Origin of the sequence: Pseudomonas frederiksbergensis (genome assembly GCF_017114915.1) — a bacterium.
Lineage (GTDB): Bacteria > Pseudomonadota > Gammaproteobacteria > Pseudomonadales > Pseudomonadaceae > Aquipseudomonas > Aquipseudomonas frederiksbergensis_I.
Map to the genome: position 1 here is coordinate 1 of NZ_JAAUOE010000024.1, position 57671 is coordinate 57671.

The 57671-nt window shown below is 59.2% G+C and carries 52 protein-coding genes; 24 read left to right on the forward strand and 28 right to left on the reverse strand.

The genetic code is table 11. The features are described from left to right. Positions 1-308 (reverse strand): carbohydrate porin (locus HCU66_RS17415; protein ID WP_205889643.1); only part of this gene is annotated, 308 nt, incomplete at its 3' end. A gap of 676 nt (positions 309-984) precedes the next feature. Between HCU66_RS17415 and HCU66_RS17420 the strand changes: the two genes are divergently transcribed. Then, the gene (locus HCU66_RS17420; protein ID WP_205889644.1) at positions 985-1998 is read left to right on the forward strand and encodes a substrate-binding domain-containing protein; all 1014 of its coding nucleotides are present in this window, start codon (positions 985-987) and stop codon (positions 1996-1998) included. Positions 1999-2477: 479 nt separating this feature from the next. Here HCU66_RS17420 and HCU66_RS17425 read toward each other — a convergent pair whose 3' ends face one another. Continuing rightward, positions 2478-4895 (reverse strand): glucan 1,4-alpha-glucosidase, encoded by a 2418-nt coding sequence (locus HCU66_RS17425; RefSeq protein WP_241015550.1) that lies wholly within the window; start codon positions 4893-4895, stop codon positions 2478-2480. 228 nt (positions 4896-5123) lie between these two features. Between HCU66_RS17425 and HCU66_RS17430 the strand changes: the two genes are divergently transcribed. Then, complete coding sequence (locus HCU66_RS17430; RefSeq protein ID WP_205889646.1) at positions 5124-5531, forward strand: NHL repeat-containing protein; 408 nt, start codon at positions 5124-5126, stop codon at positions 5529-5531. A gap of 370 nt (positions 5532-5901) precedes the next feature. Here HCU66_RS17430 and HCU66_RS17435 read toward each other — a convergent pair whose 3' ends face one another. The 5 genes from HCU66_RS17435 to HCU66_RS17455 all read right to left on the reverse strand — a co-directional run bounded on the left by HCU66_RS17435 (position 5902) and on the right by HCU66_RS17455 (position 13775). Continuing rightward, positions 5902-7419 carry a nucleobase:cation symporter-2 family protein gene (locus tag HCU66_RS17435; protein ID WP_205889647.1) on the reverse strand — a complete coding sequence of 506 codons (1518 nt, stop codon included), beginning with the start codon at positions 7417-7419 and terminating at the stop codon, positions 5902-5904. A 221-nt stretch (positions 7420-7640) separates the two neighbouring features. After that, positions 7641-8468, reverse strand: coding sequence for an arylamine N-acetyltransferase family protein (locus tag HCU66_RS17440; protein ID WP_205889648.1), 828 nt, complete (start codon positions 8466-8468; stop codon positions 7641-7643). 113 nt (positions 8469-8581) lie between these two features. Then, entirely contained in the window at positions 8582-9376 is a 795-nt protein-coding gene (gene xth / locus HCU66_RS17445; protein WP_205889649.1) for an exodeoxyribonuclease III, read from the reverse strand. A 96-nt stretch (positions 9377-9472) separates the two neighbouring features. Continuing rightward, positions 9473-12043, reverse strand: a complete 2571-nt coding sequence (locus HCU66_RS17450) for a bifunctional diguanylate cyclase/phosphodiesterase (RefSeq protein ID WP_205889650.1) — start codon at positions 12041-12043, stop codon at positions 9473-9475. 160 nt (positions 12044-12203) lie between these two features. Next, entirely contained in the window at positions 12204-13775 is a 1572-nt protein-coding gene (locus HCU66_RS17455) for a sensor domain-containing diguanylate cyclase (protein ID WP_205889651.1), read from the reverse strand. Between the two features lie 191 nt (positions 13776-13966). Here HCU66_RS17455 and HCU66_RS17460 point away from each other — a divergent pair, with 191 nt between their 5' ends. Continuing rightward, on the forward strand, positions 13967-14449 hold the full coding sequence (locus HCU66_RS17460) for a hypothetical protein (protein ID WP_205889652.1): 483 nt from the start codon (positions 13967-13969) through the stop codon (positions 14447-14449). A 3-nt stretch (positions 14450-14452) separates the two neighbouring features. On the opposite strand, the gene HCU66_RS17465 is transcribed toward HCU66_RS17460, so the two are convergent. After that, positions 14453-16204: a L,D-transpeptidase family protein gene (locus tag HCU66_RS17465; protein ID WP_205889653.1), complete on the reverse strand. Its 1752-nt coding sequence runs from the start codon at positions 16202-16204 to the stop codon at positions 14453-14455. Positions 16205-16285: 81 nt separating this feature from the next. Here HCU66_RS17465 and HCU66_RS17470 point away from each other — a divergent pair, with 81 nt between their 5' ends. The 12 genes from HCU66_RS17470 to tal all read left to right on the forward strand — a co-directional run bounded on the left by HCU66_RS17470 (position 16286) and on the right by tal (position 27119). Beyond that, the gene (locus HCU66_RS17470; protein ID WP_205889654.1) at positions 16286-16993 is read left to right on the forward strand and encodes a murein L,D-transpeptidase catalytic domain family protein; all 708 of its coding nucleotides are present in this window, start codon (positions 16286-16288) and stop codon (positions 16991-16993) included. Between the two features lie 145 nt (positions 16994-17138). Then, complete coding sequence (locus tag HCU66_RS17475) at positions 17139-18923, forward strand: copper resistance system multicopper oxidase (protein WP_205889655.1); 1785 nt, start codon at positions 17139-17141, stop codon at positions 18921-18923. Between the two features lie 10 nt (positions 18924-18933). After that, positions 18934-19821 carry a copper resistance protein B gene (locus tag HCU66_RS17480; RefSeq protein ID WP_205889656.1) on the forward strand — a complete coding sequence of 296 codons (888 nt, stop codon included), beginning with the start codon at positions 18934-18936 and terminating at the stop codon, positions 19819-19821. Positions 19822-19876: 55 nt separating this feature from the next. Then, positions 19877-20260: a copper homeostasis periplasmic binding protein CopC gene (copC, locus tag HCU66_RS17485; protein ID WP_205889657.1), complete on the forward strand. Its 384-nt coding sequence runs from the start codon at positions 19877-19879 to the stop codon at positions 20258-20260. A 3-nt stretch (positions 20261-20263) separates the two neighbouring features. Next, positions 20264-21187 (forward strand): copper homeostasis membrane protein CopD, encoded by a 924-nt coding sequence (copD, locus tag HCU66_RS17490; protein ID WP_205889658.1) that lies wholly within the window; start codon positions 20264-20266, stop codon positions 21185-21187. Between the two features lie 153 nt (positions 21188-21340). Beyond that, positions 21341-21682: a hypothetical protein gene (locus HCU66_RS17495; RefSeq protein WP_205889659.1), complete on the forward strand. Its 342-nt coding sequence runs from the start codon at positions 21341-21343 to the stop codon at positions 21680-21682. Between the two features lie 227 nt (positions 21683-21909). After that, entirely contained in the window at positions 21910-22314 is a 405-nt protein-coding gene (locus HCU66_RS17500) for a hypothetical protein (protein WP_205889724.1), read from the forward strand. Between the two features lie 94 nt (positions 22315-22408). Continuing rightward, positions 22409-22612 (forward strand): DUF2933 domain-containing protein, encoded by a 204-nt coding sequence (locus tag HCU66_RS17505; protein WP_205889660.1) that lies wholly within the window; start codon positions 22409-22411, stop codon positions 22610-22612. Positions 22613-22754: 142 nt separating this feature from the next. Beyond that, entirely contained in the window at positions 22755-23546 is a 792-nt protein-coding gene (locus HCU66_RS17510; protein ID WP_205889661.1) for a transporter substrate-binding domain-containing protein, read from the forward strand. Positions 23547-24010: 464 nt separating this feature from the next. Then, positions 24011-24469 (forward strand): hemerythrin domain-containing protein, encoded by a 459-nt coding sequence (locus HCU66_RS17515; protein ID WP_205889662.1) that lies wholly within the window; start codon positions 24011-24013, stop codon positions 24467-24469. Positions 24470-24858: 389 nt separating this feature from the next. Next, entirely contained in the window at positions 24859-25854 is a 996-nt protein-coding gene (dusA, locus tag HCU66_RS17520; RefSeq protein ID WP_205889663.1) for a tRNA dihydrouridine(20/20a) synthase DusA, read from the forward strand. 338 nt (positions 25855-26192) lie between these two features. Continuing rightward, complete coding sequence (tal, locus tag HCU66_RS17525) at positions 26193-27119, forward strand: transaldolase (protein WP_205889664.1); 927 nt, start codon at positions 26193-26195, stop codon at positions 27117-27119. A 115-nt stretch (positions 27120-27234) separates the two neighbouring features. On the opposite strand, the gene rssC is transcribed toward tal, so the two are convergent. From rssC to HCU66_RS17540, 3 genes are all read right to left on the reverse strand, one after another. Beyond that, entirely contained in the window at positions 27235-27717 is a 483-nt protein-coding gene (gene rssC, locus HCU66_RS17530; RefSeq protein WP_007935262.1) for an anti-sigma factor antagonist RssC, read from the reverse strand. Further along, positions 27717-28898, reverse strand: a complete 1182-nt coding sequence (rssB, locus tag HCU66_RS17535; protein WP_008076016.1) for a two-component system response regulator RssB — start codon at positions 28896-28898, stop codon at positions 27717-27719. The genes rssC and rssB overlap by 1 nt, the downstream gene beginning before the upstream one ends. Before the next feature lie 336 nt (positions 28899-29234). Further along, complete coding sequence (locus HCU66_RS17540) at positions 29235-29924, reverse strand: MlaA family lipoprotein (RefSeq protein ID WP_205889665.1); 690 nt, start codon at positions 29922-29924, stop codon at positions 29235-29237. 186 nt (positions 29925-30110) lie between these two features. Here HCU66_RS17540 and HCU66_RS17545 point away from each other — a divergent pair, with 186 nt between their 5' ends. Together HCU66_RS17545 and HCU66_RS17550 are read left to right on the forward strand one after the other, a co-directional pair. Then, positions 30111-30731, forward strand: coding sequence for an HAD superfamily inactivated hydrolase PcrP (locus HCU66_RS17545; protein WP_205889666.1), 621 nt, complete (start codon positions 30111-30113; stop codon positions 30729-30731). Positions 30732-30856: 125 nt separating this feature from the next. After that, positions 30857-31120, forward strand: a complete 264-nt coding sequence (locus HCU66_RS17550) for a DUF4404 family protein (RefSeq protein WP_205889667.1) — start codon at positions 30857-30859, stop codon at positions 31118-31120. Positions 31121-31206: 86 nt separating this feature from the next. On the opposite strand, the gene queF is transcribed toward HCU66_RS17550, so the two are convergent. After that, positions 31207-32037: an NADPH-dependent 7-cyano-7-deazaguanine reductase QueF gene (queF, locus tag HCU66_RS17555; RefSeq protein ID WP_205889668.1), complete on the reverse strand. Its 831-nt coding sequence runs from the start codon at positions 32035-32037 to the stop codon at positions 31207-31209. 61 nt (positions 32038-32098) lie between these two features. Continuing rightward, positions 32099-32635 carry a copper-resistant cuproprotein CopI gene (copI, locus tag HCU66_RS17560; RefSeq protein WP_205889669.1) on the reverse strand — a complete coding sequence of 179 codons (537 nt, stop codon included), beginning with the start codon at positions 32633-32635 and terminating at the stop codon, positions 32099-32101. A gap of 153 nt (positions 32636-32788) precedes the next feature. Here copI and HCU66_RS17565 point away from each other — a divergent pair, with 153 nt between their 5' ends. Together HCU66_RS17565 and HCU66_RS17570 are read left to right on the forward strand one after the other, a co-directional pair. Further along, positions 32789-33469 (forward strand): heavy metal response regulator transcription factor, encoded by a 681-nt coding sequence (locus HCU66_RS17565; protein ID WP_205889670.1) that lies wholly within the window; start codon positions 32789-32791, stop codon positions 33467-33469. Next, positions 33469-34815, forward strand: a complete 1347-nt coding sequence (locus tag HCU66_RS17570) for a heavy metal sensor histidine kinase (protein WP_205889671.1) — start codon at positions 33469-33471, stop codon at positions 34813-34815. Before HCU66_RS17565 ends, HCU66_RS17570 begins: the two co-directional genes overlap by 1 nt. Positions 34816-34933: 118 nt before the next feature. Here the strand turns inward: HCU66_RS17570 and HCU66_RS17575 are convergent, their stop codons facing one another. From HCU66_RS17575 to HCU66_RS17585, 3 genes are all read right to left on the reverse strand, one after another. Beyond that, a complete protein-coding gene (locus HCU66_RS17575) occupies positions 34934-36178 on the reverse strand; it encodes a lipoprotein-releasing ABC transporter permease subunit (RefSeq protein WP_205889672.1) in 1245 nt (414 codons plus the stop codon). Positions 36179-36243: 65 nt separating this feature from the next. Continuing rightward, positions 36244-36927: a lipoprotein-releasing ABC transporter ATP-binding protein LolD gene (gene lolD / locus HCU66_RS17580; RefSeq protein WP_205889673.1), complete on the reverse strand. Its 684-nt coding sequence runs from the start codon at positions 36925-36927 to the stop codon at positions 36244-36246. Between the two features lie 7 nt (positions 36928-36934). Further along, complete coding sequence (locus tag HCU66_RS17585; RefSeq protein WP_205889674.1) at positions 36935-38185, reverse strand: lipoprotein-releasing ABC transporter permease subunit; 1251 nt, start codon at positions 38183-38185, stop codon at positions 36935-36937. A 94-nt stretch (positions 38186-38279) separates the two neighbouring features. On the opposite strand from HCU66_RS17585, the gene HCU66_RS17590 reads away from it, so the two are divergent. Both HCU66_RS17590 and HCU66_RS17595 read left to right on the forward strand, forming a co-directional pair. Next, the gene (locus HCU66_RS17590; protein WP_205889675.1) at positions 38280-38861 is read left to right on the forward strand and encodes a PilZ domain-containing protein; all 582 of its coding nucleotides are present in this window, start codon (positions 38280-38282) and stop codon (positions 38859-38861) included. 13 nt (positions 38862-38874) lie between these two features. Beyond that, the gene (locus HCU66_RS17595) at positions 38875-39597 is read left to right on the forward strand and encodes a glycerophosphodiester phosphodiesterase family protein (RefSeq protein ID WP_205889676.1); all 723 of its coding nucleotides are present in this window, start codon (positions 38875-38877) and stop codon (positions 39595-39597) included. 42 nt (positions 39598-39639) lie between these two features. On the opposite strand, the gene sthA is transcribed toward HCU66_RS17595, so the two are convergent. The 5 genes from sthA to HCU66_RS17620 form a co-directional block, all read right to left on the reverse strand. Continuing rightward, positions 39640-41034, reverse strand: coding sequence for a Si-specific NAD(P)(+) transhydrogenase (sthA, locus tag HCU66_RS17600; RefSeq protein WP_205889677.1), 1395 nt, complete (start codon positions 41032-41034; stop codon positions 39640-39642). Between the two features lie 208 nt (positions 41035-41242). Further along, complete coding sequence (locus HCU66_RS17605; protein WP_241015551.1) at positions 41243-42292, reverse strand: FAD:protein FMN transferase; 1050 nt, start codon at positions 42290-42292, stop codon at positions 41243-41245. A 107-nt stretch (positions 42293-42399) separates the two neighbouring features. Continuing rightward, complete coding sequence (locus HCU66_RS17610) at positions 42400-43326, reverse strand: LysR substrate-binding domain-containing protein (RefSeq protein ID WP_205889679.1); 927 nt, start codon at positions 43324-43326, stop codon at positions 42400-42402. 28 nt (positions 43327-43354) lie between these two features. Then, positions 43355-44329: a quinone oxidoreductase family protein gene (locus HCU66_RS17615; RefSeq protein ID WP_205889680.1), complete on the reverse strand. Its 975-nt coding sequence runs from the start codon at positions 44327-44329 to the stop codon at positions 43355-43357. Positions 44330-44413: 84 nt separating this feature from the next. After that, the gene (locus tag HCU66_RS17620) at positions 44414-45829 is read right to left on the reverse strand and encodes an MFS transporter (RefSeq protein WP_205889681.1); all 1416 of its coding nucleotides are present in this window, start codon (positions 45827-45829) and stop codon (positions 44414-44416) included. Positions 45830-45957: 128 nt separating this feature from the next. On the opposite strand from HCU66_RS17620, the gene HCU66_RS17625 reads away from it, so the two are divergent. After that, positions 45958-46851 (forward strand): LysR family transcriptional regulator, encoded by an 894-nt coding sequence (locus HCU66_RS17625; protein WP_205889682.1) that lies wholly within the window; start codon positions 45958-45960, stop codon positions 46849-46851. Positions 46852-47213: 362 nt separating this feature from the next. After that, complete coding sequence (gene katG, locus HCU66_RS17630; RefSeq protein ID WP_205889683.1) at positions 47214-49454, forward strand: catalase/peroxidase HPI; 2241 nt, start codon at positions 47214-47216, stop codon at positions 49452-49454. A gap of 238 nt (positions 49455-49692) precedes the next feature. Here the strand turns inward: katG and HCU66_RS17635 are convergent, their stop codons facing one another. The 5 genes from HCU66_RS17635 to HCU66_RS17655 form a co-directional block, all read right to left on the reverse strand. Next, positions 49693-49854: a hypothetical protein gene (locus tag HCU66_RS17635; RefSeq protein ID WP_205889684.1), complete on the reverse strand. Its 162-nt coding sequence runs from the start codon at positions 49852-49854 to the stop codon at positions 49693-49695. Continuing rightward, the gene (locus HCU66_RS17640) at positions 49841-50509 is read right to left on the reverse strand and encodes a DUF2931 family protein (protein ID WP_205889685.1); all 669 of its coding nucleotides are present in this window, start codon (positions 50507-50509) and stop codon (positions 49841-49843) included. Before HCU66_RS17640 ends, HCU66_RS17635 begins: the two co-directional genes overlap by 14 nt. Next, positions 50502-53939 carry a type VI secretion system tip protein TssI/VgrG gene (tssI, locus tag HCU66_RS17645; protein ID WP_205889686.1) on the reverse strand — a complete coding sequence of 1146 codons (3438 nt, stop codon included), beginning with the start codon at positions 53937-53939 and terminating at the stop codon, positions 50502-50504. Before tssI ends, HCU66_RS17640 begins: the two co-directional genes overlap by 8 nt. Before the next feature lie 285 nt (positions 53940-54224). Beyond that, positions 54225-54554 carry a DHCW motif cupin fold protein gene (locus HCU66_RS17650; protein WP_205889687.1) on the reverse strand — a complete coding sequence of 110 codons (330 nt, stop codon included), beginning with the start codon at positions 54552-54554 and terminating at the stop codon, positions 54225-54227. A 106-nt stretch (positions 54555-54660) separates the two neighbouring features. Beyond that, positions 54661-55035 carry a tautomerase family protein gene (locus HCU66_RS17655; RefSeq protein WP_205889688.1) on the reverse strand — a complete coding sequence of 125 codons (375 nt, stop codon included), beginning with the start codon at positions 55033-55035 and terminating at the stop codon, positions 54661-54663. A 108-nt stretch (positions 55036-55143) separates the two neighbouring features. On the opposite strand from HCU66_RS17655, the gene HCU66_RS17660 reads away from it, so the two are divergent. Next, the gene (locus HCU66_RS17660) at positions 55144-56037 is read left to right on the forward strand and encodes a LysR substrate-binding domain-containing protein (RefSeq protein ID WP_205889689.1); all 894 of its coding nucleotides are present in this window, start codon (positions 55144-55146) and stop codon (positions 56035-56037) included. Positions 56038-56043: 6 nt separating this feature from the next. On the opposite strand, the gene HCU66_RS17665 is transcribed toward HCU66_RS17660, so the two are convergent. Further along, positions 56044-56937 (reverse strand): tyrosinase family protein, encoded by an 894-nt coding sequence (locus tag HCU66_RS17665; RefSeq protein ID WP_205889690.1) that lies wholly within the window; start codon positions 56935-56937, stop codon positions 56044-56046. Next, positions 56924-57388 (reverse strand): hypothetical protein, encoded by a 465-nt coding sequence (locus HCU66_RS17670; protein ID WP_205889691.1) that lies wholly within the window; start codon positions 57386-57388, stop codon positions 56924-56926. Before HCU66_RS17670 ends, HCU66_RS17665 begins: the two co-directional genes overlap by 14 nt. Positions 57389-57671: the final 283 nt, after the last annotated feature.

Here is a 57671-nt window from a genome sequence, read left to right on the forward strand (position 1 = left end):
CCGTTGAACGTCAGGCTGCGGTCGTACTGGTTATACAGCGAGGCCATGCCGTCGACACTGAGCACCGAGCCGTCGTCCAGCGTGAACAGATCCTGGCGCAACTCCAGCTCCGCATACTGTTCGCATTCGTTGCCCAGCCGGTATTTCGACTGCGCGCCCGGTAATTGAAAGCACGACTGCGAACTGCTGTTGACCGAGGTGCCGACACCGCTGCGCAAATAGCCGGCGAACTCCAGCGCCTGGGCCGACAATGGCAACGCCAGGCAAACACTCGCGGCTGCAAGGCTGCGATTTATTGTTGTTTTCAAGAACCACCTCATTATTTTTATTGTGCTCATCCGGCAAAACCTGCGCGTAAAAAAACCCCATGCAGTTTGGATACCCAAGTCTGCGACCCGTTTGGGGCGATATAACGCTGATAAATGCCCGCCAACTGACCGCCAAAATTCTCGATTGCCTGCCAACCGAATGCTTCAACAACCCGGAAGCTCTCATCTGATTGTCCGGCTGTGCCAGCACAGCACCCGCATGTATGAGGGCAACCAACCGGACCCTTCTCGCTGTCTTAGGCATGGCATGCCTCCAACTTATTTTTATTTTTTCCGTTGCAACCAACACGTCAAACCAAAGCGCTTTTGATTGTTTAGATCGACGCTTTTCTAATCATCCAAAGCGCTTTGGAAAAAGACTATAACAAGCCAACAAAAGACACAAGAGCGATTTTCCGTGCGTGATCGATGCTTACGTGAAAAGGTTTGGAACACGCCAGCGACTGACAGCCGCCAATGCCACCACCTGTGCAATCGTTCAAGTGAGAGGGGATACCCAGTGATAATTATGCAGATTGCTCAAGGGGCCACCGTTCGGGCCAGGCAAAGCGCTTTGAGGATGTAGGCGGGAAATGTAGTATTCGAGAAAATCCAAAAATTATGGCGCTTTGTGCAATCACACAGCGCTCTCGCCTTTCAGGTCAATCATCGTCGTATGAATCTCAAAGAACTTGCCAATAAGCTGGGGTTGTCACAGACAACGGTCAGTCGCGCCCTAAATGGCTACACGGATGTCAGCGAAAAAACCCGAGAGCGAATCGTGACCGCGGCCGCCGCCGCGGGCTATCGCCCCAGTCCCGTGGCACGTCGATTGGCTACCGGCCGCGCCGATGCCATCGGCATCATCTATCCGCTTTTGATCCATGACCTTGACGATCCATACTTTCTGCAAGTGGTCTCCGGCATGACCGAAGCCTTGGGCAAATCGGATATGGATCTGATGCTTGCTTCAGCCTCTAAAACCGATGAAATCCGCACCTACCAACGCATGATCGAGGGACGACGCATAGACGGGATGATTGTGGCCCGAACTCGATTGAACGATGCCCGGTTGTCGTATCTTGCCCAGAAAGGCATCCCGTTTGTTGCCTACGGTCGGAGTATCCTTCCTGCGCCGTATGCCTGGCTCGACTTCGACACAGCAGCGGGACTGCGCATGGCTGTGGAGCGACTGGTTAGCCTTAATCACCAGCGTATAGCCCTACTGAGCGGACCACAGGATCTGTATTTTGTGACGCAATCCCGCGAGGGATATCTCAAAGCGATGGGGGATGCGCAACTGCCTATAGAACAGCAGTACATGGTGGAAGGCACCCTGAATCGTGCCGGGGGATACGAGGCCATGACTCGCCTCCTCTCATGCAATCCTCGACCGACCGCAGTCATTGTGGATAACCCTCCCGCCGGCGCTGGCGCCCTGCGCGCACTCATTGAAGCGGGCGTCGAACTGCGCAACGAAATGTCGATCATTGTCCATGACGGTCTGCCGCCGGACGCGTTCATGGGCTACGACATCACTACCCTACAATCCTCCGAACCTCTCGCCGTCGGTAGGAAACTCATAGAGTTGATGCTCGCACTGCTTGACGGCGAATCACCTGAAAACCTTCAGGTACTGTGGCAGCCCACCTTGAAAATCGGCACCTCCGATGGCCCCTGCCCCAGTTAACATCTGTACCACAGTAATTCCACCTGCTTTATAGGTACTGTTGCCTTCAGTTATCCACAGATAGAAGTCCGGACGGTCGCGACAGGGATGACAGCTACCTGCCACCCCCCGCACAGATCCGTACGTACAGAACTACCGCATACGGCTCCTGCCTCGGGTGCGTGACGCGAAGCGCCTCAGGATAAGGATATGCATTTCTGGACCTAGGTATGTAGAGGTCAGCTCAGCAACCTGCCAACACTGTGACAGTGCTGTCGCCAGTTCGAGTCTGCGCCTTGGAGGCCTCCGCCCAGGCGGAGCTAACCGGGCTTAGCGGCAGGACGCCGGCACAGACGGCGACGAGAAAGGCTGTGTGCACAGGCACGGCCGATGGGCGGGAGGTTACGGAGGCATGTTTGAATATGAAAACCTTTCTTGTTGTAGATGGATGGCGCCAAGAGATGGTGCACACACGGCCTGGCGCCCGTTGCTCGCCCAAATCACTGCGAGAGCTTTTCCGAGACGACGGGATAGTGGTCCCAGACTGCCTGGTCGGTCAGAGAGCGGACTAGCTTGATGTATTCGGCGTGGCTCCAGGCCAGAGGGGTGGCGGAGTCCGTACCTTCACCTTTCACGTAACCATGCCGGCGGTTGTTGCCCACGCCGTCCCAGACCTGTTCCGGCAGCATCAGACCGTCGTTGGCGAACAGCTCCATGGCCTTGACGTAGGTGTTCTTAAGCTGCGCAAGCTGCTCGGCGCTCAACGCCTTGCCCCCCGGCGGCAGTTGGCCCTTGCTGCGGGCCAACTCGTAATGGCCACGCTCGCCGGTCAAGATCGGCCAGACGCGGCCGCGCAATCCGGAGTTCGGCACGGGTGCCCCGGTGGCTGGGAAGTTGATGGCAGAGACCTCGCTCTCGCCGTAGCCGTCGTTGCCGTAGCGGCGCCAGCCGGGAAACACGCCCTCGACACCAGGGAAGGTGAAGTCGTACTTGACCTTCAGGTTCTCGGGCAGCTCCTGGCTGTCCAGTTCGTCCAGGCTGCTGACGATGTGCGGATCGGTAGACGGACGGACGCCGTAGCGCACCAGTTCGAGAAAGCCGGCGTCGAGAATCTGGCTCTCCGGCAGACCCGGACGACTGTTGTTGTCGAGCAGAGGCTTGCCTTCGTTGGGATCGTCGTTCTCGGTGATACGGAGGTAGTAGCGTCCGTCGCCGAAGCTGCCGCTCTGGGTGAACATGCTCTTCTCGACCCTGTCCGAATAACCCTTAGCCGTGGCCAGGAAGCGTTTGGCCGCCTCGCCATCCCCCGCCAGGGTGGCGAGTTCCGAGGCTGAGACTAGGCCCGCGATGACCGCCGCGGTGCTCGAGGGCGAATAGCCCGGTTGTTCTTCCCAGCGATCCTGCTGGGTCTGCGGCGGGACGACCGTCCAGTCGTTCCAGCCCATCTTCACCTTGCCGCCTTCGCTCAAGAACTCCGCCGCTGGCTTGAGCATGCTCTGGTACCAGTGCTTGATCTGAGTGTCGTCCAGCACCCCGGCCTTCCACAGCTTGTAACCCAGCATGATGGGCATGGCGGTCTGGTCGAGCTGGACCCCGACCCATTCGACCTCGCCGTCGACGTGGGTCTTTTGCAGGAACCAACCGATCGCGCCTGGCTTACCGTCCTGCTTCCCATCATGGATTTTGGACGAGGTATCGGTCTGTATGGTCGGAGTATCGGCGGTGACCTGGACCTTCTTCAGGTATTCGAAGGCGACCTTCGGGGTCTGCTTATCGCCGAGGGCCAGCAGGGCCATGGCGCACTGGTAGAAGTCACGCGGCCAGACCGCCTTATAGCCGGTGGTGCCCTGGGTGGCCGGGATTGTCTCGCCCCAGGGGTTGGACAGGGAGGCAATCAGCGCGCCGGCGTTGCTCTTGTCTTCCTGCGCCTTGAGGACCATGGCGCTAACGTTGAGCAGCTTGCCCTTGTCAGTGCTCTGCGCATACATGGCCGGCAGGGAGGACAAAGATTGCAGGTAATCCTGCCAGCCGATCGCCGCGCCTTCGCCGTTGTAGTGGGCCAGCACCTTGGCATAGCCCCGCGTCAGGGTGGCGTCTGCGGCCTGGTCGGCCTGCTGGCGGCTGTGGCCGAAGCCGACGACCAGATCGAGCGTGGTCTCGGTGCCTGTCAGGGGCAGACGTGCCAGCATAGCGACGTTACCAGGCTGCGATGGTCCTGTGCTGTCGTAAAGGTTGTCGAGGGTGCCGTCCTTGAGGTCGGTCAGACCGTCGGAAACCCCGGCAAAGCCGACAGTGGGCCGTTCCAGGGGCCGGCTGGCCTTGACCACCAGGGTCGTCTCGCCTTGCTGGGCGTACAGCGCCCGATTGTCGACGAAGGCGGTGTCTCCACTGCCGTCGTTGCCGACGGCCGGATCGACGTGCAAATAGACCTGAATGCGCGGGTCCTTGCTGCGAAAGATTACCCGAACCATCAAGGCGTTGGCGTCGGGATCAGTGAAGATGTGCTTTTCGATCTCGTAGAGGCCCTGCTTGTCGCGGTTGACGATCTTGTAGGCGAGTGAGTTGGGACGTCCCTCGCTGTCGACCGACAGGTAGCTGATTTCGCTGTCGGTATCTTCGGTCTCCAGATCAACGAAATCCGGCCCCTGGACGACCAGTTGCAGCTCCCTGAGCTGGGCTTCGTGGATCAGCCCGAACATGGTTTCGGTGACGACGCCCTTGGCCAGAGAGAACCAGACTTTCGAGACCTCGCCGGTGGCCGCCTCAGAGGAGTACTGCCCGTCCTTGTACTGCTCGTAGGAGGTGCCGATACCGGTCTTGCCCGAATAGGACCAGAACGGCGCGGCGCCCGGGACGCCCGGGGCTACTTTCGACGGGTCGGCGCCCGCATTCTGGCAGATGACCAGAGTACCAATCATGGCGCCCAGCAGTGTTTTTCGGAACCTTACTGACTGCTGCATAACCGGGACCCTTCTCGCTGTCTTAAGCATCGCATGTCTCCAACTTATTTTTATTTTTTGTCGTTGCAACCAACACGCTAAACAGAAGCGCTTTTGATTGTTAAATCGACGCTTTTAAATCATCCAAAGCGCTTTGGAAAAAGGCTATAACAAGCCAACAAAAGACACAAGAGAGATTTTCCGTGCGTGATCGGTGCTTACGTGAAAAAGTTTGGAACACACCAGCGACTCGCCACGCCGGCCGGGATTGGCTTTGATCGCGCAGGGCGTTTGCTGATCGCCAACCGGCGCACCAACCAGATTCTCGTCGTAACCGAAAATGGCCAACTGGAGACAGTCATTGACGATCTACAAACGCCGGTCGGAGTTGTCCAGACCCCGGATGGCGGTTATGTCGTTTCAAATATTGGCGGCGGAGTAACGATAATTCGCCCGGATGGAGCAGGTGTTGAGGGAAGAAAGGATTTCGGAACGTCCGGCCCCGGAGTTGCGATCACCCTTGATGGGCGTGTGTTCGTGGTTGACTACGGTGGTACAACGGTTCGTGAAATCCTCGCGAATGGAGAATCCCGTAGTGTCGCCGACGGCTTTTAAAAGTCCGGTCGGCCTGACCGTTGCTCCTGACTGCAAATCTTTACTCACTGCGGCGTGGGGTGACGGGACTATCTATAGGATTTTGATTCCCAACTAGGAGTCGACGAATTCACATAAAATACTGGTTTGATTAGGATAATCGTAGGGATAGAAATTTTAGTAATCAGCACAGTTTCACTGTAAAAGAAGGGCTTATTTTTCTGTTCGAGTCCAGGTCGTGCCAGACAGCAAAATCGAAAAGCCCCTGAATCGAAAGATTCAGGGGCTTTTTTGTGCTTGCCATCTTTAGACGCAAAAGATCGAAGCCTGCGGCAGATCCTACACGCCCGTGAGCGCTACCGAAGGCTGCGATCTTCTGATCTACCAGTCTTTAGACATGCTCACTGCTCTTCACATGCACCGCCCGCAACTCGGCATGCCCATGGTCCGCCTCCACCACCGGAATCTCATTCCCGTCGCAGTCGCGCAGTTTACCCTCGCTGAAGTAGTCCCCCTCTCGCAATGCCGCCAGGTCTTGATAACGCAAGACCCGCTCGGTACCGGCCGCAAACACCGATTGCTGGTCCGAGTTGCCGGCGGTGAGGTGGTTGAAAGTCAGGTTCAGCACGATGGCCATGATCGCCGAGGAGCTGATGCCCGAGTGGAAGATCGTCGCGAACCAGCTGGGGAAGTGGTCGTAGAAGTTCGGGGCGGCGATGGGGATCATGCCGAAGCCGATGGAGGTGGCGACGATGATCAGGTTGACGTTGTTGCGGTAGTCGACCTTGGACAGCGTTCGAATGCCACTGGCCGCCACAGTACCGAACAGCACGATGCCAGCGCCGCCGAGTACAGAGGTCGGCACAGCGGCGATGACCCGGCCCATGAACGGCAGCAATCCAAGCACCACCAGGAATAAACCACCGGTGGCCACCACGAAACGGCTCTTGATCCCGGTGACCGCCACTAGCCCGACGTTTTGGGCGAAGGCACTTTGAGTGAAGGAGCCGAAGATCGGCGCGATCATACTCGACAGCATGTCGGCGCGCAGGCCGTTACCCAGGCGTTTGGAGTCGACTTTGGTACCGATGATTTCACCGACGGCGAGAATGTCGGCCGAGGTTTCCACCAGGGTCACCATGACCACGATGCACATCGACAGGATCGCGGCGAAGTGGAAAGTCGGCATGCCGAAATGAAACGGTGCCGGGAAGCCGAACATCGGGCCTTGGGTGACGGAGGAGAAATCCGCCATGCCGAGAAACACCGCAATGACGGTGCCGATGACCATGGCCAGGAGGATCGACAAACGGGAGATGCTCGCACTGCCGATCTTGCTCAGAAGCAGCACCAGCACCAGCGTCACCGCCGCCAGCCCAATGTTCGCCATGCTGCCGAAATCCGGGGCGTGGCTGTTACCGCCCATGGCCCAGCGCGCGGCCACCGGCATCAGCGTCAGACCGATGGTGGTGATCACAATGCCCGTCACCAGCGGCGGAAAGAACTTGGTGATTCGCGAGAATACCGGGGTGATCAGTAAGCCGATCAGCGATGCAGCAATCACCGCCCCGAGAATCGACTGAAAGCCACCCTCCCCGCCACTGCTGACAATCGCCACCATGGTCGCAACGCCAGAGAACGATACGCCCTGCACCAACGGCAACTGACAACCGAAGAACGGCAAACCCAGGGTTTGCAGCAATGTCGCCAGCCCCCCTGCAAACAATGAAGCAGCAATCAACAAACCGATGTCCGCCGGCGAGAGCCCGGCCGCCTGGCCGATGATCAGTGGCACCGCGACGATACCGCCGTACATGGTCAGAACGTGTTGCAGGCCATAAGCCATATTCGCGCCGATCCCAAGGTTTTCGTCCTCGGGCCGTTGGTGTGAAACATGGGGCGTTTTCATGGTTGGGGGGTTCCCTGGTTTTTGTTGTGCGCACACTGTATTCAAGAGTCAGGACAAATGTCCATATAGTTGTATACAACTAACCAGTCAGATTATGGACATGTGTCCACGCCAGCCCTTTTAGGTGTAGTGCCTCCAGCCCAAAAAATTCTTGAAATCTACCAAAGAAAAAGGGGCGGATTGATCAAATCCGCCCCTTTGCGTGGTCTTCCATTTGCCGGTCAAACAGACCCGATCAATCGCTCAAACACCGGCGTCAATACCTCCTTCGCCGGCACCCGAATCCCGAATTCGCTTTCCAGCAACCCGATCAATTCCTGCGCATCCGCCACCTGACGCCGCTCGCTCTCGCCGCCCATGCGATGAATCGCAAAACTGCCGTTGTTCAGCGTGCGCCGCCATCCCTCCCCCGTCCGCGCCACCATCAGTTGTTTGACGAAGGACGAGTCGGGATGGGTCGAGACATACCAGTTGCCGAGGGTGTAATCGATGTCTTCCTGACGTTGCAGGTCGAAGATGTACATTGCCCGCCATTCACCGCCAACGTTGGCGCGCAAGGTGTAGCCATCCGCATGCCGTTCGATGCGATAGGGTTCGTGGGGGGTGAGTTGTTCGGCTTCGGTGTCGAGTATCAGCGGTGCGGTGGGTACCATGCCGCCGAAGCCGACGTCGGTGATGTAGCGCACGCCGCCGAGGGTCACCAGACTCAAGCGATGCGTGCGTGCGGTCCACGCGCCTTCGGGCTGGTTCATGACCACGCGGCCGGTGATGCCACGTGCGTCGAAGCCCAGCGTCTGAAGCAACGCCAGGAACAGGTTGTTGAGTTCGTAGCAGTAGCCGCCGCGACCGCCGTGCAGGACTTTCTGCTCGATGGATGGCAGATCGATGAGTACCGGCTCACCCAACAATGTAGTGAGGTTTTCGAACGGGAAGGCACCGGTGTGGCGCAGTTGCAGTTGACGCAGGGTTTCCAGGGTTGGCGCCGGAGGGGCGTCGAAGCCCAGGCGTTGCAGGTACAGCGCAAGATTCGTCAGTCGTGGCTCGCTCATCGCTCAATCCTTATGCATGGGGCCCGCGGATCGCTCCGCCAATGGGCGCCATGTATAAGGGAAAAAGCGCTCGGACCGATAATTGATTTCGCCAATCACCGCACACGCCAAAACTATCGCCGTTTGCGCGAGCCCAATCGAATCCATGCCGGCGCATGATCGCTGGCATGCGGTTCATTGCGCACCCAGGCATCGACACCGGCCTCTTGCAGGTAAGGGCTCAGTGCCGGGTTGAGCAGCAGATGATCGATGCGCAGCCCCGAATTTTTCGGCCAGTGCTGGCGAAAGTAGTCCCAGAAGGTGTAGATCCGTTCCTCTGGATACAGATGCCGCAGGGAATCGGTCCAGCCCTGGTCCAGCAACCGCTGATAACACGCGCGACTCTCGGGTTGCAGCAGCGCATCCTTGAGCCAGGAGCGCGGGTTGTAGATGTCCAGATCGGTGGGCACCACGTTGTAGTCGCCGGCCAACACCACCGGATGATCGCTGCGCTGCAGGTCTTTGGCGTACGAGATCAGCCGCTCGAACCACGCCAGTTTGTAATCGAACTTCGGTCCCGGCTGCGGATTGCCGTTGGGCAGGTACAGACAACCCACCAAAACCCCATGCACGGCCGCTTCGATGTAGCGGCTATGAGTGTCGCTGTCATCGCCCGGCAGACCGCGCCGACTCTCCAGCGGCTGCGCATCGCGCGCCAGAATTGCCACCCCGTTCCACGACACCTGGCCATGCCAGACGGCACCATAGCCGGCCGCCTCCAGCTCAGCGACAGGGAATGCCCCGTCCACCGATTTGAGCTCCTGCAGGCAGGCGATGTCTGGCTGTTCCCGCGCAAGCCACGCCAATAGATTCGGCAGGCGCGCGCGCATGCCGTTGACGTTGAAGGTGGCGATTTTCAGGTTCTTCATGGTCCGACGCTCCAACGGATGGGCGGTATCCAGTTGTGACCGGGGCGCGCCACGGCAGTTGCCGTGGCGAACGAAGCAGGCGACTAAAGGCGCGAGTTACAGCGGATGTTCGTCCCACGACGCTTTGAGCAAGGGCAGCAGCGCATATTTGTCCACCGGACGACTGAGGTAGAACCCTTGCACTTCATGGCACTGATCCGAGATCAGGAAATCCAGTTGCTCCAGCGTCTCGACACCTTCGGCGGTCACCGTCAGGCCCATGGCCTTGCCCAGGTTGATGATCGCCTGCACCACGGCGCGATCATTGCTGCCGCTGCTCATGGACGAAATGAAGCGCTTGTCGATCTTGATTCCGTCGAACGGATACGTGCGCAGGTAACCCAGCGAAGAATAACCGGTGCCGAAGTCGTCCATGTTCAACCGCACCCCCAACTCCTTGAGCGCACTCATGGTCGCCAGGGCGCCATCAACGTCGATGAGCATCACGTTTTCAGTGATCTCCAGCTCCAGCCGACTGGCGGGCAAGCGGGTCTGAATCAATACTTCCCGGACGTCTTCGATCACATCGCTGCGGGCAAACTGCACCGGCGACAGGTTGACCGACACCATCATCGCGCCAGGCCAGGTCAGGGCCGTCTCACACGCCTCGCGCAGCACCCAGCGGCCCAATGGCACGATCAGATCGGTCTGCTCGGCCAACGGGATAAACGCATCGGGGCTCAACAAGCCTTGCACCGGATGCTGCCAGCGCAGCAGTGCTTCGACCGAGACGATCCGCTTGCCGTCGACGTGATAACGCGGCTGGTAATGCATCACGAATTCATTGTGCTTGATCGCCCGACGCAGGTCGTTTTCCAATTGCCGACGATGCTGTATCAGATCGTTCATGTGCGTCGCAAAGTAGCACCAGGTCTTCTTGCCCTCGGACTTGGCCTGATACAACGCAATATCGGCACAGCGAATCAGCTCATCCGGAAGATGCCCCTGACGCCGACTCAGGGCGATACCAATGCTCGCGCCGATGTGCAGCGTGTGATGGTCGTAGTGAATCGGTTGATGCAGGCTGTCGAGCAAGTGTTCGCAAAACCGGTCGATTTCCGCATGGCTGTCCATGCCATGAAGCACCAGCACGAACTCGTCACCGCCCAGCCGGGCGACCAGGTCAATGTCCCGTGTGGACTCGCGTAAACGGATAGCCACTTCCAGCAAGACCGCATCGCCGGCCGGATGACCGAGGGAATCGTTGATCGGCTTGAAGTTATCCAGGTCGATCATCAATAGCGTCAGCGCCACTGACTGCTCTTTCAGCGCCAGCGCCTCATCGAGAAACCGCGCCAGTTTGTTGCGGTTTGGCAAGCCAGTCAGTGCGTCGTGCATCGACAGATGCTGGATCTGCGCATGGGCGGCCACTTCATCGGTGATGTCGCTGGCCGTCCCGCGAAACCCCAGTACCGCGCCCTTGCGCTGGATCGGTCGTGCCGACACCCGGCACACCCGCTGCTGCCCAGACTGATCGCGGTAGGAGCAACGCAAATGGCTGACGGCTTGCTCTTCATCGAGTTTATTCAGCCACAGCGACAAGGGCGTGGTATCGCAATTGAGCAGTTGCTCGATGTTCTGCCCCAGCCATTGTTGATCGGAAAATCCGGTGACGGTGCTGAAGCGCCCCGACAGATAAGTGATGCAGTGCTGGTCGTCGATTTCCCAGATCCAGTCGGACGCCGCTTCGGCCACCGCACGAAAACGTTCTTCACTGGCCTCCAGCGCCTGGTTCGACAAATCGAGGCGGGTGTAACTGGCATCCACATGCCCGGACGTACGCAGAACATAGCGAAAGAAATAAGCGGTCAACACCGTCAGAATCAACAACGCCCCACCCAGTGGCGGCAGCAGCGACCAGAGCAATTGATGACCCGGCTGCTCAAGCCGGGAGACCAGGCTGTAACCGGTGCCCGCGAGGACGACGGCAGGCTGATCGGCAGCGATGGCGTTGTCGGGCATCAGGCTCAAGTCATGCAAACCGTAATCGACGCTCAAGGCGCTGAGCTTTTCAGGGTCCATCTGGTCGACGTAGATCAGCACCGAAGTGCTTTTGGGATCGACCGCCGGGCGTTCGTCATTGGGCACGATCGCCGCGGCCGTCAACAGCGCAGGTTTGCCTTCGAACAAGGTGTAGCGACTGATGGGTTTGATGAGGCTTTCCTGACTCTGAACCTCCTCGACGAGCCTCGCTATCGATGCCGACAGATAGGCTGCTGCCTCGTCCTGTACCTGAAGCCCGCGCACCACCGCGTATTTTGTTCGCTGAAGATCGACCACGAAAACCCCATCGTAGTGGTCCATGGTGAACAGGGTTTTACCCAGATTCTGGTCGACGTAGGCCCACTGCACATCGACCTCGCCGTTCAGGTGATCGTAAGCCGTCGTCCAGTTGGCATAACTGGTGATGTAGTTTTTCGTGGCGGTGATACGGTTTTCCAGCGCACGCTGGGTATAAAACGTGGTCTTGGCCAAATCCTCGGCATCGAGCCGCCCGGCAATGCTGAACAGGGCGATCAGCGCGACCAGCACCCCCACCACAAACAACAGACCGACGACCAACACCAGGTTGCGGGTAATCGGGGTATGGCGCGCAGGTGCAACGGTGGTAACAGCAGACAAATCCATGCATTTGATCCTGTCAAACGATCGCCCGATCGGAGTGAGACCGGCGGGCCCGGTCTGTCACGTGTGACCGCCAGGCTCTTTCCACAGACCATAGCAGTGATGCCCGGTCATTACCCCCGGATTGCACCGCCTTCATACGCCCCCCCAGGGAAGTAAAGATTCATCGATCCGAGCGCATCAGTGCCTCGACGCCCCCTTCCATCGACAACACCGCCGAGCGGTTTCGCCCCGAGTGCTTGGCCTGGTACAGCGCCGCATCCGCGCGCTTGATCAACACTTCGGCGCTGTCGTGCCCCGTCGGCACAAACGAATAACAGCCGAGGCTGACCGTCACGTAGCCCGTGGGTGAACCGCTGTGGGTGATGTTCTTGTCCATGACACTGCGGCGGATTTGCTCGGCGATCGTCAGCGCACCATGGATGTCGGTGTCCGGCAGCAACACCGCGAACTCTTCACCGCCGTAGCGCACCGCCAGATCGGCTTTGCGGTGACAGCAACGCTTCAGGGCCCGCGCCACTTCGGCCAGACAATGGTCCCCGGCCACATGACCGTAAGTGTCGTTGTAGCGTTTGAAGTAATCGATATCGAGCATGATCAGGCTCAGCGGGCTCGACCGCCGGGCACCGCGCCCGAACTCGATCTGCAGCGCCCGCTCGAACAATCGACGGTTGGCCAGCCCGGTCAGGCTGTCGTGGGTGGCGATCAACTCCAGCGCTTTCTGCGCCTTGCGCAAATCCGCCTCGATGCGCTCGCCCGCACGCACTTGATGAATGAACACCCAACCGAACACCCCCACACCGAGGACGACCAGAGCGACGATCAAACCGGATTGAATCGCCGTGTCGTACCAGTCCTTGAGAATCGCGTCTTTGGAGGACGCCGCCGCGACCACCACCGGATAAGCATCGAGCTGACGGTAGCCATACAACCGGACGATGCCATCCACCACCGAGTCGATCATGGCGTTGCCCGACGTGGCGTTGGGCAAGCGCTTCTTAAAAATCTCGCTCTGAGCCAATGACGTGCCGATCTGCGAATCCATAAACGGCCGTCGCGTCAGCAGCGTTCCATCGGTCAGCGCCAAAAACATCGCGCCGTTGTCGTCGAGGCTGAAGCTTTTGAAGAACTGATCGAAGTACGACATTTTGATGCCGGCCAGCAACACTCCCTGGAAATTGCCGCTCTGGTCGTTTATCCGTCTGGAAACCGGAATGATCCACTCGCCATCTGCCCGACTGCGAATCGCCGGACCGATATGTGCCAGGGACGACACGTTTTGCTGGTGAAACCTGAAATACTCGCGGTCCGCCACACCCGGGCCGCGAGGCAGATGCTGGAACGATGTCACGGCCCATTGCCCCTGCTTGTCGAACAGAAAGATCCCGTGCAACTGATGCAGCGCCTGCACCCGCCGGGCGAAGGTTTTCTGCAAGCGTGACGTCTGGGCAGCGTCGAAACCTTCAGCCTGAATCCAGTCCACCAGACTGGTCAGCACCAGATCGGCTTTCATGAACGTATCTTCAGCCTGCTGCGCCATGGCCCGGGTCAGGTTCGATGACGACACTTCGGCCAGCGCCAGGTCATGTCGGCGCGACTGCTCCAGTTGCAGGTAAAGCAGCCCACAAAGACAAAGGCACACCGCCGCAATAAACAGCACCGCCGCCTTGAGCAGGGGCAGCCGTTTCAAGGCACCACCGGGCGCGTGGTGCGGATCGTGAATGGAGATAGGCAAAAGCGAGTCCTGGAAGGGTAAGGCATGGGCAGAGGCCCAAAACCTTTTTTTTGTGAGCTTAGTCTACGGGGTTGTGCAAGGTAAGCGCAGGGTTGGGGGATAAATGGTTTGGTTCAATCCCATGACGCAGGGCAAAACCCGCATTAGCTTGAAGGAGCTACGATTAACTGACATCACGACAGGACATCGAAATGAGTAAGGCAGACGAGCTCGCCGCGAAGCTGAAACAATCCCGGCAAACCAATGCTGACGCGACCATCGCCGACCAGGCCATCGACTACTGGCCCGCCCAGGTCTACGAGCTGTATCACCAGATCGAAGCCTGGCTGCAGCCATTGATCGAAGTGGGCCTGAAGCTGCGACGCAATTCCACCCACGTGTTCGAGAGTGCCCCGGACGGGGCGACTTACGATTACGCCATCGACCAACTGTTGATCGAAGGCAACCACCACAGCATCACCTTCGATCCCGTCGCTCGCTTCACCGCCGACGGTGCCGGACGGATTGAAATCCACTCGATCGGCAAGGAACTCGCGCTGTTGCGAACGGTGAACGAACACGGCGAGACGCAGTGGTGGCTGCAGGCGATCGAGCAATCCGGACAACAACCGGATGCGATCGCGCTGACGGAACACAACTTGCTGCTGGCCGTGCAAGAAGGCCTGGGGCTTTAAGGTCTACAACGTGCTCTGCTCCGCCGCCACCGAGGGAGGCGCCTCTCGCCTCCCGTCCAGCGCCGGCCGCTGCGCAGGCCGATTCAACGCTCGCAACACCGGGGAGTCATAGCCATACACATCGGGCTTGAATGTCACGCGCCCATCAAGACTCAGGTCCACCGTCCAGTAGGCCAACAGCACCGGCACTTTCACCGGCAGCCTGATGTTCTCTGTCTTGCCGTTGGCCAGCTGCTTTTGAATCCCTTCGCTGTTCCAGTGAAGCGGGTCGTTGAACAACAGCTCCACCAGTTGCAACGGGTTTTCTACCCGAATACAGCCCGAGCTGGTCGCGCGATTGGATTGCGCGAACAACTCGCGATGTGGCGTGTCGTGCAGATAAATGGAGTAGTCATTGGGAAACCGAATCGCCACCTGACCCAACGAATTTTCCGGCCCGGCATCCTGACGCAGCGTAAGGCCGCGCGGGTTATCCCAATCGACGGTGGACGGATCGAGCACATTGCCTTCTCGATCGATCACACGAATCCGGTTGGCATCAAGGTAGCCAGGATTGTCGCGAATCTTCGGCAGCATGTCCTTGACCAGAATCGTCGGCGGCACGGTCCAGGTCGGGTTGAACGTGACGTAGGTGATCGCGGATTGAAAGATCGGCGTGCTGCGAAACGGCTTGCCGACCTGCACCCGGGAACGCCAGATCGGCTTGCCATCGCGATAAAACGCGACCTTATACCCGGCGATATCGACAACAACGAAGGTGCCCTGAAGTTTGTACAGCAGCCACCGCGCCCGCTCCATGTTCACCCGCACCTGGTCGATTCGCGCCTCGACCGGCACATTCAGCGCCGCCAGTGTCGCCGGCCCCGCTACACCGTCCGCCCCCAGGTATTGCTCGGCCTGATACTTCTTCACCGCCGCCGTGACGCTGTCGTCGTAGTCCGTACGCCCGGTCTTCTGCGGCGCCAGATAACCACCCGCCACCAAACGGGCTCGCAATTGCGCGACCGAGGCGTCGTCCATGCCGGGTCTGAGCGTCTGCGCTTGCGGGATCTTCGGCCAGCCGCCCCGGTCGCGAACCTTGCGCAGTTGCGCCAGGCCCTGTCGCAACGTGCCGTAAACCGCTTCTTGGGGTGGTGCCTGGGCGAAGGCTCGCGCGATGTCGTGGCTGTCGAGGGCGGTGAAAAAGTTGTTGACGTCCTCCCGAGGGTCGACGCCGACGGGGTCGAAGTTCCAGTGGATGTCCAGCCGCGAAGGATCAACCTTGCCGCGCCGCAATTGCAGCAGCGCCGTGATGTACGTCTGGGTCGCCGAGATATCAAAGGCTGCCCGTTCCCCGGGAGTGGGCGCTGTTGTTTGCATCAACGTTCTGGCGGTAACCAGTTCAGCAATTCGAAAATCCGCAGGGTTCAGGCCATCGATCTCGGTGTCACTCAGGCTTTTCAACAACTGAACGACATCGTCATCGTCCGTCCAGGCAGCGCGATAGCCGCGATGGCTGTAGAAATCCAACACCACTCGGTTGACATCGACCCGTTGATGCCGCGGCGACGTGAGCAGCGGCGGAAACGCCGAACTCAAGGGCGCCAGCGCCGCCTGAATCGCCTGGCCGACGTAATCGCCGGGGGCAGCTTCGGCCACGGCGGTAATGGGAGATGCCGGCTCAATCGGCGAAGTTTGCGCGATTGCCGCGCCGCTTATCAGAAAGCCCATAAAAAATAGGCGGCTTATGACGAATAACCTTGTTAACTGCCCCATGGATAATCCTTAATCTCCCGTTTTCAACCGGCTAGCCTCGTGCGCGCTGCTAGACTCGAAATATTCAGATGAGACTTGTATATGGCCCCAGACCGCTTTGGCTGCTTAATGACGGCCCTGCTGCTGACTGCTTTTTTTACATTACCGGCAGCCTACGCCGATTCACTTGAAGCTGCCTTGGTCAAAGCGGCCCCCAATGCCAACGCCAAAGTCATTGCCCTGGCCGTTCGCGCCTCCCAATGCAGCCGAGCCCAAGGTACGGCCCCGGTGCAGAGACTGGCAGTGATCGATTATTCCCTGCCCTCGACCGTGCAACGTCTTTGGGTATTCGACCTTAAACAACGCAAATTGTTGTTCCACGAACTGGTCGCCCATGGCCGCAACAGCGGCGAGAACATGGCCAGCCAGTTCTCCAATCAGAATGCCAGCCACGCCACCAGCCTCGGCTTGTACCGCACCCAATCCAGCTATGTCGGGCAGAACGGTTATTCCCTGCGCATGGAAGGTCTGGAGCCGGGGTTCAACGACAACGCCTTCGAGCGAGCGATCGTCATTCACGGCGCGCCTTATGTCAGCCCTGTCCTGGCGCGAGCCAATGGCCGGATCGGCAGAAGCCTCGGCTGTCCGGCGGTGAGACCTGCGATTGCGCATCAGCTGATCGACTCGATGAAGGACGGGCAGTTGTTGTTCTCCTACTATCCGGATCAGCATTGGTTGAAGTCCTCTTCGTATATCAACTGCGGTAATGCCACCGTGGCGGATTCGTCCAGGCCCAACAGCAGTCGTTGAATACCGTGTGAAACTGTCAAAACTGTAATCTTGGCCTCAGGCTGCTGAAAGGCACCAGCCGCTAATCTCATCTCCATTAAGCCCTCCTCCCTCCGCTCAGGATGGACCTGAGGGCTTCTTCAGGTTGACGGACGGGAAAAACGGCATGCATTCCAACACCTCAAGACGCACCTTTGTAAAGGGCCTGGCGGCAGGCGGAGTCCTCGCTGGCCTTGGACTGTGGCGCACGCCGGTCTGGGCGATCACCAGCCCCGGCGAACCCAATGTTCTGGCCGGTACCGACTTCGACCTGTTCATTGGCGAAACCCCGGTCAACATCACCGGCACCCCTCGAACGGCAATGACCATCAATGGCGGTATTCCCGGCCCCCTGCTGCGCTGGCGCGAAGGCGACACCGTCACGCTGCGGGTGAAGAACAAACTCAAGGACAGCACCTCCATTCACTGGCACGGCATTTTGCTGCCAGCCAACATGGACGGCGTGCCGGGCCTGAGTTTTCACGGGATCGAACCGGACGGCATGTACGTCTACCAGTTCAAGGTCCGGCAGAACGGCACTTACTGGTACCACAGCCATTCGGGCCTTCAGGAACAATCCGGGGTGTATGGGCCGTTGGTGATCGACGCCAAGGAGCCGGAACCTTTCCAGTACGACCGCGATTACGTGGTGATGCTCACCGACTGGACCGACGAAAACGCGGCCAGCCTGATGAAGACGCTGAAAAAGCAGTCCGATTACTACAACTACCACAAGCGCACCGTGGGCGATTTCATCCACGACGTCAGTGAGAAAGGCTGGGGCTCGACGGTCGCCGACCGCAAGATGTGGGCCGAGATGAAGATGAACCCCACCGACCTGGCCGACGTCAGTGGTGCCACTTACACCTACTTGATGAACGGCCAGGCGCCGAACATGAACTGGACTGGCGTATTCCGCCCCGGCGAAAAACTGCGACTGCGGTTTATCAACGGCTCCGCCATGACCTACTTCGATGTGCGTATTCCGGGTTTGAAAATGACCGTGGTCGCGGCGGATGGCCAACACGTCAAACCGGTGAGCGTCGACGAGTTCCGCATCGCGGTGGCGGAGACGTTCGACGTCATTGTCGAGCCGACCCAGGACGCCTATACCCTGTTCGCCCAGTCGATGGATCGGACGGGTTATGCCCGCGGTACCCTGGCGGTGAAGGCCGGGTTGTCGGCGCCGATTCCAGCGCTGGATCCACGGCCGCTGGTGACCATGGACGACATGGGCATGGGCGGCATGGATCACGGCAGCATGGGCGGCGATATGGCGGGGATGGACCACGGCGCCATGCAAGGCATGGACGGCGGTGACATGCAGGGCATGGACAGCATGGCCGGGATGGATCACAGCAGCATGGCCATGGGCGGCATGGCCGGTATGCAATCCCATCCCGACACGGAAAAAGACAACCCGCTGGTGGACATGCAAGCCATGAGCACCGCGCCAAAACTCGACGACCCGGGCATCGGCCTGCGCGACAACGGCCGCCGCGTGCTGACCTACTCCGACCTGCGCAGCACCTTCGAAGACCCGGACGGCCGCGAGCCCGGCCGCACCATCGAACTGCACCTGACCGGCCACATGGAGAAGTTCGCCTGGTCGTTCAACGGCGTGAAGTTCTCCGACGCCGAACCACTACGACTCAAGTACGGCGAGCGGGTTCGAGTGGTGCTGGTCAACGACACGATGATGACCCATCCTATTCATCTACACGGGATGTGGAGCGACCTCGAAGACGAGAACGGCCAGTTCATGGTGCGCAAACACACCATCGACATGCCGCCGGGATCGAAGCGCAGCTATCGGGTCACCGCCGATGCGCTCGGCCGCTGGGCCTACCACTGCCATCTCCTGTACCACATGGAAATGGGCATGCTCCGTGAAGTTCGCGTGGAAGAATAAGGCGCTACCCATGACCAGACTCACTCCGATCTCTTTGGCCCTCGTTACCGTGGGCCTGACGCTCTCTTCGGCCATGGCCGCCACCGACGACATGCAGGGCATGGACCATAGCCAGATGCCGGGCATGGATCACAGCCAGATGCAGAACGAGGATTACGGGCAGATGCAGCCCGCCGCGCCGACCCAAAGCCGCACGCCGATCCCGGCATTGACCGATGCCGACCGCGCCGCCGTTTTCATCAGCCCCGCCGGCCATGACATGCACGACAGTGCGCTCAACTATTACTTGCTCGCTGACAAACTCGAATGGCAGGACGCCGACGACGGCAGCGCGCTGGCCTGGGATCTGTCCGGCTGGATCGGCGGCGACATCGATCGCCTGTGGCTGCGCTCCGAAGGCGAACGCGTCAATGGCAAAACCGAAGACGCCGAAGTTCAGGCCCTCTGGGGGCACGCGATCAGCCCATGGTGGGACGTGGTGACCGGCGTGCGCCAGGATTTCAAACCCGGCGATCCGCAAACCTGGGCCGCATTCGGCGTGCAAGGCATGGCCCTGTACAACTTCGAAGCCGAGGCTACCGCTTTCATCGGCGAAGGTGGCCAGACCGCCGCACGCCTTGAGGGCGACTACGACATCCTGCTCACCAACCGGCTGATTTTGCAGCCGACCGCCGAGCTCAACGTCTATGGCAAAAACGATCCGCAACGGGGCATTGGCTCCGGGCTGTCCAACACCGAAGCCGGCCTGCGGCTGCGCTATGAAATCCGCCGGGAATTTGCGCCCTACATCGGCGTGACCTGGAACCGCACCTACGGCAAAACCGCCGACTACGCCAGGGACGAAGGCGAGGACCGCAGCGAAGCCCGCCTGGTCGTCGGCGTTCGGCTGTGGTTCTAAACGCGTCAACTCAAAAACCTAAAAACCAACCGCTTAAAGCGGTAAGAGGCCTTGCATGCGCACCATCAAAACCACCGCTGTCGCTATCGCACTTTCCACCGGGCTGCTGATGAGCGCACTGGCTCAAGCCCACCCGAAACTGCTCTCCTCCACCCCGGCCGAAGGCGCGGACGGCGCAGCGCCCAGCAGAATCGAACTGCACTTCTCCGAAAACCTCATGACCCAATTCTCCGGCGCCAAACTGATCATGACCGCAATGCCCGGCATGGCTCACTCGCCCATGCCGATGAAAGCCAAAGTCTCCGGCGCCAGCGACCCGAAAACCATGGTCATCACACCGCTCTCGCCCCTGCCCGCCGGCAGCTACAAAGTCGAATGGCGCGCCGTGTCTTCGGACACTCACCCGATCACTGGCAACGTTACATTCAAAGTGAAGTGATGAATGAGCGACTCGGTCAGCGTTGCCCTGCGGTTTGCGTTGTATGTGGATTTGATGCTGTTGTTCGGGGTAGCGCTTTTTGGGCTGTATAGCCTTAAAGGGCACGAACGGGTGTCTGGGGCGGTACTGCCATTCCGGTCGATGTTGGCGGGGACGGCGGTGCTGGGCGCGGTGTTGTCTGTCGCCAGCATGGTGATGATGGCGAGTGCCATGAGCGGTGAAACGGCCTTCGCCGAGCTGCGTCCGCACATCGAGATGATGGTGTTTGAGACGGATGTGGGATTGGCCTGGGTGGTTCGCATCGTTGCGCTGGTCGTCGCGGGTTTGGCGGTGATGCTCCGTGCACCTGGTGTCAGTTTATGGGTCGCGGCTGTTGCCGGTGGCGTCGCCCTCTCCAGCCTGGCCTGGAACGGGCACGGGGCGATGGATGAAGGCAGTCGTCGTTATTGGCATTTCACCGTGGACATTTTGCACCTGCTCGCGGCGGGAGCCTGGATCGGGGCGTTGGCGGCGTTTGCGTTGATGGCGAAAATCAACGCCCTGCAAACTGAGGAGCGCATCGGGTCGTTGGCTCGCGCGGTTCATCGATTTGAGGTGATCGGCGCGCTGATTGTGGTGGTCATCACGGTGACGGGGGTTGTGAATTATCTGTTCATCGTTGGGCCGAAGCTCGATGAGGTATTTCTCAGCACTTACGGGATTTTGCTGTTTATCAAAGTGGTGCTGTTTGCCGGCATGCTGGTGCTCGCCGCGTTGAACCGGTTTCACCTTGGGCCATTGTTGGAGCGGTCGTTGCGGAACGGACAATACGCGGTCGCTGCCAATGCGTTGCGGCGTAGTGTGGTGGTGGAATGGGTGGCGGCAGTAGTGATTGTGGGGCTGGTGGCTTGGCTCGGAACACTGAGTCCGGAAATGGACGCCCTGTAGGGAATGAAAGCATCCGATGACCGGCCATAGCAGTCAGTGGACAGGATGAGGGGCGTTTACTAGGGTCTATCCACACCAGATTTCCAAGCCAGAGGGTTCAACACCCAAGCGCCAAGGTGAAAAAGCGGCGCAATTATCGAAAGGAGATCGAAAATGGCTGACGTAATGAAAGTGGTGGATGTCGACTTAAAAATACTTAAATCAAACCCACCGCAGCTACACATATCGGCAATTGGCCTGGTGAATTCTGGTGGATGGACAAACCCGAGACTGGAACCACGGGTTTATATCCAGTTCCCGCCAGACGGCATTCAAGACTTCGATTTTGTTGCTGATCCGCCCCAAGGGGCTGCTATACAGGTCATCCTTCCCATCGACGCATCAAAACTTTGGAAAGAGCCGCCACTCGATAAACTCAAGGGCGTAAGAGTCCACTCTGCTAGCAACTCGATTGAAGCGCATCTTAAGAGTTCGAAGTCCGTGGCTTGTGGATAAATAACTAATGTGAAGGGATACGTGTCGGGCCTTGCCTGGCACGTATCACCCATTGGAGCGTCACCTTGGCAGCACAATAAACCTCTGTGAGCGTCGTTTGATATGGATCAACAACGCCTTCCAACCATGGAGTAAGTTCAAGATCATTCCCACCAACGGGAACACAACATACCCTGGTTCGCAGCCATCCGACGCTGCCGATCCGCGTTATCACTGTGGAGATCGCCATGCACATCTACGTCAAGTCCCTCTTGGCCGCTTTGATCATGAGCAGCCCGTTGCTGACGCTGGCCGCCGAAAACCCCGAAACGGCGCCCGCCGCACCCACCAATGACGCAACCCAGACCATGCCCATGCAAGACAAAGCCATGAGCGAACAGATGAAAAAAATGCAGGCAGCTCACGACAAAATGGTTGCCGCCAAAACTCCGGCCGAACGCCAGGCGGCGATGCAAGAAGCCATGACTACGATGAAAAACAGCCTCGGCATGATGCACAACAATTGCAGAGGTATGGGGATGGGCATGGGCATGTCCGGTGGCAAGGGCGGCTCGGATACAGCGATGATGGACATGATGATGAAAATGATGGATCAGCAGTCCAGGATGATGAAGATGCCGATGGGCCAATAAGCATTGCGCCATAACACCCATTGCTGACGGTTAGCATTGGCCGGCATGGCCGGACGAAACCCCGGAACATTTTCGTCGGAACGGAGCGCGTCACATGAACCACTCAAGCCCCTCGGCCCCTCCAGCCCCCTCGTTCTGGCGCAGCAAACCCGGCATCGCGCTGGGTATGCTGCTGTTGATCGGGCTGTTCTACCTGGCCCGTGAGCATTACGGCCATATTTACCCGCTTCTGCCCTACCTGATTCTATTGCTGTGCCCGCTGATGCACCTGTTCGGGCATCATCACGGCAGACACTGACCCATGCATCGCCATCTCGATCATCAAGCACATTGGACCAGAGCCGGGGAGCATCGCATTCAGCGTGGATGACAGCCAAGAAGCGGTTTCACTACACTGATCCAGCCTTGCCCCCCACTCCATCCACAAAAGCCCGATAACAATGAAAACCATAAAAAGCACAATACTGCTCAGCGGCCTGCTGGCGCTATCCTGCGGCGCTCAGGCAGAGCAAAGCCCTTCGCACCTGGACACCGTCCTGCAAAAGGGCCAACTGCGCGTTTGCACCACCGGCGACTACAAACCCTATACCGTCAAAGGTGAAGACGGCGAATACTCAGGCATCGACATCGCCATGGCCCGCTCACTGGCCGACAGCCTGGGCGTGAAGGTTGAGTGGGTCCCGACCACCTGGAAAACCCTGATGCCCGACATGCTCGCGGGCAAATGCGACATCGGCGTCGGCGGCATCTCCGTCACCCTGGAACGTCAGAAAAAAGCCTTCTTCAGCACCACCCTGGATGTCGACGGCAAAATCCCGTTGGTGCGCTGCGAAGATCAGGCGAAATACCAGACCATTGAACAGATCAACCAGCCTTCGGTTCGCCTGGTCGAACCGGCCGGCGGCACCAACGAAGCCTTCGTCCACGCCTTCCTGCCCAAGGCGCAATTGCAACTGCACGACAACGTGACCATCTTCCAGGAACTGCTGGATAAAAAGGCTGACGTGATGATTACCGATGCCTCGGAAGCGCTATATCAGCAGAAACTCAAACCGGGTTTGTGCGCGGTCAACCCGACGCAATATATGCAGTATGGGGAAAAGGCTTATCTGCTGCCGCGGGATGACATCAGCTGGAAGTTATATGTCGATCAGTGGCTGCATCTGGCCAAGGTAACGGGGAATTACCAGAAAATTTTGGGCCAATGGATAGCGACGCCAGAGGCTAAATAGCCCGCTGGTTCATTCCCTGTAATTGAATGGACTCGCCCAAACCGAGGCGTCCGGCTGCGCAGCAGTCGTATAGTCTGACCACGCGATTCATCAGGCAAATCACGCAACGGCGGCCACACCCCAGCCGTTGCGTCCGGTTCGAGATCATTTTTCTGTTTCCTGTGGGCTGGAAGCGCGGCGGTTTTCAACCTTGACTTGAGACCGGCTAATGGGTGCCCCCTTTTCTCCTTGGCGCTGCTTTTTCCTTCCGTTTTCACTGGCGGACATCCGACGGATCAAATAGTGCATATAAACAGACACTTGATATTTCAATTTTTTCCAAGTGCGGCAAATTTCCCGGGGTGAGAGCTCTTTGCTCGCCTATACTAAAGAGATTAAATAATGCTGGTAAGTGCGCTAACAAGATACTGAAATTTAAAGCGTAGGTATCTTTGGGGTTGCGGGTATCGTGACGAGGATTTGAAATGAACGCCTTATTGAAAGAACTTCAGGCCTATCATCATGAAGTGGCTATGAAAATCACTCAGATCAAAGAGTTGCTGAGGAAGATAAGGCATGAATCCGATGGAGCCGATGACTGCAAGCTGTTGTTCACGATGCTGGAAGCCTTGCATGGTGATGCAGAGCGACATCACCATGAAAATGAAGAACTTATTCGGCTAGCGTTGCTAGCGACTGAGGCACCGATCCACCAACGGGTCAGGGATATCGAGCGAGATCATCAGGCATTTGGGCGCATTGCTGGACAGCTGAAGATGTTGGAGGGCACAACTAAGGAAACGAGAGTAATTGCTGACACTATCGATGACTTCATAAAAAAATATTACGACCACATGGACGCTGAGGAAAATATTTTCTTTCCGGCGGCAGATAAGTGGCTGTCAAACGACCAGTGGCAGGAAGTCAAGCGTCAATGGCATTAATTGGAAGTCGCCGTACTCCTTCAAAATTTGGCTATTACTTAGTACTGGCCTCACCAAGTAATTACGCGAATCTCAAGTATTAACTCACTGGGGTGCCCATGCATCGACGGTTCCTCGTGCAAGTCCCTTCGCTTTGGCGCAGGACAGCCTGTCTAGTCCTGAATAAGGTTTACACCTTCTGATCTGTTTTTCATGAGGGCGTAATGGAATCAGAACGGGACACCGACTAAAAAAAGGGGGCACATTTATTTACTCATGCTATCTCACTAAACCCCTCCCATTCTTGTGTTCACTTGCCCTGAACTACCGCAGCTAGACTCGCCTGAGCCCCGCAAGCCCAATCCTGATAAACTCTCCACCTCCCAGCCTCACCCATTCCAGAAACGCCAATGCCCCCAATCACCGCCACACCCGCCCCGCTCTCCCGTCGCTTCTCCGTCGCCCCGATGATGGATTGGACCGATCGTCACTGCCGCTTCTTCCTGCGCCTGCTCTCCAAGCACGCCCTCCTCTACACCGAAATGGTCACCACCGGCGCGCTGCTCAACGGCGACCACGACCGTTTCCTGCGTCACAACGAAGCCGAACACCCGCTCGCCCTGCAGCTCGGCGGCAGTGTCCCGCTGGACTTGGCCGCCTGCGCACGCATGGCCCAGAACCACGGTTACGACGAGGTGAATCTGAATGTCGGCTGCCCGAGTGATCGGGTGCAGAACAATATGATCGGCGCGTGCCTGATGGGGCATCCGCACTTGGTGGCCGACTGTGTGAAGGCGATGCGTGATGCGGTGTCGATTCCGGTGACGGTGAAGCATCGGATCGGGATTAATGGGCGGGACAGTTACGAGCAGTTGTGTGATTTTGTCGGCACGGTTCGGGATGCTGGGTGCACGAGTTTCACGGTGCATGCGCGGATTGCGATTCTGGAGGGGTTGTCGCCGAAGGAGAATCGCGACATTCCGCCTCTGCGCTATGACGTGGCGGCGCGGTTGAAGGCGGACTTTGCGGAGCTTGAGATTATTCTCAACGGCGGGATCAAGACGCTGGAGGCCTGCCACGAGCATTTGCAGACGTTCGACGGCGTGATGCTGGGCCGTGAGGCGTATCACAACCCTTATGTGATGGCTGAGGTGGATCAGCAGCTGTTTGGTAGCACGGCGCCGGTAATCAGCCGGGCCGAGGCGCTGGCGCAGTTGCGGCCTTATATTGCCGAGCATTTGCTGGCGGGTGGGGCGATGCATCACATCACCCGGCACGTGCTGGGGCTGGGCACCGGGTTTCCGGGGGCGCGCAAGTTTCGGCAGTTGTTGTCGGTGGATATTCACAAGGCTAAAGAGCCTTTGGCGTTGCTGGATCAGGCGGCGGAGTTGTTGGAGGGGCGTTGATCCCCCATTGCTCGTGCGTAGGCGCTTTGCCTCGTTAGAAAATGGCAGCATTGAATCGTGGCCGTCACTTGTTCGGCCCGAGCGCTCAAAGGTCTAATTCGCACACCGGCCAAATCGGTAAGCATTGAGGACATGACCCAGGCCTGCCCAGCACGCTAACCGTCACCTCCATTGAACCTGCGCCCCATTTCGGCATCGTAATTACCGATACCACGCCCCCGCCTTTCAAACATCTGTTTTCAGGATGTTGCCGCTGGGGCCTTCGCGACGTACATGCACCCTTGAGCGGCTGTCAGCGCTCGGGTAATGTCATTAGACCCATAGGACAGAGCACGCTCATGACTTCCAAGCTGGAACAACTCAAACAAATGACCACCGTGGTTGCCGACACCGGCGACTTCGAAGCAATCGCTCGCGTTAAACCCGTGGACGCCACCACCAACCCTTCCCTGCTGCTCAAAGCGGCGTCCATTCCCGGTTATGCCGAGTTGCTGAACGCTTGCGTCAGTGACTGCAAGGGCGATGTGGGCTTGGCCAGTGACCGTTTTGGTGTGGCGGTGGGGCAAGAAATTCTGAAAGTGATCCCTGGCCGTATTTCCACTGAAGTGGATGCGCGCCTGTCGTTCGACACTGACGCCGTTTTGAAGCGTGCGCACCGTCTGATCGACCTGTACGAAAAGGCCGGCGTTGGTCGTGACCGTGTGCTGATCAAGATCGCTTCGACCTGGGAAGGCATCCGCGCTGCCGAGCAGCTGGAAAAGGAAGGCATTCAGACCAACCTGACCTTGCTGTTCTCTTTCGCTCAGGCTGCGGCGTGTGCTGACGCTGGGGTTTTCCTGATTTCGCCGTTCGTGGGCCGTATCTACGACTGGTACAAGAAAGCCACCGGCAACGACTACACCGGCGCGGATGACCCGGGCGTACAGTCGGTGACGCGTATCTACAACTACTACAAGGCCAATGACTACAAGACCGTGGTCATGGGTGCGAGCTTCCGTAATCTGAATCAGATCGAGCAGTTGGCCGGTTGCGATCGGTTGACCGTCAGCCCGGATCTGCTGGAGAAGCTGGCGGCGGATACGGGCAAGCTGGAGCGTAAATTGGCGCCGGGGAATGCCGGTGAAGCGCGTCTGAGCTTGAATGAAGCGCAGTTCCGCTGGTTGTCCAACGAGGATGCGATGGCAACCGAGAAGCTGGCTGAGGGGATTCGTCAGTTCGCTCGGGATCAGGAGAAGCTTGAGGCGTTGTTGCAGGCCAAGCTGTGATTTGAGTTAGCTGGATGCGAAAAGGGCGAACCTTGATGGGTTCGCCCTTTTTTTTGTGCTGAATTTTGGAGTTGGGTTTCGTTGGGGCCTGCCAGGCTCACACCGCTTCAGGGAGTCAGTGACGCTCCAGCGCATTCACCAGGTCATGGAACGCTTCACGGTTGGAATCGTTCAGGCCCATGAGGATTTTGTGCGCTTCGAGGACTTTGATCCGCACCACTTCTTCGGACTGATCCTGGTCTGGCAGGTCAGTCAGGCATTCAGGGCATGGGATCGGGCGGTCAACGATGTTGAACACTTGCTCGAAACCCATGGACTGCAGCAGACGGGTGATGTCTTCGTGGGTGGTGACGACGGTCGGCAGCAGGCCGACCTTTTGCCGGGACAGAATCGACAGTTTGGCCAACAGGCCCAAGGTGGTACTGTCGATGCTGCGGGTTTCGGTCAGGTCGATCACGATGGCGTTGAAATTCAACGCAGTGAAAATCCGCTCAATAGTCGCATCCAACGCCGAACACAGGGTCAGGCGAACTTCACCGACGAACTTCAGGACAAAGGTGCCGTCCTGCTCGGCGAACTGGATTCTACCGGTACTCATTAAAGATTCCTGCTCAACACCAACAGGGCGATATCATCCGGCATCTCCCCTAGCGTGGCCAATCCAAAAACCTGGCGCAGACCATCCAGGCTGCCGCCCGCTGCCTTCACCCGTTGAGGCAAAGCAGCTTCTTTATCTTTGAGTGTGGGTTCTGGCAAAAGGTCCAGAATGCCATCAGACATCAGCGTCAGGCTGAACACTGGCGGCAATTCCAGTACGTGGTCTTCGTAGGTGGCTTCGTTGAAGAGGCCCACCGGCAGACCGCGCCCTTCCAGGTAACGAACACTGTCCGGCGTGTACAACACAGGCAACGGCAGATGACCGCCGATGCTATAGGTCAACAAACCTGTCTCCTCATCGATGACTCCACCGACCATTGTGACGTGTTTACCCAGCTTACAACTGATCAGCCCCCGGTTGATATGACCAAGGACCTCTGAAGGCTTGAATTCCGGCAACGTGCCGTTGCGTTTGGATTCGAACAGCAAGCGCGTGGTCATGAACTTCAGCAGCACGGTGACGAAGGCTGAAGAGGCGCCATGACCGGAAACGTCTGCCAGGTAGAACGCTACCCGACGCTCGTCGACCCGGAAGTAGTCGACGAAATCGCCCGACAGGTACAGCGACGGAATGATCTGGTGCGCGAACTGGAACTCATTGATGCTCCAGGGGCTGACCGGCAGCATGTTCATTTGCACCTGGCGACCGGCGTTCTGGTCTTCCTGGAGCAGGTTCAGGCTGGCTTCGAGCTCGCGATTGGCCTTTTCCAGCTTCTCGCGGTAGCGCTGGTTTTCCAGCAGCAGGCGCGCACGATCCAGGGCCCGGCGCACGGAGTGCTCGAGCACGGCAAGATCTTCGAGAGGCTTGATCAGGTAGTCCGCCGCGCCCAGGCGCAGGGCCTCGACGGCGTCGTTCATCACGCCGGCGCCTGAAACCACGATTACCGGGGTTTGCGGCGACAGTTCGGTGACCTGGCGAATGAGTTCGAGTCCGCCCATCTGCGGCATGCGCAGATCGCAGATGACCAAGTCGGGCTTGTCTTGCTCGAATACCTGAAGACCCTGCTGGCCATTGCTGGCCTGCAGGACACTGAAACCACTGTCTTCCAAGTAGGCCGCGAGGCTCGCGCGCACTACTTCGTCATCATCGATTATCAGCAGCGTGGCACTGGTTTTTGGCATGTGGGCAAACGGCGCCAGAATTAGGTTGGCGTAGCAGGCTGGGCATTGGACCCCCGCACACACTACTGGATTCGCTTTCTAGCCTCTCTGCTGCACCGTTTTCGAGCGCTTGCCCTATTCACCGGTCCACCAGAGGTGCCCTTCTAAGGCGCAGACGGTACTCCCATCCGCGAGGCGTTTCAAGCTCACACCGATGGTCGCTTGACGTCTTTATTTGTCAAATCACCGGGAGTTATAAGAACCGGCAAAACCGTAACCCAAAGGAAGGATCGATCCCATGAGCCAAAACGAAAGAAGGCGGCCCAATGGCCGCCCTCTTCGTTTTACCGGTCGAGATTAAAAATCGTCTTCGACCTTACCGTCTTTGACTCTGAATTCGCGGTTTTGCAGGTATGCATTGCGAATGAAGGTGTATTTGTCGCCACTGATCAGTTTCTCGGCCGACAACAGGTTGGCGCGGGTGTCGACGATGTTCAGGCCGAAGATCGAGTTACGCACCGGCACGTCGTTGATGTAGCGGTACGGACCGGTGTAGCCGTCGACATACTTGGAAGGCGCATCGCGCAAGGTGCTTGGGCCCAGGAACGGCAGCATCAGGTATGGGCCGCTGCCCACGCCCCAGTAACCGAGGGTCTGGCCGAAGTCTTCGTCGTTGCGTTGCAGGCCCATTTGGGTGCCCACGTCGAAGAAGCCCAGCAGGCCGAAGGTGGTGTTGAAGATCAAACGCGCAGTGTCGACGCCAGCCGCAGCGGGCTTGGCCTGCAACACGTCGTTGGCGAGGTTGGTCACGTCGCCGACGTTGCGGAACATGTTGTGGATGCCGTCTTCCAGAAACTGCGGCGTGACGAACCGGTAGCCCTGAGCCACCGGCTTCAGCGCGTAGGTGTCGACAAAGTCGTTGAACTTGTAGATCGGGCGGTTAACGCTTTCCCAAGGGTCTTCTTCCGTGGCGGCCTGAGTCGCGAACGGAACCAGCAATACACTGGCACACATACAAAGCTGAGCGAGTCGATTGCTCCAGCGCATAGAAAAACTCCTTGGATTTGTACTGGCACGGGCGCTTGGCCCAGACGCAAAGACCGCTAGTATATGACGGAAAACCCGGTTTAGGCAGCATCGTGCGCGATGGCCTGCACTGTGAGCGATTCACATCCGTGTCACTCAACTGTCACCGTCCATCAATAGCCTTATCGCTATTTCAGGGACGTTTCCATGCCGCACGCCGAAGTCTTGCCCCTTGCCGCACCGAGTCTGACTGCCGTGCTATTCGGCCTCAGTGGTTGCCTGGTGGATTTCGGGGCCCGCACGCACCAGCACGGCGCCGTTTCTGCCGAACACGCCGAGGTCACGCCCGGCGCTTTGGAGAGCCTTTGCAGTTTACAGCGCCAACGCATCCCCTGTGCCTGGCTCGATGAACTGCCCCCCGCCCTCAGCCACTCCCTGGCCGCGGCACTCCCGGCCTGGATCAAACCTTCGCAACACTCGGAAACAATCAATCCATGGCCAGCCCCGAATGCCTGCTGGCAAGCCTTGATGGCGTTGAATGTCGAACGTCTGGACGGTTGCGTGCTGGTCAGCGGCGAACCACGATTGCTGCAATCCGGCCTGAATGCAGGGTTGTGGACCATTGGCCTGGCGTCCTGCGGCTCGCTCTGCGGGTTGGCGCCTAACGAATGGCAGGCCTTGAGCCAGAAGGAGCGGGAACACCTGCGCGGCAAGGCGACGGTACATTTGTTCGGCCTGGGCGTGCATTCGGTGATCGATCATCTGGGCGAGCTCGACACTTGCCTGGCCGATATCCGCCTGCGTCGACTCAAGGGCGAAAAGCCCTGATCGCCGCCTCACACCCATGGAGGCATGCAGGTTGCCCGGGAGTGGATTAATCTAAAGGTCAGCCGTAGACCTTTGGCGCGCTGCTGCGGTCTATGCCAGTGCCTATCGATAAAAGGAAGAACGCCATGCCTGCCCGCGAACTGCAAGAACAGCTCAACAAACTGCGCGAGCAATTGGAACAGAATCCACCGCTTTCCGAAGCCGAGCGCGCTGACCTGCACGCGCTGATGCAACAGATCGAGCTAGAGCTTGAGCTGGAAACCAAAACCCAGGACACCAACCTCGCCGACAATGTGAACCTGGCCGTCGAGCGTTTCGAACTCGAACATCCCACGCTTGCCGGTACCTTGCGCAACATCGTGCAAGCGTTGGGCAACATGGGGATCTGAACCCACCGGATGCAAAAAGCCCCGCTATCGATCGATAGCGGGGCTTTTCATATCTGCAATCTGCAACGCTATCCCACATTGATTCGTTATTGACGAACCAACCGATGGTTCGGCAGTTGCACTTCTTCGGTGCTGCGATACGGGTTAATGTCCAGCCCCCCACGACGCACATAGCGTGCATACACCGTCAACTTCTCCGGTTTCAGCAACCTCTGCAGGTCGAGGAAAATCCGCTCCACGCACTGCTCATGGAAGTCCGAGTGCTGACGGAAGCTCACGATGTACTCCAGCAGGCTGGCGTGATCCAGCGCCGCGCCGCGATACTCCACGACCACGCTGCCCCAATCCGGCTGACGGGTGACCGGGCAATTGGATTTGAGCAAATGGCTGTGCACACACTCTTCAACAATGCGCGATTCATCGCAACGCAACAGTTCCGGACGCGGATGCTCATAGTTGCTGACGCTGATGTCCAGCTCATCGATGCACACACCCGGCAACACCACGACGCCTTCCGCCTCGACTTCTTTCAGACTGCGAACCCGCACGCCCACCGGTTTGCCGGCGGCGGCCGAGAGGTCTTTCGCCAGCGTCGCTTCCAGGCTCGCAGTATCGGCAAACGCTGTCTGGTTCAGTGAGTTGAGGTACAGCTTGAACGACTTCGACTCGATGATGTTCGGCGAGTCCGCCGGGATGCTGAATTCGCCAATCGCCACCACGGGCTTGCCAGACGGCAATAGCCACGACAGTTCGAAGCAATTCCAGAAGTCCACGCCCTTGTACGGCAGGGTTTGCGCGGTCAGGCCCAGCTCCGCCCATTTCGCGGTGCGCGGGATTGGGAACAACAAGGACGGCGTGTAGGTGGCGATGTATTCGCTGGATTTACCCAGCGGCGAATGTTCGGCTGCGGGATGCATGGCGGAAACCTGACTGAAGAATCAGCGGATTCTACCAGCCTTTGCTCCCGCCTTTGAGTGCTTACTGACTGACTGTCAGTTTACCGACCATGCCGGCCTGATAATGGCCAGGAATATTGCAGGCAAACTCCAGGTTAGTGGCCTTGGTGAAGGTCCAGGTCAGCTCGGCGGTTTTGCCTGGCTCCACCAGTACGCTATTGGGGTCATCATGTTTCATCCCGTGCCCTTCGGATGAGTGCCCCATACCGGCCATGGAGCCGTGGTCCATGGCCTTCATGCCTGTAGGCATCAGTATGCCGCTTTGCTGCATCTTGAGCATTTCCTGCTGATGTCTGGCATGCATCTGTGCGTCGCCAAGGTTGAATTCATGCAGCAACTGGCCTTTATTCACCAGTACGAGACGCACGGTTTCCCCGGCCTTGATGTCGATGGTCTTGGGGCTGAAGGACATATCACCCATGACGACTTCAACACTGCGGGTAGCCTGGGCGGCCGAGACCGGTTGACCGAAGTCGTAGGACTGCGCCGGTGAGGCCTCCAGCCCCAGACTCAGGGTCAGCAAGCAAACGGCCAATGCCAGGCGCTTTTGCAAAAACATAGTCGTACTCCAATAAGATGAGGTTCAGCTTGTGGGAGACTCTACCAGCCAGTTCTGCCAGCCACCTGACAGACGGATTACAACTTTGTCATATTGACCAGCTTCCTTGCCGCCCACGGTATAACGCACCTGTTCCTACTGCCCGAGTCGCCCATGAAACTGCTGATCGTCGAAGACCAACCGAAAACCGGCCATTACCTGCGCCAGGGCCTGACCGAGGCCGGGTTCAATACCGAACTGGTGGCAGATGGCACCACTGGCCAGCAACTGGCCTTGAGTGGCGATTACGCCTTGTTGATTCTCGATGTGATGCTGCCTGGCCGCGATGGCTGGCAGATTTTGCAAGCGGTGCGCGGTGCAGGCCTGGACACGCCGGTATTGTTTCTTACAGCCCGCGACGCAGTGGAGGACAGGGTCCACGGCCTGGAACTGGGCGCCGACGACTACCTGGTCAAACCTTTCGCCTTTTCCGAACTGCTGGCCCGGGTTCGCAGCCTGCTGCGTCGCGGCAGCGCCACACCTCAGGACACCAGCCTGCAACTGGCCGACTTGCGCCTGGACCTGATCCGCCGCCGAGTCGAACGCAACGGTCAGCGTATCGACCTGACCGCCAAGGAATTCGCCCTGCTGGAAATGCTCCTGCGGCGCCAGGGCGAAGTGCTGCCCAAGTCGCTGATCGCGTCCCAAGTATGGGACATGAATTTCGACAGCGACACCAACGTCATCGAAGTGGCGATCCGCCGTTTGCGCCTGAAGATCGACGACGATTTTCCGAACAAGTTGATCCATACCGTGCGCGGCATGGGTTACGTCCTTGAAGAGCGTCCTGCCTGATGCGCCGACTCTCATTGAGCAGCCGTCTGGCGCTGCTGTTTGCGGCCTGCACGGCGGTGGTGTCGTTGTTCGCCGGAGTGTTGTTCAGCCGTGCCAGCGAGGCGCACTTTGTCGAATTGGACCAGCAGTTGCTCGACGGCAAACTGATTGGTTTGCGCCGTGCGCTGGAGGACATTCAGTCCAGCGAAAGCGAGGCCAGGCTGGCTGATGAATTGAGCCGACAAGCCGATCTTTCGCTGCGCATCACGGGCAGTGACGGCCAACGGCTGTACGACAGTTCGGCCCGCTTGCCCAAAGATTTGCCGCGTAAACCAGGCCTGTCGACAGTGAGCGATGACGGCACCGACTACCGCGTCCTGAATGCGCCGCTGTTCCTCGACAAACCCGACTCACCGCAACTGACGTTGCTGCTGGACATCACCCATCACCAACACTTTCTGCAGCGCATGCAACACCTGATCTGGCTGACCGTAGGCCTCTCGGCCCTGGCCACCGCCCTGCTCGGTGCCTGGGCGGCGCGCAGTGGCTTGCGCCCGCTGCGGCGCATGAGTGCGGTCGCCAGTGGCGTGTCGGCGCAATCGCTCAACGCTCGCCTGACAGAAGCCGACATGCCGCCAGAACTCGCGGAAATGGCCCACAGCTTCAACGCCATGCTCGGACGCCTCGACGACTCTTTTCAGCGGCTCTCGGCCTTCTCTGCCGACATCGCCCATGAACTGCGTACACCGTTGTCGAATCTGCTGACCCACACCCAAGTCACCCTCACCCGCCCTCGCCCCATTGAGGATTACCGCGAGGCGCTGCACAGCAACCTCGAAGAACTGCAATGGATGGCGCAACTGGTCAACGACATGCTGTACCTGGCCAAGGCTGACCACGGTTTGCTGATGCCCAAGCGCGAACCGCTGGACCTGGCGGAAGAAGCGGATGTGCTGCTGGAGTTTTTTGCGCCGCTGGCCGAGGACGCCCAGGTGAAGTTGAGCCGTGACGGCCGCGCGAGCATGCAGGGCGACCGCAGCATGTTGCGCCGGGCACTGTCCAACTTGCTGGACAATGCGTTGCGGTTCACCCCGGCCGATGGTGAGGTGCGGGTGAGGATTGCCGAGCAACCGACAGGTTTGAGCCTGACCGTTGAAAACAGTGGCGAAGGTATTTCCGAAGACTTGTTGCCGCGCTTGTTTGACCGTTTCTACCGGGCCGACCCCGCGCGCCGTGAGGGCAGCAGTGAGCATGCGGGGTTGGGATTGGCAATCACCCGGTCGATCGTCCGCGCCCATGGCGGGCAGATTCGTTGCGAATCGGGTCAGGGGTGGACGCGGTTTGTGATTGAGTTGCCACGAACCTGATCGTTCCCACGCTCTGCGTGGGAATGCAGCCCGTGGCGCTCTGCGTCACACCAAGAGCCGAACGCAGAGCGTCCGCTGAGGCATTCCCACGCGGAGCGTGGGAACGATCATTGGGGGCTTACGAATACCTCAACGCGGTAGCCGGCTCGACTTTCGCCGCTCGCCACGCCGGATACACCGTTGCCAGAAAGCTCATGATGAAACCGGCGGAACAGATCAACGCCACATCCGCGCCCTGCAACTCGGACGGCAAGTTGCTGACGAAGTACACATCGGAACTGAAGATATGCTGCCCGCTGACCCGCTCCATCCAACCGACCAGTTCGCTGACGTTCAACGCCGCGATCACACCGAGCACGCCACCAATCAAGGTGCCGACAATCCCGATCACCGTGCCCTGCACCATGAAGATCGCCATGATCTGCCGAGGTGTGGCGCCGATGGTGCGCAGGATCGCGATGTCCGCACCTTTGTCGTTCACCACCATAATCAGGGTGGCGATGATGTTAAACGCAGCCACCGCGACGATCATCAGCAACAGCAGGCCGATCATGGTTTTTTCCATTTTCATCGCGCTGAACAGACTGCCCTGGGTGTGGGTCCAGTCATCAGCCTTGTAGGCGGCGCCCAGACCAGTCGCAATGTCGCTCGACACTTGCGGCGCGGCGTACAGGTCTTTCACCGCCAGGCGCACGCTCTGCACCTGATTCGGCTGCCAGTGCTGCATCTGCGCGGCATCGGCAACATGGATCAGCGCCATCGAACCGTCCAGCTCGGCGCCGACCTTGAACACGCCCACCACGTTCAGCCGCTGCATGCGTGGGGTGATGCCACCTGGTGCGGTGCTGACTTCCGGGACGATCAGGGTGATCTTGTCGCCGACGTTCAAGCGAAAACGCCGGGCGGTGATCTCACCGATCACCACGCCGAACTCGCCCGGCTTCAAAGCGTCGAGACGCCCCTGGACAATGTGCTTGGCAACGATCGAGACCTTGCCTTCCAGCGCCGGGTCGACCCCGCTGACCTGGATCGGCTGCATGGTGCCCTTGTAGGACAGCATGCCTTCCATCTCGGTAAACGGCACGGCGGCGGTGACTTCAGGATTCTTCATCGCCGCGGCGGCCACTGGCTGCCAATCGTCGATCGGGTTCACGCCGACGATGGTCGCGTGGGGCACCATGCCAAGGATGCGCGAGCTCATTTCGCGCTGGAAGCCGTTCATCACCGACAGCACCACGATCATTGCCAGCACGCCCAGGGCGAGGCCGATCATCGAGGTCATCGAGATGAAGGAAACAAAGCGATTGCGGCGCTTGGCGCGGGTATAGCGCGTGCCGATAAAGATCGATAACGGTCTGAACATTCGCTGGGGCACCGTATAAAAATAAAAGACCCGACGCACTGTTCAGTGCGCCGGGTTTCAGCCAATCAGATGGGGGTCAGGTAACCTTCCTGCAAATGCAGGACGCGATCCATCTGGCGGGCCAGGTTCATGTCGTGGGTCACCACCAGGAACGCCGTGCGCATCGAGGTGCTGAGCTCCAGCATCAAATCCTGAATGCCCTGGGCGGTGTGGGAGTCGAGGTTACCGGTCGGCTCGTCGAGCATCACCAGGCCTGGCTTGTTCACCAGGGCGCGGGCGATGGCCACACGCTGGCGTTCGCCACCGGACAATTCCGCCGGTTTGTGCTCCAGGCGATGGCCCAGCCCTACCCGCTCCAGCAACGTCGTCGCACGCTGACGCGCTTCGGGGATTGCGGTTTTACCGATCAGCAGCGGCATGCAGACGTTTTCCAGCGCGGTGAACTCAGGCAACAAGTGGTGGAACTGGTAAACGAAACCCAGCGACCGGTTGCGCAACAGGCCACGGGCCTTTTCGTTCAGTGCCGAGAGCTCTTCACCGGCCAGCCAGACGCTGCCCTTGGTCGGCGTATCGAGGCCGCCCAGCAGGTTGAGCAAGGTACTTTTGCCCGAACCCGACGTACCGACGATCGCCACGCGCTCCCCCGGATGCAGTTCCAGTTGCAGACCGGCCAGAACCTCTACCGATTCCGGGCCTTCCACGTAGGATTTGCCCAGGTTGCGGCAGCTCAAGATTGCTTTATCACTCATGCCCGACTCACTCATAACGTAGCGCCTCCGCAGGCTGGGTGCGCGCGGCACGCCAGGCTGGATACAGGGTGGCGAGGAAACTCAGGACCAACGCGGCCGCGCAGACCATCAACACGTCCTGGCTCTGCACTTGCGACGGCAGGTAATCGATGAAATACACGTCGGCGTTCAAGAACTTGTGGCCGATCAGCCCTTCAAGGGCCGAGATCGCAGCGCTGACGTTCAGCGCGGCGAAGATCCCGACCACGGCGCCGATCAGCGTACCGACCACGCCAATGACCGTACCCTGAACCATGAACGTCGCCATGATCGAACCCGGCGTGGCGCCCAGGGTGCGCAGGATCGCGATGTCGCCCTTCTTATCGTTCACCACCATCACCAGCGTGGAAATGATGTTGAACGCGGCGACGGCGACGATCAGCAGCAACAGCAGGCCGATCATGGCTTTTTCCATGCGGATCGCCTGATACAGATTGCCGTGGGTGCGGGTCCAGTCGCGGGCGTAGTACTGGTCTTCGCCGAGCTGCTGGGCGATGCTCCACGCGGTGCGCGGCGCCTGGAACAGGTCGTCGAACTTCAACCGCAGGCCCTGGACCTGATCCGGTTTCCAGCGGTGCAGCTTCGCCAGATCCTGCAGATTGGTCAGGCCCAGGTAGCCGTCCAGCTCACCGGCGCCGACATGGAAGATGCCGACCACGGTAAAGCGCTTCATGCGTGGGAACATCCCGGCCGGGGTCACGGTGACTTCCGGCGCGACAAACGTCAGCTTGTCGCCGATCGCCACGCCGAGCTTGGTCGCGGCCTTGTCGCCGATGACGATGCCGAAACTGCCTGGCGCCAGGTCGTCGAGTTTGCCCTGCTGCATGAAGTTATCGATGATCGATACCTGCCGTTCCTGCACAGGGTCGATGGCATTGAGCAGCACTTTGGAAACCTTGCCGTTGTTGGTCAGCAGGCCCTGCATCTGGACGAAGGGCGCAACCGCCGTCACCTGCGGGTTCTGTTTGACCTTGGCGGCCAGGCTTTGCCAGTCGCTGATCGGCTCACCGGACTCGATGGTCGCGTGGGGCACCATGCCCAGCACGCGGGTGCGCATCTCATGATCGAAGCCGTTCATGACCGACAGCACCACGATCATCACGACCACGCCAAGGGCGAGTCCGATCATCGAGGTCAGGGAAATGAATGACACAAAATGATTGCGACGCTTTGCACGGGTATAACGCGTGCCGATAAATACGAAGAGAGGTCTGAACATGTCGGGGCTTGTTCGGAGGGAAAAGGAACGTCCTTGTGGCGGGGGTCGATAACCAGCTTTACACTCAGACCACCGCCGCTACCATGGGTTCGCCATGTCGACATTAGATGAAGAAGATCGCCGCGAATACTACCGTATCGAGGACACGATCGCACTGGAAATTCAGCCCCTGTCTGCTCCCGAAGCCGCAGGCCAGGAAGTGTTGCAGGATGCTTCCCCGCTGTTCAACCTGCTCAGTGAACTGCACCTGAGCGAATTCGAGTCGCAACACCTGCTTCGCCAGATCAGCGAACGCGACCGGACCATCGCCGCGTTCCTCAAATCCCAGAACAAACGCATCGATCTGCTCAGTCAGGTGGTCGCCCTGACCGTACTCGGACAGATCGGCGAGCCGCAGCCGGTAATCATCTCCGAAGGCGGCATCGACTTTCAGCATCCGACGCCCATCGCCATCGGCGCGCACCTGTCGGTCAAGCTGGTGCTGATGCCGCAAGCCCTTGGCCTGTTGTTACGGGCACGCGTCACCCATTGCGACCGCAAGGGCGACGGCTACAACGTCGGCACCGAGTTCCAATACCTGTCCGATGCCCAGCGACAACTGCTGGCCCGCTACATCTTGCAGCGACAGGCACAAGAACGACGCCTGGCGCGCGAACAAAACGAAACCGGCCATTAATTAAGGAAGAACCGTGACTCTCATCTACGGCCATCGCGGCGCCAAGGGCGAAGCACCGGAAAACACCCTGACCAGCTTTCAGCAATGCCTCAGCCACGGCGTGCGTCGCTGCGAACTGGACCTGCACCTGTCCAAGGACGGCGAGTTGATGGTCATCCACGACCCGACCCTCAAACGCACTACCGACCGGCGCGGCAAAGTGGCCGAACACACGGCCGCCGAACTGGTGACCTACGACGCGCGCAAGGGCGGCCCGGGCTGGATCAAGCCCTGCCCGATTCCAACGCTGGAAGAATTATTCGAACAATGCGATTTCGAGCACTGGCAGCTGGAAGTCAAAAGCGCTTCACGCACCCGTGCCGCGACCACCGTGCTGGCGATTCGTGAACTGGCCCAGCGTTTCGGCATGCGAGACAAGGTCACGATCACGTCGAGCTCACGCGAAGTATTGAAAGCCGCGCTGGACCTGGTGCCGGACGTGTCTCGCGGATTGGTGGCCGAATACGCCTGGCTCGACCCGCTGAAGGTCGCGCAAAACTATGGCTGTGAGATGCTGGCGCTGAACTGGACCCTGTGTACGCCGGAACGCCTGCAGAAGGCGCAGCGTCAGGGGCTGCATGTGTCGGTGTGGACAGTCAACGAGCCCGCGCTGATGCGCAGACTCGCCGACTTCGGCGTTGACAGCCTGATTACAGACTTTCCCGGTTTGGCCATCGCCACGCTCGAGAATTGCTGAAATCGGTCTCCCCGGCCGGCTCAGGCCACCGGCCGGAGCCGCTCAAAAAAGCCGGTTGAGGCCATCGTACGCCGCTACCCGATAGGCTTCAGCCATGGTCGGGTAGTTGAACGTCGTGTTGACGAAGTACTTCAGGGTGTTCAATTCGCCCGGCTGGTTCATGATCGCCTGACCGATGTGCACGATCTCCGACGCCTGATAACCGAAGCAGTGAACGCCCAGCACTTCCAGCGTCTCGCGGTGGAACAGGATCTTCAGCATGCCCTGAGGCTCGCCAGCGATCTGCGCCCGCGCCATGCTCTTGAAGAACGCCTTGCCGACTTCGTACGGCACCTTGGCCTGAGTCAGCTCTTGCTCGTTCTTGCCGATCGAGCTGATCTCCGGAATGGTGTAGATGCCAGTCGGCACGTCGTTGACGAAGCGCCAGCTGTTGTTATCGACGATGCTGCCAGCGGCCGAACGGCCCTGGTCATGGGCGGCACTGGCCAGGCTCGGCCAGCCGATCACGTCACCGGCGCCATAAATGTTCGGCACGCAGGTGCGATAGGCCTCGTCCACTTCGATCTGGCCACGGCCGTTGACTTTCACGCCAATGTTTTCCAGACCCAACTGGTCGGTGTTGCCGGTACGGCCGTTGCACCAGAGCAAGGCATCGGCCTTGATCTTCTTGCCGGACTTGAGGTGCAGGATCACGCCGTTGTCCACGCCTTCGACGCGGTCGTAGTCTTCGTTGTGACGAACCGTGATGTTGTTGTTGCTGAAGTGGTAGCTCAGGGCCTGGGAAATTTCCGAGTCGAGGAAGCTCAGCAACTGACCACGGTTATCCACCAGTTCAACCAATACACCCAGACCACTGAAGATCGAGGCGTACTCGCAACCGATCACGCCGGCGCCGTAAACGATGAGTTTGCGCGGGGTGTGGCCGAGGCTGAGGATGGTGTCGCTATCGTAGATACGCGGGTGATGGAAATCGATGTCCGCCGGGCGATAAGGACGCGAGCCGGTGGCGATGATGATGTGCTTGGCCACCAGTTTTTCGACCACGCCATTGGCGCAGACCACTTCGATGGTTTGCTCGTCGGCGAAGCTGCCGGTGCCGAAGAACACGTCGACGCGGTTACGGGCGTAGTAGCCGGTGCGCGAGGCGACCTGTTTGGAGATGACTTTTTCAGCGCTTTTCAACACGTCCGGGAACGAGAACCAGCGCGGCTCACCGATGGCCCGGAACATCGGGTTGGTGTTGAACTGCATGATCTGCCGGACCGAGTGACGCAAGGCCTTGGACGGGATGGTGCCCAGGTGGGTGCAGTTGCCGCCGACCTGGCGACGGCTATCGACCATCGCCACCTTGCGCCCTGCCTTGGCGGCGTTCATTGCCGCGCCTTCTCCCGCCGGGCCGGAACCCAACACCACCACATCGTAGTTGTAGACAGCCATGCGTACTCCTCAGAACAGGCCGCGGCGCCCTCGGCACCTGCGGCTAAATCACGCCGATTCGGCGGCGTGAAGGAACAATTTGGGGCCAGTGCAGAACCCGGACACAGTCTATAGAAGCGTCAACGCCGCGCACATTAACCCTTGGTCGCGTCGTAGGCTAGTTTTGCCTGCACTACAAAGCCATCGAAAAATGCTTTTGCTGGCGCAATCACTCGGTTTTCTCACCCGTCAGGCGCTCAAAAGCCTGATTGGTGCGAGTGACAAAACCTGTATCGGCACGAATCACAAAGAATGCAGCAATGTCATGCGTCTGGGCATAGTCCCAACCCCGTTCAGGGCCAAGAATCAGCAACAGCGTCGATAAGCCATCGGCCATCAGCGCTGAAGGATGAATCACCGTGACTGACGCCAGGGTGTGTAGGACCGGCGCACCGGTGCGGGCATCGAAGGTGTGGGAGTAGCGCTGACCACCCTGCTCGAAATAGTTACGGTAGTCACCGGAGGTGGACACACCGTAGCCGTCGACGGCGATGATGCGCTTGGCCACTTGCTGGTCATCGCGGGGTTCTTCCAGAGCGATGCGCCACGGTGAGCCGTCGAGTTTTTTACCGACAGCCTTGAGTTCGCCGGTGGCTTCGGCGAGGTAGTTGTGGATGCCCAGCGTTTCGAGTTTTGCGGCAATCGTGTCGACCGCGTAACCGGCCGCGATGCTGTTGAAGTCGACCTCGACGGCGGCGTCCTTGCACAACCGGTCGCCGTCGATGCGCAAGTGACGATAACCGACGCGCTGCTGCACCTCGGCCAGCGCTTCGGCGCTCGGAACTTTTTCCTCACGCGCCTGCGGGCCAAATCCCCAGAGGTTGAGCAGTGGTTCCACCGTCAGGTCGTAGGAGCCTTCACTTTGCAAAGACAATCGCTCACCAACGCGGACCAAATCGAGGACCGGCGTGGGCATTTTCTGACAGTGGTTGGCGGGCAAATTGTTGAAGCGCTCGATGTCGGAGTCACTGCGATAGGTCGAGAATTGTCGATCCACTTGGGCGAGGATATTTTCCACTTCGGCCTGCACCGCTTTCGGCCCGGGCGTAGAGGCATGTCTTACGTATTGAATGGAATAACGACTGCCCATGGTCGGGCCGTCGAAGCGTTCCAGACTGTCACCGTTGCCGCAACCGGACAAAACACCGGCCAGCACTACAAGTCCACCCCACCGTCCAGTTAACAAATCTTCATCTCCCCTCAAAACCGCGCCCGCCATTATGGGCTTCAGAATGCATGGGAGCGAGGCCTGCCTCAGCTGCCTGTCAGACGAGAAACGGTGCCTGATTGATCGCCTTCGCGGGCAAGCCCGCTCCTACATGGCTGTCAAACGGCACGCAGCCAAGGTGGCCCTTGCACGAATCTGGCCTCAAGCCATTCCTTGAAAGCCGTGAGGGTCGCCGGTGTAAACGCAGCTGATGCGCGCACCAGATAAATTCCGCCCTGGGCGTCCAGATCCCATTCCGGCAGAACGCGCACCAACTGGCCGTTGGCGGTCTCCCGGCTCATCAGCCACTCGCCGGCGCCCAGGATACCGACGCCGGCCTTGGCCGCAGCGAGCAACGACTCACCGTCATTGGAGGTCAAGGTTCCCCTGGTGATGACCTTCTCGTGCCGATCGCCCTTGGACAAGCGCCATTCAGGGAACGCCGCCAGGCCGGTAAAGCCCAGGCAATTGTGATCGGTCAGTTGCTTCGGGCTGGTCGGTAAACCGTGCTGCTCTATATAGGCGGGTGAAGCGCAGAGGATGCGGCGATGATCGCTGAGCTTCTTCGCCACCAGGCGATTGTCGTTCAATTCGCCGATACGAATCGCCGCGTCGAATCCTTCGGCAATGATGTCGACGACGCGATCGCTGTAATCCACCTCGACGGACACCAGCGGATGAGCCGCCAGAAATTCCGGCAACATCGACGCCAGCCAAAGGCGCCCCATCGCGGCGGGAAAAGCCAGGCGCAAAACGCCGCGCACCTGCGCGGCGCCCAGTGACGCTTCCTGTTCGGCCTCGATGATCAACCCCGTCGCAGAGCGCAGACGTTCGACGAGGCGGTTGCCGGCATCGGTCAAGCGCACCTGACGCGTCGTACGCTCCATCAGCCGCACGCCCAAACGCTTTTCCATGGCCGCCAGGCGCTTTGAAATCACCGTCGGATGACGTTGCAGCAGGCGCCCGGCGGCCACGAATGAATGCGCCGAAGCGACCGCAAGCAGCGCGGCAATTTCATCGATATGTCGGCTGTCCAGTGGGTTCACGAAACACTCTTCTTTCAGATAGAGGCAGTCAGGGTTTGAGGACAATCGTTCCGCGAGATTGGCCACCTTGCAGATCGGCATGGGCCTTGGCCACATCGGCCAACGCATAGCGGCCCCAGATGCCGGGCTTGATTATGCCCGCCTCGACCGCGGCCAGTACATCATTGGCCCGTTGCCGGTATTCAGTGATGTCGGCAGTGTGTGCGCCCAGTGAAGGACGGGTCAGGAACAACGAGCCCTTGGCATTGAGCGTGGCCAGTTCGACCGCTGTCGGCGCCCCGGAGGAGGCCCCGAAAGACACCATCAACCCACGCGGTCGCAGGCAGTCGAGGGACGCTTCGAACGACACGCGCCCGATGGGATCGTAGACCACATCGGCTTTGTTGCCGTCGGTGATCTTCGCGACATCCGCGGCGAGCGTCCGGGCATCGAACACCAGCACCGCATCGCAACCCAGCGCCTTGGCTGTCTCGACGCTCTCGGCCCGGGACACAATGCCGATGACAAAAGCCCCCAGGTGTTTGGCCCACGTCGCCATGATCTGCCCAAGACCGCCCGCGACGCCATACAGAACCACGATGGTGCCGGGGCCGACCGGATAAGTCGTCTTGAGCAGGTACTGCGCGGTAATGCCTTTGAACAACACCGCGGCGGCCTCTTCAGCCGTCAACGCATCGGGAATCGGCACCAGCCGCTCAGCCGGGTACAACCGCGCACTGGCATAAGCACCAATAGGCCCCGTTGCGTACGCCACCCGGTCACCCACCTTGACGTTGCTCACCCCCGCGCCGATGGCGGCAACCCGGCCCGCCCCTTCAAGCCCCAGCCCCGACGGCAATGGCAGCGGTACGGCGCCGTTGCGCTGGGTCACATCGAGAAAGTTGACGCCAATCGCCTCTTGCTCCAGCCAGACTTCACCCGGCCCCGGTTCACGCGCCGTCTCTTTCTCGATATTCATCACTTCAGGCGCGCCGGTGTGTGCGATACGAACGACTGAAACCATTGCCAGATTCCCTCACTTCAGCGCAGCCCATCTGCGCGATGTGCGAGAAGTATCGGCATTCGATTTCAGGCGAACAATACAGCTTCACTGCAGTTCATTGCTGCACACAGTGCAGCATGGTGAAACTCGCTGCGCCAAGGCGACAACAAGGGCCACGATGATCAACACCACGGCGACGGCAAACGTTATCCGCATACCGTTGGCCACGGCTGTAGGAGATGCGGTGCTGATGTCTGTCGTGGCCGAGGCAAGCGCAAACACAGCGCCCATCACCGAGGCCCCGGTGATCAGGCCCAGATTGCGCGACAGGCTGAGCAGGCCGGCAATCACGCCACGCTGGTCCGCACGGATGTCGGTCATGATCGCGGTGTTGTTGGCCGCCTGAAACAATGCATAGCTGGCGGTGATCACCGCGATGGGCGCGAGGTAACCGAGAAGGCCCAATCCCGCCGGCATCATCGATAAAGCACCCGCGCCGAGCGCCATTGCCGCGAGCCCGACCAGGGTCATGCGCCGACTGCCAAAACGGTCCACCAGGCGGCCGGCCGGCACGCCGGTCAACGCAGCCACCAACGGGCCGACCGACAAGGCGAAACCGACAAGTGCCGTGCCGAGGCCAAGCGCACCCGAGAGATAAAACGGCCCGACCACCAAGGTCGCCATCATCACCGTCGAAACGAGCGTGCTCATGGCCAGGCTGGCGCTCAAGCCCGGCTCGCGCAACAGCGCCAATTTGATCTGCGGCGATGCCACCCTGGCTTCAACGACGATGAAAAGCCCACCGCCTAAAACAGCCGTCAGCAGCAACGCAATGTTCATCGGCCCCAGATCACCGGTCGTCATGGCCAACGCATACGCCGCCAGCGTCAGCGCCAGCAGCAATGTGCCTGCCTTGTCGAACCCCACCCGCCCCGCTTTCGCCCGCTGAACATCCGCAGGCAAATAGCGATACGCGAGCCAGATATTCAGCACACCCAGCGGCACGTTGATCAAAAAAATCGCCTGCCAGCCAACGCCGGCGATCAACATCCCACCGAGCGACGGCCCCAGGGTGGTGCCGATCGCCGACATCGTTCCGAGCAATCCCATGGCGCTGCCAGTCTTCTCTTTCGGCACCGTTTCACCGACAAACGCCACGGTCAGCGCCAGCATGACCGCCGCCCCCAGCCCCTGCACCGCCCGGGCGCCGACCAGCCACCCAAGCGACGGCGCCACACCGCAGGCCAGCGATGCCAGGGTAAAAATGGCGATGCCCGCCAGCAGCAAGCGCCGACGGCCGACGATGTCACCGAGCCGTCCGACGCTGACGATCAGCGTGGTGATCGCCAGCAGATACGCCAGAACGATCCACTGCACTTGCTGGAAGGATGCATCGAATGCCTCGGCCAACGTCGGCAATCCCGCATTGGCGATGCTGGTGTCGAGTGAAGGCATCAACATCGATAGCGAAAGGCTGGCGAGTGCCCAATGCACCGAACCTGATTGAGCGATGAATTTCATTGTCTGGCCACGTCTGAAAGGTAGATCAGCAGCGTATGCCCGCGCGTGACAAGGCGGAAGGCGCAGCATTTGCACTTGATAGATGCGTTTGACGCCATGTCAGCCCCGCGCCGTGCTAACGTTGCGCCATGACAACTCCCGACCTCAATCTGCTGATTACCCTGGACGTGCTGCTCGCCGAAGGCAGCGTCGCCCGCGCCGCCCAACGACTGCGGCTGAGCCCGTCGGCCATGAGCCGGGCGCTGGCGCGGTTGCGCGAAACGACGGGCGACCCGCTGCTGGTCCGGGCCGGACGCGGGCTGGTGCCGACGCCCCGAGCGCTCGAGTTGCGTGGGCACGTCAGTCGATTGGTGCAAGACGCCGCAGCGGTGTTGCGCCCCGCCGAACAGCTCGACCTCAAGCAACTGGTACGAACATTCACGCTGCGCACCAGTGACGGTTTTGTCGAAAACTTCGGCCCGTCGCTGATTGCCCGCGTCGGCGAGCAAGCCCCCGGCGTGCGCTTGCACTTTGTGCAGAAGCCAAGCAAGGACAGCGCCGCGCTTCGCGACGGTTCCGTCGATCTGGAAACCGGTGTGGTCGGCGGCACGACCAGCCCGGAAGTGCGCACCCGCGCGTTGTTCGAAGATCGCTTCATCGGCGTCGTTCGTATGGGGCACTCGTTGAGCCAGGACGAGATCAGCGCCTCCCTTTATGCCGCAGGCCGGCACATCCTGGTCTCACGGCGCGGGCTCGGTAAGGGGCCGATGGATCAAGCCCTGGACGCGCTGGGACTGCAGCGGGAGATCGTCACCGTCGTCGGCGGCTTCTCGGCCGCCCTGGCACTGGCTCGCGCCTCGGACCTGATCGCCACCGTGCCCGCCCGACATACCCGAAACCTGCGCACCAGTCTGCACAGTTTCGAGCTGCCGTTCGAGCTGCCGCCGATCACCATTTCGATGCTCTGGCATCCACGGATGGATGCCGACTCAGCGCACCGGTGGTTGCGTGAATGTGTTCGAGAGGTTTGTGCGCAATCCTGATGTAAACACCCACCCTGTGTAGGAACTGCCGAAGGCTGCGATCTTTGCTCGGCTCCATCTTCCATGGCTCAAGTAAAAGACGCTGCCTATCACCCCCCAATACTCCCCCTATTAGCTGACTGCTTTATAGGCGTCTACCCTTATTGGAGCGCTGGCGTAAGCCGGCCGGTTAAGACCTGAGAAAAGATACGAATGAGTCTGAAAGCGTACTAGGCTTGCCGTGGGCCACCGTGCTGGCAACTCGATTGCCGCTATCCGGATTTCCCGTGTGACCACGACGATCAATTGATCGCACGGCTGCAGCCTATGTCATTGATTTCGCTCGTCGCTATTGCGTGCCCAACCCCGGGCCGGATAGCCGGATGAACACGACCAAAGGTAGCGCATACATGGCAAATGAATCGAAATGCCCGTTCAAACACGCCGCCGCTGGCGGTGGCACGACGAACCGCGATTGGTGGCCCAACCAACTGAATCTGAAAATCCTGCACCAGCACTCGCCCCTGTCCGACCCCATGGACAAGGGCTTCAACTACGCCGAAGCGTTCAAAAAACTGGACTTTCAGGCACTCAAACAAGACCTGAATGCGCTGATGACCGATTCGCAAGACTGGTGGCCAGCGGACTTCGGTCACTATGGACCATTGTTTATTCGCATGGCCTGGCACGCCGCCGGCACGTACCGCGTCGGTGACGGTCGTGGCGGTGCCGGTTCCGGCCAGCAGCGCTTTGCGCCGCTCAACAGTTGGCCGGACAACGTCAGCCTCGACAAGGCGCGCCGGCTGCTTTGGCCGATCAAGCAAAAGTATGGGAACAACATCTCCTGGGCCGACCTGATCGTCCTCACCGGCAACGTGGCGCTGGAGTCCATGGGCTTCAAGACCTTTGGTTTTTCCGGTGGTCGGCCAGACGTCTGGGAACCGGATGAAGACGTCTACTGGGGCACCGAAAGCACGTGGCTGGGCGGTGACGTCCGCTACGGCAAAGACAAAGAAGCCGTTCAAGCACCCGGCGAACGCAACCTGGAGAACCCGCTCGCCGCCGTGCAGATGGGCCTGATCTACGTCAACCCGGAAGGCCCGGAAGGCAACCCGGACCCGGTCGCTGCAGCGATAGACATCCGCGAAACCTTTGGGCGCATGGCCATGAATGACGAAGAAACCGTGGCGCTGATCGCTGGCGGCCACGCCTTCGGCAAAACCCACGGCGCCGGCCCTGCCGACAACGTCGGTCCCGAGCCCGAAGCCGCTGGCCTTGAACAACAGGGCCTGGGCTGGAAGAGTACCTTCGGCAGCGGTAAAGGCGGCGACACCATCACCAGTGGCCTGGAAGTGACCTGGACCACCACGCCCACGAAGTGGAGCAACAACTACCTGGAAAACCTGTTCGGCTTCGAGTGGGAACTGACCAAGAGCCCGGCGGGCGCCAACCAGTGGACCGCGAAAGGTGGTGCTGGCGCGGGCATCATTCCGGATGCTCACGACCCGTCCAAGCGGCGTAACCCGACCATGCTGACCACGGACCTGTCGCTACGATTCGACCCGATCTATGAACCGATTTCGCGGCGCTTCCTGGCCAATCCGGATCAGTTGGCCGACGCCTTCGCCCGCGCCTGGTTCAAGCTGATCCACCGCGACATGGGGCCACTCTCGCGCTACCTGGGCCCGGAAATGCCCAACGAAGTACTCCTGTGGCAAGACCCGATTCCGGCGGTCGACCACCCCTTGGTCAACGACAGCGACATCGCCGCACTCAAAGGCAAGCTCCTGGCCAGCGGCCTGACCGTCTCGCAACTGGTAACCACCGCTTGGGCTGCGGCCTCCACCTTCCGCGGCTCCGACAAACGCGGCGGCGCCAACGGCGGTCGCCTGCGCCTGGCTCCGCAGAAATCCTGGCAGGCCAACCAGCCCGAGCAACTGGCGAGCGTGCTGGCGAAACTCGAAAGCATCCAGAACGAGTTCAACAGCGCGCAAACCGGCGGCAAGAAAATCTCCCTGGCCGACCTGATCGTGCTGGCCGGTTGTGCCGGCGTCGAACAAGCAGCAAAAAATGCCGGCCAGACCGTGACGGTGCCTTTCACACCGGGACGCATGGACGCCTCGCAAGAGCAAACGGACGTTGAATCCTTCGGCTACCTCGAACCCGCCGCCGATGGCTTCCGCAACTACCTCAAAACCCGCTACCGCGTACCAGCCGAGGCCCTGTTGATCGACAAGGCGCAACTGCTGACCCTCACCGCGCCAGAAATGACCGTGCTCATCGGCGGCCTGCGCGTGCTGAACACCAACGTCGGCCAAACCCAACACGGTGTGTTCACCCAACAGCCGGAAGCGTTGACCAACGACTTCTTCAAAAACCTGCTCGACATGGGCGTGGAATGGAAACCGGTGTCGCAGGCCAATGAAGAGTTCGAAGGGCGCGACCGCAAAACCGGCGACCTTAAATGGACAGGGACACGTGTCGATCTGGTGTTTGGATCGAATGCGCAGTTGAGGGCATTGGCGGAGGTCTATGCCTGCGACGACGCGAAGGAGAAATTTGTGAAGGACTTCGTGGCGGCCTGGACCAAAGTGATGAATCTGGATCGCTTCGATCTTAAGTAACTGTTTCTGAAAACCCGCAACGCCTCCCTCTGTGGAGGCGTTGTGCTTTTTGCTGGTCGCAGGAAGGGATTAAACGGGAGAGATCGTGGCAAGCGCACCAATCAAAAGGGTCAACACCAGAAATCCACCCAGGAAAATTGCCATCTTGCCCATGGGGCCTCCTACGTTATGAGTTTGCGGTGCAGCGCCTGGCACGACTGCTGACCGTTCCGTCATTCTGAGCCGCAGACTGGGTGCATTACAGATGCAGATAGCGCAGAAAAATACGGATCAGACCCGGAATTCCTCTTTGCGAGCAGCCAGCCAACAGCAACCCAACCAGCAGGCCGGCGCATTTTTTGATTGGACCAGACAGTTTGATGATTGGCGTGGCTGTGGGATTGTTGTCACCAGGAATCATAAGGAATCCCGAACTTCTCTACGTACGCCTTGGATGTTTCGGACAAGGGCCTATGCTTTCCGCCGGATTTGCCTTCATAAGGGCCTCTTGGGTTGATGGTTCCTACTACCCGAGCAATCTCGACCGACTTAAGGCAGGGGCCGCCGAGCCAGACCTTGGCAATGCCGCCCGGCGCCAGACCGATGCCAATGTCGTCGCGGTAGTCGGTGATCCACTTGCCGTCCGCCCTGCAGAAGGCTTTTTCAGGTTTGCGCATGATCTCCCGGGCAGATTCGGGAATGACGATGTAGGCCTCGTAGGTTTGCGGTTCGACGAGGGATTGCCAACGTACATAGATCAGTCGGGGCAGATCGAGCCTCGTGACATGGCGGCCTTTTCCTCTGCCGGGACTCTCTGGCCAGCCTGCGGGATTCCCCTTGTTGTTGGCAGGGGTGTGTATCGACGCAATTCCGGAGCCGACTCTTCGTAAAACGCGCTCGTGAATATCCACCACATCGGCCGTTTCAATCCAAACTTCCATGTAATCGGGTGCTCCAAAGCCCAAGAACCATTCCTGGTGATCGGGCGATTGAGCGAAGCTTTGCGAGCAGCCAACCAACAGCAATCCAACCAGAAGGCCTGCGCATTTTGTGAACAGACAGACGGAGTTATTCATTGGGGTGTACCACGCGTTGGTTTTTTTCGGCTGGTCGGTTGATAAAAACGATGTTCGTGTCGCTGCTGTTCAAGCCTTTGGCGGCGTTCCAGTTAGCGGAAATGTGGATGTAACGACGGCGTAATAGCGCCCTTTCTTCAAGCGTCAGGCCTTCAATTGCCGACTCCCCCAGTGCGTATGTCTGGAGTTTTTTGTGGATGGGTTCCAATTCATCAGGCAGGGCCAGTTTCGGGTCATTGGCATCAATGATGTCAAACGGCACATCGTGTCTGACGGCCAGCTCGCGCATGATGCGCAAATACACCAGCGACAGTTCACCGTGCACCGGGCGTTCAATAGTGGTAGCCGCAAAAACCTTCTTCTGTGGATCGGTATTGCCCCCCCCTCGCTCTCTCGATTGGGCCAATGGTCGTTCCCAGAGCGTCACTTGAAGTTCGTTGCCCGGACCGTCGAATTCGATGACGCCTTTTTCATACCAGGCGTACATGTCCTTTTCGGCGGCGAGGTAAGCGGCACTGCGGGTCGGGGCCATGCTTTGGCTGATGGTGCTGGTAACGGGTTTGCCCAGCAGGAGTTTTTCCTTGGCTCTTGGCAAATAGCCGCCGCCGAGGTCCGAGTGCGCGCCGGGCAAGACCAGGTCTATGTGGCCAAGACTGTTGAGCGCGAAGTTTTCGCGGACTTCGTCACGGGCAACCAGATGCACCACCTTATTGGCACAGTCATCTGGCAGTTTGAGATTGACGCCGGGGTTTCTGTTGTTGGTGCCACTGAAGTCGAACAATCCGGGGTTGGCGATTGCTGCGACGGTATCGAACAGACCGATGAAATTGATGGTGACATCGGTTTTGAGACGCCAGTTAACGTTTCTGGACAAGAGCGGAGAGCCGGTCGGCAGTGCTTTCGCTAGAAGGCTGTGCTCACCCTTTAGCACTTCGTTCGCAAAATGCCGCGCCGCTGCCGCCCCCCGACTGAAGCCAAAAATATCGAATTCGATTTTTTCGATGATCACTTCAGGGTTTTCCTGCTGAAACAGGCGTAGCTGCTCCATGATCTTTTCCGGACTCCGTTCGACACGGGCGACTACACCCGTTTCGCCCCTGCCTGTCGCTTGTGAGTAGAGTGAGTCTGTGCCGTTGTTATTAGTCCCAATGCCCTCGATATAAACCGCGATTGATGCAGTTTTCGAGTTTTCCGGTAAGGGCTTGTACGCGTGATCGGTGTACAGGTCATAAAGCCTCGCGATATTGCTCACATCATTCCCATAACTATTGTCCGGCGAGCTCCCATTCCCGTCGTACCCATAAGCAGCGCAATGCTTTTGTATTTCCTCGGCCGCTTCGGCCAGATTCGCATCCGGTGCATAGCAAGCCGCCACGGTTTCGCTGTTGGCTTTGTTGTTCCCTGTGCCATCGAAGAACATGCCGATCCGCAAGGTAATCCCCTCCAGTTCGACTTCTTCTTCCTCTTCCTCCAGTTCCTCTAGCGCGGTGTCTTCCGTTGGCACAGGCACGGCTGGCGCCAGCAAGCCCGCCATTGCCCCCGGCAACAAGGCTTGAGCGGCCATACCCGCCACCGGTGATCCGCCCTGCGCAATCTCGCGACTGCTGAAAATCCCGTCAGCATTGATCACGATGTGCTGACCACCGACTTTCACAGAAAGGCTCTCGCCCGCCTCCAGCACAAGGTGTGAACCGGCCTTGATGTGCAGCTGCCCCCCGGCCTCGACCACCAGCGCCTCGCCGATCCGGGTATGGCTGCTCCCGGCCACCTGCAGGTAGTCGCTGGCCTTGAGCTGCACCTTGCGATCCGCCGTGACCGTGCGATGTTCTTCCGCCTCCAGCACCGTGATGCTGTGGCCCTTGATGGTTTCCCGACGCTCGTTGCCCACGTCCAGCCGACTGTCGTGTTCGACCTTCTGTTCCAGATCGCGCTGGGCACGCAGGTAGATCAGCTCCTGCCCGGCGCGATCTTCAATCGACAGTTCGTTGTAACCGCCCGTGGAGGGAGAGCTGTGGCTGCGCAGCACGGTTTTGGTGTGGTTCGCGGGCAAGGGATAGGGCACCGGCGTGGCCTTGTTCGGCACGCAACCGGTGATCAGCGGATGGTCGGGATTGCCTTCCAGAAAGGTGACCACCACTTCCATGCCGATACGCGGAATGACCATCGCGCCGTAGCCTTGCCCCGCCCAGCCGGTTGAAACCCGCAGCCAGCAACTGCTGTGTTCGCTGTTGCGCTCGGCCCGGTCCCAGTGGAACTCGACTTTGACCCGGCCATATTCATCGCAATAGATCTCTTCGTCGGCGGGCCCGGTGACGCGGGCGGTCTGGCAGACCAGCGCCGGTCTCGGGGCAGGCAGCGGTGGCCGGTAAAACACGTCCCAGGGGATTGCGCTGAAGCGGTTGCGGTAGCCCTGGGTAAAACCGTCCTCCGGTTCGGCGGCGCTGGCCACCTCTTCCAGCACTTGGGGTTGTTTCCCCGAGTGGGTGACACTGAGCAGCAGCCACAAATCGTTGTACGTTGCGCGCGGGTGTTCGGTCAGGCCGAAAAAGTGGCCGCTGCGCAGGGTCGGCTGGTCGCTGTCGCCCTCGGCCAACTGGTAATCGGCACGGTGCCGTTCCAGTGCCTGCCGGGCGAGCTGTTTGCCGTGTTTCTCGTTCTCGAAAAACAGCGGGTAGCGATAGTCTTCAAGCTCGGGGCTGAACTCGGCGGTGAAACGACTTTCCAGCAACAGACTCGGGCGTTTCAGGTCGTAGTGCCGGCGCGTGACCGTGCTGGGGCGGGTACTGAAACCCAGGGAAAACCGGTTGACCACCGGATGTTCCGCCACCATGCCGGAGTCCGGCTGATACGGGGTGTCGCCCAGTTTGGGAAAGAAGGTCTGGTCGTCGGTGAACACCAGCACATGGCCTTCTGGGGAATGCTGGTGATGCCAGGCGATGCCGTCCTCGGCGCACAGCCGTTGAATGAACTCGAAATCACTTTCCCCATACTGGGTGCAGTATTCGCGCTCGGGGCGGGTGCTGACGTGAAAGGTGAACGCATCGGCCTGAAGGCCATGCCCCTTGAGGACCTGCGCGATGATGTGCGGCACCGTCTGGCCCTGGAAAATCCGCTGGTCGTGGCTGAACTGCAAGAAATGCAGCGCCGGGACCAGGGTCAGGCAATAACGGGTCAAGCGTTGGCCGACATCACCCGCGGACACCGCTGCGACAAAGCCATGAATCCCTTCGCCGTTCAGGCCGAACTGGAGAAAGGCGGGTTGGCTGAGCAGGCTCTCCAGATCGACATCAGGGTACTCGCTGACCAGTTCAACCTGGATCGAATACAGGGTGCTGATGGCTTCAGTGCCGTCAAAGGCCAGTACTTTGAAATCGTTGCGAACCGTGGGGATCAATAGCGTGAACTGGGCAGCATTGGCCGGTGCGAACATGCGCTTATCCTTTTGCTGTTAGTCGCTCATCCTTAAGCTGAAGAGGATTCAAATCGCGATGCCCAAGCCATGCCCGGCGTGAACAAGCGCAACTGCCGAGCACGCTAGCAAGAGGGCAAAAGGATTGATGTAGGACGAGGCCTGAAGCGCGGCCCGAAACTTCCCTATTCAGAATGTTTCGTCTGAGGGTGGGAGTAGACGCCAAAAACGGCGTGCAGACATCTTCAACGCTGCGCATCCCCCGGAGCTGCCGAAAGCTGCGATCTTGTGATCTGACCCGACGCATCAATCCACAATAAATAACTTCGCACCGCTGCTGGTGAACGACCGATGCCCCTCGGCATCGTTGCCCACCTGATAACTCATTCCAGCAGTCAGCGTGAACTGGCGGCCATCTTCCAGTTCGGTGTGCAACTCGCCTTCCAGGCACAACAGAATATGACCTCTCCAACACCAGTGATCGGCCAGATACCCGGGGCTGTACTCAACCATCCGCACACGCGTCGAACCAAACTGGCAAGTCCGCCAATGGGCGGTGCCCGTCTGGCCGGCATGTTCGACAGATTCGATCTTCGACCAATCGGTAGTACCAAAAGGGATGGCGGTAAGGTCCATGGTTGCCTCATCAGAAGAGAGTGAAATACGGACCCTATCCATCGGGCACTGCTGCCGATAGATACAGATGGCCCGCATTTACGGAATACAGGCTTCAGCGCAAAAACTAGTTGCCCCGCCCGCCACCAAACGACCACTCATCTGCCGCGGTCGTGGTAATCACCACCATGACGTCCTCAGAATCGATGCCTGGCTTTTGGCTCAGTTTCTCGACCAGGTTGCGATAGAAACGCTGTTTCGTCTCAATGTCCCGAGGGCGTCCGGCAGTAATCGCGATCAGCACAAAGTCATGGCTGCGGGGGCCGCCCAAGTAGCCGGGATCAAATACCAGTTCGCCCGTTTCATGTTGGTGGATGACCTGGAACCGGTCGGCCATGGGCACTTCGAAGCTTTCTACCAACGCGTCGTGCAGCCCCTGGGAGAGGGCTTGTAAATACTCGGCAGACTTTCCCCGGTGCAGTGAAATACGTGCAAATGGCATAAGGGCCTACTCCTGAAAAACCAACTGACCGGGGAAAACTATCAAGTCGCGATCATTGCGAATATCAGATTTAATGACGGCCTTAATCCCGAATTAATGGATGATTCGATGCGCCGTCCGACCTTCGATCTTGATGTGTTGCGTACTTTCGTGACCGGTGTGGAGTTCAACAGCTTTGCCAAAGCGGCGGATCGGCTCAATCGCTCGACGTCTGCCGTGAGCGCACAACTCAAGAAGCTTGAAGAACAGATAGGCACACCAGTGCTGTGCAAATCCGGTCGAGGGCTGGTGCTGACGCCGGTGGGTGAAACCCTGCTCAGCCATGCCCGCCGGCTGCTTGAACTGAACGACAGCATTTTCCAGACCCTGCACGAAAGCCAGACCGCCGCCACGGTACGCCTCGGGCTTCAAGAAGACTTTGGCGAACACTTTCTCAGCGACATTCTGCGACGCTACGCCAAGATGTACCCGATGGTGAGCCTCGAAGTCAGGATCGCGCGCAATGCCGAACTGCTTGCATCGATCGACAGCGGCGGCCTGGACCTGGCCCTGTCTTGGGACACAGGGCACAAGTCCCCCTATGCCACGCGCCTGGGTGAAACGCAGATGCACTGGATCGGGCCTCGTGACATGCCATCGCTCAATGGCTCTGTCGATTCACCCCTGCCATTGATCCTGTTCGACGCCCCTTGCGTGTTACGCAGCGCGGCAACCCAGGCTCTGGATGAGGCGCGGATTCCCTGGCGAATCGCGCTGACCAGCCCCAGCGTTGGTGGAATCTGGGCGGCCGTTGCAGCCGGTTTGGGTCTCACGTTGCGAACCCGCATTGGGCTGCCAGGTCATCTCGCCGTGGTTGCCGGTCTACCTACGCTGCCGACCCTCGGCTATGTGCTTCATCGAGGGGCAGAACACTTGGCGCCTGCCCCCCGACAATTGGCTGCGTTGATACAGACGAGTCTGCAAGAGCAGGCGTTCAGTATCACTGCAGGCCCCCCCGCTTGATGCCGTCTAAAGCAGGTCGCCCAAGGTGTCGTACTTGTAGTACTGGCTGTAATTCAGCACATCTCGAGGTGTCACCTTTTCCGGAAAAGGGCTGTACATCGGGTCATCGATCCGATGGAACTTGAGCGTATCGGGGGCCGCTGCGTCAGGTACGTAGCCAGCGGTGGGATGCTTCGCTTGCCATGCCGCCCAGAGCCGGTCGACATTGCAATGATGCAGAAAGAACACCGGGTCATTCGGCGAGGACGACAACCCCATGTCACCGCCGACCCACACATGGACGTTGTTGTGAATGCGCTCTTTGCCCGCCCATCCCTCGATGGAGTTACGCGCACCACCGGTGGATTGCGCCGCGTCGTAGGGCGCTTTGTCATACACCGGATTTTCATGGATGACCTTGCGCACATTGGCCCGGCTGGGAAGCGACCCACCCTCCCCCAGATAACGCACCAGAGGGCGGTTCACCCGGTTCAGTTCCATGGTGCGACCGTTACCCATCACGCGCACCCGCCACGTCCCATTCACGAACTGTCCAAGGTACTCATCCGACCAGATGAGTGAAGTCCTCGGATCCTGAAGCTCCGCATCAGTGTTCCAATCCCAGTACGGGACTCGAAAGTGTGGGTCGTTGACCGCCTTGCGAATCAAGGTTTCCAGCCGCACCAGGAAGTAGCGATGCCACGGCAAGAACGATGGCCCACCATGCGCCGCGTTCCTGGCCATCTGCCCGGCCGGCGTCGCAATCATCATGGCCCGGTGGTGCCAGGCCACGAAGGAGTCATAAATCGACAGGTTGGCCTGTCCAGGCCAGGGATTCTGCGCAGGATCCTTGAGCCGCTTCACCCCTTCGACGTATTTCTTGAGCGCTGTGAGATCATTGACCGCATTAGACCTGATCATGATGGGCTCCGTGGCCAGAGTGGCCTGAGTGATCGGTATGTTCTTCCCCACCTTCATCGCCCTTGGTGAAGGACTCTGGATAGGCATCAATCACCGCTGTCATCAAATCGAGCGCCGAGCCGTATGAGACGAATGGGGTTGCGTGGGTATGGACCTGGCCAGCATCGTCCACAAACAGATGCGCCTGGACCGGACTTCCATCAACCTCCACCTGGTAGGTGGTCACGATCCGGACAACATGCCCTTTGTGGTTGATCTCGCGAACAGTTTTGGCTTCATGCCCCGAATGCGGGTCCACGTACTCCGGAAACTGCGCCTTGATCCACGCAGGGTGCGCTTTGTCAGGATCGGTGATGGAGATCTCGGCGAGAGCGCCTATGTCAGGTGGGCTCAAAAGCACGCTGGCTTCGGTAGCTGTAGGTTCAGGGCTGGAGACATTTTTCCTTGTCATGATTCCTCCTGGAGTGTGCCCCCGGGACGATTGCCCGGACTGGCTGGAGGAAGTGTAGTTGGTGGTGGGTTGGTATGCCGTTGAACTATCACGAACCCCACGACACGTAGAAACCTCGACCACCTATCGATCATGGTCTGTCATCGGCTAGTGATATTGGCGTCAAAAAACAGTAGTCGCTCGATGACCGCTGAGGGATTGGGCGCGAAACATAGGCCTATGATTTATATGAATTTTAAAAAAAGTCAGAATGGGTAGCGCAGAGTTATCCAGAGACTTCTAT

Coding starts and splice junctions, on each gene's coding strand:
- dusA (WP_205889663.1), top strand. CDS start 24,859: ATGCCCCCAATCACCGCCACACCCGCCCCGCTCTCCCGTCGCTTCTCC.
- HCU66_RS17515 (WP_205889662.1), top strand. CDS start 24,011: ATGAACGCCTTATTGAAAGAACTTCAGGCCTATCATCATGAAGTGGCT.
- HCU66_RS17470 (WP_205889654.1), top strand. CDS start 16,286: ATGGCCCCAGACCGCTTTGGCTGCTTAATGACGGCCCTGCTGCTGACT.
- HCU66_RS17655 (WP_205889688.1), bottom strand. CDS start 55,035: ATGCCATTTGCACGTATTTCACTGCACCGGGGAAAGTCTGCCGAGTAT.
- HCU66_RS17590 (WP_205889675.1), top strand. CDS start 38,280: ATGTCGACATTAGATGAAGAAGATCGCCGCGAATACTACCGTATCGAG.
- queF (WP_205889668.1), bottom strand. CDS start 32,037: ATGCATCCCGCAGCCGAACATTCGCCGCTGGGTAAATCCAGCGAATAC.
- xth (WP_205889649.1), bottom strand. CDS start 9,376: ATGAAGAACCTGAAAATCGCCACCTTCAACGTCAACGGCATGCGCGCG.
- HCU66_RS17480 (WP_205889656.1), top strand. CDS start 18,934: ATGACCAGACTCACTCCGATCTCTTTGGCCCTCGTTACCGTGGGCCTG.
- HCU66_RS17475 (WP_205889655.1), top strand. CDS start 17,139: ATGCATTCCAACACCTCAAGACGCACCTTTGTAAAGGGCCTGGCGGCA.
- copD (WP_205889658.1), top strand. CDS start 20,264: ATGAGCGACTCGGTCAGCGTTGCCCTGCGGTTTGCGTTGTATGTGGAT.
- HCU66_RS17465 (WP_205889653.1), bottom strand. CDS start 16,204: ATGGGGCAGTTAACAAGGTTATTCGTCATAAGCCGCCTATTTTTTATG.
- lolD (WP_205889673.1), bottom strand. CDS start 36,927: ATGAGTGATAAAGCAATCTTGAGCTGCCGCAACCTGGGCAAATCCTAC.
- rssB (WP_008076016.1), bottom strand. CDS start 28,898: ATGCCAAAAACCAGTGCCACGCTGCTGATAATCGATGATGACGAAGTA.
- HCU66_RS17495 (WP_205889659.1), top strand. CDS start 21,341: ATGGCTGACGTAATGAAAGTGGTGGATGTCGACTTAAAAATACTTAAA.
- HCU66_RS17615 (WP_205889680.1), bottom strand. CDS start 44,329: ATGGTTTCAGTCGTTCGTATCGCACACACCGGCGCGCCTGAAGTGATG.
- HCU66_RS17625 (WP_205889682.1), top strand. CDS start 45,958: ATGACAACTCCCGACCTCAATCTGCTGATTACCCTGGACGTGCTGCTC.
- tal (WP_205889664.1), top strand. CDS start 26,193: ATGACTTCCAAGCTGGAACAACTCAAACAAATGACCACCGTGGTTGCC.
- HCU66_RS17500 (WP_205889724.1), top strand. CDS start 21,910: ATGCACATCTACGTCAAGTCCCTCTTGGCCGCTTTGATCATGAGCAGC.
- HCU66_RS17570 (WP_205889671.1), top strand. CDS start 33,469: ATGCGCCGACTCTCATTGAGCAGCCGTCTGGCGCTGCTGTTTGCGGCC.
- HCU66_RS17435 (WP_205889647.1), bottom strand. CDS start 7,419: ATGAAAACGCCCCATGTTTCACACCAACGGCCCGAGGACGAAAACCTT.
- sthA (WP_205889677.1), bottom strand. CDS start 41,034: ATGGCTGTCTACAACTACGATGTGGTGGTGTTGGGTTCCGGCCCGGCG.
- HCU66_RS17585 (WP_205889674.1), bottom strand. CDS start 38,185: ATGTTCAGACCTCTCTTCGTATTTATCGGCACGCGTTATACCCGTGCA.
- rssC (WP_007935262.1), bottom strand. CDS start 27,717: ATGAGTACCGGTAGAATCCAGTTCGCCGAGCAGGACGGCACCTTTGTC.
- HCU66_RS17565 (WP_205889670.1), top strand. CDS start 32,789: ATGAAACTGCTGATCGTCGAAGACCAACCGAAAACCGGCCATTACCTG.
- HCU66_RS17450 (WP_205889650.1), bottom strand. CDS start 12,043: ATGGATTTGTCTGCTGTTACCACCGTTGCACCTGCGCGCCATACCCCG.
- tssI (WP_205889686.1), bottom strand. CDS start 53,939: ATGTTCGCACCGGCCAATGCTGCCCAGTTCACGCTATTGATCCCCACG.
- HCU66_RS17640 (WP_205889685.1), bottom strand. CDS start 50,509: ATGAATAACTCCGTCTGTCTGTTCACAAAATGCGCAGGCCTTCTGGTT.
- HCU66_RS17620 (WP_205889681.1), bottom strand. CDS start 45,829: ATGAAATTCATCGCTCAATCAGGTTCGGTGCATTGGGCACTCGCCAGC.
- HCU66_RS17550 (WP_205889667.1), top strand. CDS start 30,857: ATGCCTGCCCGCGAACTGCAAGAACAGCTCAACAAACTGCGCGAGCAA.
- HCU66_RS17510 (WP_205889661.1), top strand. CDS start 22,755: ATGAAAACCATAAAAAGCACAATACTGCTCAGCGGCCTGCTGGCGCTA.
- HCU66_RS17540 (WP_205889665.1), bottom strand. CDS start 29,924: ATGCGCTGGAGCAATCGACTCGCTCAGCTTTGTATGTGTGCCAGTGTA.
- HCU66_RS17545 (WP_205889666.1), top strand. CDS start 30,111: ATGCCGCACGCCGAAGTCTTGCCCCTTGCCGCACCGAGTCTGACTGCC.
- HCU66_RS17425 (WP_241015550.1), bottom strand. CDS start 4,895: ATGATTGGTACTCTGGTCATCTGCCAGAATGCGGGCGCCGACCCGTCG.
- HCU66_RS17670 (WP_205889691.1), bottom strand. CDS start 57,388: ATGACAAGGAAAAATGTCTCCAGCCCTGAACCTACAGCTACCGAAGCC.
- HCU66_RS17605 (WP_241015551.1), bottom strand. CDS start 42,292: ATGGCGGGCGCGGTTTTGAGGGGAGATGAAGATTTGTTAACTGGACGG.
- HCU66_RS17665 (WP_205889690.1), bottom strand. CDS start 56,937: ATGATCAGGTCTAATGCGGTCAATGATCTCACAGCGCTCAAGAAATAC.
- HCU66_RS17635 (WP_205889684.1), bottom strand. CDS start 49,854: ATGATTCCTGGTGACAACAATCCCACAGCCACGCCAATCATCAAACTG.
- HCU66_RS17650 (WP_205889687.1), bottom strand. CDS start 54,554: ATGGACCTTACCGCCATCCCTTTTGGTACTACCGATTGGTCGAAGATC.
- HCU66_RS17440 (WP_205889648.1), bottom strand. CDS start 8,468: ATGAGCGAGCCACGACTGACGAATCTTGCGCTGTACCTGCAACGCCTG.
- copI (WP_205889669.1), bottom strand. CDS start 32,635: ATGTTTTTGCAAAAGCGCCTGGCATTGGCCGTTTGCTTGCTGACCCTG.
- HCU66_RS17575 (WP_205889672.1), bottom strand. CDS start 36,178: ATGTTCAGACCGTTATCGATCTTTATCGGCACGCGCTATACCCGCGCC.
- HCU66_RS17505 (WP_205889660.1), top strand. CDS start 22,409: ATGAACCACTCAAGCCCCTCGGCCCCTCCAGCCCCCTCGTTCTGGCGC.
- HCU66_RS17660 (WP_205889689.1), top strand. CDS start 55,144: ATGCGCCGTCCGACCTTCGATCTTGATGTGTTGCGTACTTTCGTGACC.
- copC (WP_205889657.1), top strand. CDS start 19,877: ATGCGCACCATCAAAACCACCGCTGTCGCTATCGCACTTTCCACCGGG.
- HCU66_RS17460 (WP_205889652.1), top strand. CDS start 13,967: ATGAGTAAGGCAGACGAGCTCGCCGCGAAGCTGAAACAATCCCGGCAA.
- HCU66_RS17420 (WP_205889644.1), top strand. CDS start 985: ATGAATCTCAAAGAACTTGCCAATAAGCTGGGGTTGTCACAGACAACG.
- katG (WP_205889683.1), top strand. CDS start 47,214: ATGAACACGACCAAAGGTAGCGCATACATGGCAAATGAATCGAAATGC.